This window comes from Pseudomonas sp. UF-293 (assembly GCF_058245595.1).
The window spans coordinates 1-54,590 of the sequence record NZ_JBSICA010000008.1; the positions used below are offsets into that span (position 1 = coordinate 1).

Genomic DNA, 54,590 nt, shown 5'->3' on the forward strand with positions numbered 1-54,590 from the left:
GATGGTAGTGTGGGGTTTCCCCATGTGAGAGTAGGTCATCGTCAAGATTAAATTCCGAAACCCCAATTGCGAAAGCAGTTGGGGTTTTGTTTTGCCTGCGAGAAATGTGTCCGCTTGATTTCTATGCAACGGCCCGGGGCATGGCTATTATGCGGGCCTCATTGTGAGGCGATATCTGCATGCTGACGTTGTTGAATCTACTGAAGGATGGACGATTCCATTCCGGACAGGACCTGGGCGTTGCCCTGGGAGTTAGCCGAAGTGCTGTATGGAAGCAGCTACAACAGCTTGAAGCTGAGCTTGGCCTGTCGATCCATAAAGTTCGTGGTCGCGGATATCAATTGTCGGCGCCTCTGACGCTCCTTGATCCTCTTGAAATAACCAGGAAGGTCTCTCAATGGTCTGTGCGTGTGTTCGATTCTGTCGATTCGACAAATGCCGAAGCTCTGCGCTCCATCAGTGAGGGCGCCCCCGCGCCGTTTTTGGTGCTTGCGGAGCGACAATTGGCAGGCCGTGGTCGTCGAGGCCGTAAATGGGTAAGCCCATTTGCCGAAAACCTTTATTACAGCCTTGTACTCCGTATCGAAGGCGGAATGCGCCAGCTTGAAGGGCTGAGCCTTGTTGTTGGCTTGGCCGTTATGCAGACCTTGCGAAGCGCGGGGGTGTCGAACGTCGGCCTGAAGTGGCCCAATGATGTCTTGGTGGGAAACAAGAAGATTGCCGGTATCCTACTCGAGCTCGTCGGAGATCCGGCAGATGTCTGTCATGTAGTGCTGGGTATAGGAATCAATGTGAATATGCAGGTTGCGCATGAGGTCGACCAGCAGTGGACTTCCATAAGGCTTGAGTCTGGGCAGGCCTGTGATCGCAACGATTTGGTGGTTGAGCTTAGCAATCAACTGAACACCTACATCCATAGGCACCAAGCCAATGGATTCGCTAGTTTGCAAGCAGAATGGGCGGAAAATCATCTGTGGCAGGGTCGCTCCGTATCATTGATTGCGGGTAACAGTCATATCGACGGGGTTGTGCTCGGCATTGATAATCAGGGCGGGTTGCGCTTGATGGTAGATGGTGTTGAACAGGTCTTTAGTGGCGGAGAGCTCAGCCTGAGGTTGCGTGATGATTCTTGAGCTTGACTGCGGCAACAGCTTTATAAAGTGGCGCGTGCTGGATGACTTGGCGAGCGAAGTGGTCTCTGAAGGGGTTGTAGATTCCAATCTGGCTTTGATTGAGAGCCTGCGGATCATAAATTCGCTATCACTGCGCAGCTGTCGTTTGGTCAGCGTCAGGACTGATGAGGAAACAGGCGCGTTAATCGAGCTTATTGAGCGTGAGTTCGCTATTCCTGTCGTATGTGCGAAATCCGCTCGCATGATGTCCGGTGTTCATAACGGCTACGAGGATTATGAGCGTCTAGGGCTTGATCGCTGGCTAGCGATGCTTGGGGGCTTTCACCTGGCTGCCGGCAATTCGTGCCTGATTCTCGACTTCGGTACAGCAGTCACTGCTGATTTTGTTGCGGCTGACGGTGAGCATCTCGGTGGGTTCATCTGTCCTGGTATGCCTTTGATGCGAAACCAGTTGCGCACTCATACTCGTAAAATTCGCTACGGGGATCAGGCGGCGGAGCGCGCGCTCTCTAGTCATGTGCCGGGGCGGACGACCGCAGAGGCGGTGGAGCGCGGGTGTTCGCTGATGTTGAGAGGCTTCGTCCTCACTCAATTAGAACTCGCTCAAGCATATTGGGGCGAAAACTACGTGGTTTTCATTACGGGGGGGGATGCCGAGCTGGTTGGTGGCGTCGTGCCTGATGCTCGGGTTGTACCCGATCTTGTTTTCGTCGGCTTGGCCATGGCGTGTCCGTTGTCCTGAGGTTCATATGCGTTGGTTGTTCCTGCTCCTCGTAGTTCTCAATGTTTTTTATTATGTCTGGCATCAGCAGGAAGCGCCCTTGCGAGCCAAAGATGTAACGCCTCTGAACCTGTATCGCGGTTCGCAGCAGGATATTCGTTTGCTTAGTGAAACAGCCGGTGATGGGCGCAGGGCGGAGGGTGCTGCGCGTCAACAGTGCCTGTTTCTTGGTGGATTTTCTGATGAGGATTCAATTGCCAAGTTGCAGCAGCGTCTTGGGGCGATGAGGGTCAATGTGCAATCCGTGCCGAAAGATGCTGCCGGAAGCGGTTACTGGCTGGCAGTTGCGCCGGACGGCCAGCGTTTGTTGGGCGATCCACAGTTGCAAAACCTTTCCAAGGAATTCAATGAGTTAAAACATAAAATAATGCTGTGCGAAGGGGTTGCACCTGCTGAATAGTTTGAATAGAATGGCGCCCGCTCCACAGCGAAGACCATAACCGGATTTCAATGTAGAGCGTGTCAACGCAGCTAACCTCAGGTTTTTAAATGAGAAAATGCTTGACAGGGTCTTGGCATGATATAGAATGCCGGCCTGATTAGGAGGGGTTCCCGAGCGGCCAAAGGGATCAGACTGTAAATCTGACGTCTACGACTTCGAAGGTTCGAATCCTTCTCCCTCCACCAGATTTAAGCGTGAGCTGCAGGCTCCGCGGGTATAGTTTAGTGGTAGAACCTCAGCCTTCCAAGCTGATGATGCGGGTTCGATTCCCGCTACCCGCTCCAAGTTTGCAGGTTGTGCAAAGGGTTTTGCTCTTGTAGCTCAGTTGGTAGAGCACACCCTTGGTAAGGGTGAGGTCAGCGGTTCAAATCCGCTCAAGAGCTCCATATAACAGGGCAGATATGAAAATATCTGCCTTTGTTTTAATGGTTGATATTGTTTGTCTAATTTCTTCTGTAGAGGGTGATATCGATGGCTAAGGAAAAATTTGATCGTTCCCTGCCCCACGTCAACGTTGGGACCATTGGTCACGTTGACCACGGTAAAACCACTCTGACTGCTGCTCTGACTCGCGTTTGCTCCGAAGTTTTCGGTTCTGCAATCGTTGACTTCGACAAGATCGACAGCGCACCAGAAGAAAAAGCTCGCGGTATCACCATCAACACCGCGCACGTTGAGTACAACTCGAAGATCCGTCACTACGCTCACGTTGACTGCCCAGGTCACGCTGACTACGTGAAGAACATGATCACCGGTGCTGCTCAAATGGACGGCGCTATCCTGGTTTGCTCGGCCGCTGATGGTCCGATGCCACAAACCCGTGAGCACATCCTGCTGTCCCGTCAGGTTGGCGTTCCGTACATCGTGGTCTTCCTGAACAAGGCTGACCTGGTAGACGACGCTGAGCTGCTGGAACTGGTTGAGATGGAAGTTCGTGACCTGCTGTCGACTTACGACTTCCCGGGCGACGACACTCCGATCATCATCGGTTCGGCTCGTATGGCGCTGGAAGGCAAAGACGACAACGAGATGGGCACCACTGCCGTCAAGAAACTGGTTGAAACTCTGGATGCCTACATCCCAGAACCAGTTCGTATGATCGACAAGCCATTCCTGATGCCAATCGAAGACGTATTCTCGATCTCGGGTCGCGGTACTGTTGTGACTGGTCGTATCGAGCGCGGTATCGTTCGCGTTCAGGATCCGCTGGAAATCGTTGGTCTGCGTGACACCACCGTTACTACTTGCACCGGTGTTGAAATGTTCCGCAAGCTGCTCGACGAAGGTCGTGCTGGCGAGAACTGCGGCGTTCTGCTGCGTGGTACCAAGCGTGACGACGTTGAGCGTGGCCAGGTTCTGGTCAAGCCAGGTTCGGTCAAGCCGCACACCAAGTTCACCGCAGAAGTTTACGTTCTGAGCAAGGAAGAAGGCGGCCGTCATACTCCGTTCTTCAAAGGCTACCGTCCACAGTTCTACTTCCGTACTACTGACGTGACTGGTAACTGCGAGCTGCCAGAAGGCGTTGAAATGGTAATGCCAGGTGACAACATTCAGATGACTGTTACCCTGATCAAAACCATCGCGATGGAAGATGGTCTGCGTTTCGCTATCCGTGAAGGCGGTCGTACCGTTGGCGCCGGCGTCGTAGCTAAAATCATCGAATAAGCGGTTGTAATGTATTTTTCGGGCCGGCATAATGGTCGGCCTGATTTTGTTTTAGGTCAGTAGCTCAATTGGCAGAGCGACGGTCTCCAAAACCGTAGGTTGGGGGTTCGATTCCCTCCTGACCTGCCAGATTCACTCGGTGTATCTGGCTTTCTTTTCACAGGATCTTCATAGATGACTCCTAAAGCTGAAGCTCAAGGCTCTCGCTTCGATCTGCTCAAGTGGCTTGTAGTAGTCGCTTTGGTGGTTGTTGGCGTTGTTGGCAATCAGTATTACGCTGCTTCGCCGATCCTGTACCGTGTACTCGCTTTGCTTGCCATTGCTGCTGTAGCTGCCTTTGTAGGCCTGCAGACCGCGAAGGGCAAGTCTTTCTTTGTACTGGTTAAGGAAGCTCGCACCGAGATTCGTAAAGTCGTTTGGCCAACTCGCCAAGAAACCACGCAGACCACGCTGATTGTCGTGGCTGTTGTTCTGGTTATGGCGTTGCTGTTGTGGGGTCTTGATTCCCTGCTCGGCTGGCTTGTTTCCTTGATTGTCGGCTAAGGGTGTCCCGTGGCTAAGCGTTGGTATGTTGTGCATGCTTACTCGGGTTACGAGAAGCATGTGATGCGCTCGCTGATCGAGCGCGTAAAGCTGGCTGGCATGGAAGATGGCTTCGGCGAGATTCTGGTTCCCACTGAAGAAGTGGTTGAAATGCGTAACGGCCAGAAGCGCAAAAGCGAGCGTAAGTTCTTCCCGGGCTATGTGCTGGTCCAGATGGATATGAACGAGGGTACCTGGCACTTGGTCAAGGATACTCCTCGGGTGATGGGTTTCATCGGCGGTACTGCCGACAAGCCTGCGCCAATTACTGATAAAGAGGCAGAAGCAATTCTGCGTCGCGTTGCTGATGGTAGCGACAAGCCTAAGCCGAAGACGTTGTTCGAGCCAGGTGAGACGGTACGTGTCAACGACGGTCCATTCGCTGATTTCAATGGCGTTGTGGAAGAAGTTAACTACGAAAAGAGCCGGATCCAAGTGGCGGTGCTCATTTTCGGTCGCTCTACTCCGGTGGAGCTCGAGTTCAGTCAGGTCGAGAAGGTCTAACTGGGCAAGCAATCCCAACCCCGCAGCCTTAGGCTGTGGGGTTTTGTCGTCACTGGGATAAACGCGCAAGTAACCGGGGAGCCTTTCGAGGCGTTCGAACCCGTAATTGGAGTGCCTCATGGCCAAGAAGATTACCGCTTACATCAAGCTGCAAGTGAAGGCCGCTCAGGCTAACCCAAGTCCACCGGTTGGTCCTGCTCTGGGTCAGCACGGCGTGAACATCATGGAATTCTGCAAGGCTTTCAACGCCCGTACTCAGGGTCTTGAGCCAGGTCTGCCGACTCCAGTGATCATCACTGTCTACAGCGACCGTAGCTTCACTTTCGAAACCAAATCCACCCCTGCTTCGGTTCTGCTGAAGAAGGCGGCCGGTCTGACCAGCGGTTCCGCTCGTCCGAACACCGTTAAGGTTGGCACCGTTACCCGTGCTCAGCTGGAAGAAATCGCGAAAACCAAAAACGCGGATCTGACTGCAGCTGATATGGATGCAGCCGTGCGTACTATCGCCGGTTCTGCTCGTAGCATGGGCCTTAACGTGGAGGGTGTGTAATGGCTAAGCTGACCAAGCGTCAAAAGGCTATCGCCGGCAAAATCGAAGCAGGCAAGGCCTACAACATTGTAGACGCCGCTGCTCTGCTGGCCGAGCTGTCGACTGTCAAGTTCAGCGAGTCGTTCGACGTTGCTGTAAACCTGGGTGTAGACCCGCGTAAATCCGACCAGGTTGTTCGTAGCGCTACTGTGCTGCCACACGGCACTGGCAAGACCGTTCGCGTTGCTGTGTTCACCCAGGGTCCAGCTGCTGAGGCCGCTCTGGCTGCCGGCGCTGACCGTGTAGGTATGGACGACCTGGCTGCCGAAATGAAAGGCGGCGACCTGAACTATGACGTAGTGATCGCATCCCCCGATGCCATGCGCGTTGTTGGTCAGTTGGGTCAGATCCTCGGTCCACGTGGCCTGATGCCTAACCCGAAAGTCGGCACCGTAACTCCAGACGTAGCCAACGCGGTCAAGAACGCCAAGGCTGGTCAGGTTCGTTATCGCACCGACAAAAACGGCATCATCCACACTTCCGTTGGCAAGATCGGCTTCGACGCCGTCAAGCTGAAGGAAAACGTTGAAGCCCTGATCGCTGATCTGAAGCGTATCAAGCCAGCTTCCTCGAAAGGCATTTACGTCAAGCGCGTTACCCTGAGCACCACTATGGGCCCAGGTCTGGTTATCGATCAGAGCTCGCTCGACGCTTAAGACAAAGGTTGGCGCGGATTGCCGCGCCAATTGAAAGATTGGGGTCCCTGCCTGGCGGGGGCTATCCAAGACCGTAGGCGGCGCAAGCCTTAAACCTCAAGCCTACGCAGATGGTGCTCCCGGTTCCTTACCGAATCAGACACCAAAACGACATTCGGTTCCGATCGAATGAAACGGTAACAAGCAGGAGTTAAACCCGTGGCAATTAATCTCGAAGACAAGAAGGCCATCGTCGCTGAAGTCAACGAGGCTGCCAAAGTCGCTCTGTCCGCTGTCGTGGTTGATGCACGTGGCGTAACAGTAGGCGCAATGACCGGACTCCGTAAAGAGGCTCGTGAAGCTGGCGTTTACGTACGTGTTGTACGTAACACCCTGCTCAAGCGCGCTGTTGCTGACACTCAATACAGTGTCCTCAACGACGTGTTCACCGGCCCGACCCTGATTGCATTTTCGAACGAACATCCGGGCGCTGCAGCCCGTATCTTCAAAGAGTTTGCCAAGGGTCAGGACAAGTTCGAGATCAAGGCAGCTGCGTTCGAGGGCAAGTTCCTCGCAGCTAATCAGATCGACGTACTGGCAACCCTGCCGACCCGTGACGAAGCAATTTCCCAGCTGATGAGCGTGATTCAAGGCGCTACCAGCAAATTGGCTCGTACTCTGGCGGCAATTCGCGACCAGAAAGAAGCTGCCGCAGCCTAAGGCTCGTCACTTCTCGCGTTTTTTGTTTATTTCGATGGTCGCGTAGGCCGTCCCCCAATTCAGGAATTGAGTCATGTCTCTGACTAACGAACAAATCATCGAAGCAATCGGCCAGAAATCCGTAGTGGAAATCGTTGAGCTGATCAAAGCGATGGAAGAAACCTTCGGTGTTACCGCTGCTGCCGCTTCGGCTGGCCCAGCTGTAGCTGCTGCTGCTGTTGAAGAGCAAACCGAGTTCAACGTTGTTCTGCTGGAAGCTGGCGAGAAGAAGGTTAACGTGATCAAGGCAGTTCGTGAACTGACCGGTCTGGGCCTGAAAGAAGCCAAAGAGAAAGTAGACGGCGCTCCTCAGGTTGTAGCTGAAGGCGTTTCGAAAGAAGCGGCTGAAGACGCCAAGAAGAAGCTGGAAGAAGCAGGCGCTAAAGTCGAGCTGAAGTAAGCATCGACTTTGCTCCTCCAGCCCGAGCGTCAAGCGACAGGCTGATGGCTGGTGGCTCTTGCCACCGGCCTTTTTCCGTTATTGGCAGCCGACTGGGTCGGTGCCGGTAAAGGCGCTGTACCACCCGATGCGGTGGCGCAAACCATGGGGTTTGCACGATTTTCTGGCTGCTCCCGTCGGGAGGGGCCAAACAAGCAGGTGACCAAGCTGGGGAACGCTGATGGCTTACTCATATACTGAGAAAAAACGTATCCGCAAGGACTTTAGCAAGTTGCCGGACGTCATGGATGTGCCTTACCTCCTGGCCATCCAGCTGGATTCGTATCGTGAATTCTTGCAAGCGGGAGCGACTAAAGATCAGTTCCGCGACGTGGGCCTGCATGCGGCCTTCAAATCCGTTTTCCCGATCATCAGCTACTCCGGCAATGCTGCGCTGGAGTACGTCGGTTATCGCCTGGGCGAACCGGCATTTGATGTCAAAGAATGCGTATTGCGCGGTGTAACTTTCGCCGTACCTTTGCGGGTAAAAGTGCGCCTGATCATTTTCGACAAAGAATCGTCGAACAAAGCGATCAAGGACATCAAAGAGCAAGAAGTCTACATGGGTGAAATCCCCCTGATGACTGAAAACGGTACCTTCGTAATCAACGGTACCGAGCGTGTTATCGTTTCCCAGCTGCACCGTTCCCCGGGCGTGTTCTTCGACCACGACCGCGGCAAGACGCACAGCTCCGGCAAACTGCTGTACTCGGCTCGCATCATTCCTTACCGCGGTTCGTGGCTGGACTTCGAATTCGACCCGAAAGATTGCGTCTTCGTGCGTATCGACCGTCGTCGCAAGCTGCCGGCCTCGGTACTGCTGCGCGCGCTCGGTTACACCACCGAAGAAGTGCTGGACGCGTTCTACACCACCAACGTCTTCCACCTGAGCGGCGAAACCCTCAGCCTGGAACTGGTGCCATCGCGCCTGCGTGGTGAAGTTGCGGTTCTGGACATCCAGGACGAGAAGGGCAAGGTCATCGTTGAGCAAGGCCGCCGTATTACCGCGCGCCACATCAACCAGATCGAAAAAGCCGGTATCAAGACGCTGGATGTGCCACTGGACTACGTCCTCGGCCGCACCACCGCCAAGGCTATCGTGCACCCGGCTACCGGCGAAATCCTGGCCGAATGCAACACCGAGCTGAACACTGAAGTCCTGGCAAAAATCGCCAAGGCTCAGGTCGTTCGCATCGAGACCCTGTACACCAACGACATCGACTGCGGTCCGTTCGTCTCCGACACGCTGAAGATCGACTCCACCAGCAACCAATTGGAAGCGCTGGTCGAGATCTATCGCATGATGCGTCCAGGCGAGCCGCCAACCAAAGACGCTGCCGAAACCCTGTTCAACAACCTGTTCTTCAGCCCTGAGCGTTATGACCTGTCTGCGGTCGGCCGGATGAAGTTCAACCGTCGTATCGGTCGTACCGAGATCGAAGGTTCGGGTGTGCTGTGCAAGGAAGATATCGTCGCGGTACTGAAGACTCTGGTCGACATCCGTAACGGTAAAGGCATCGTCGATGACATCGACCACCTGGGTAACCGTCGTGTTCGCTGCGTAGGCGAAATGGCCGAAAACCAGTTCCGCGTTGGCCTGGTACGTGTTGAGCGTGCGGTCAAAGAGCGTCTGTCGATGGCTGAAAGCGAAGGCCTGATGCCGCAAGACCTGATCAACGCCAAGCCCGTGGCTGCGGCGGTGAAAGAGTTCTTCGGTTCCAGCCAGCTGTCGCAGTTCATGGACCAGAACAACCCGCTGTCCGAGATCACCCACAAGCGTCGTGTCTCTGCACTCGGCCCTGGCGGTCTGACTCGTGAGCGCGCAGGCTTTGAAGTCCGTGACGTACACCCGACTCACTACGGTCGTGTCTGCCCGATTGAAACGCCGGAAGGTCCGAACATCGGTCTGATCAACTCCCTGGCTGCGTACGCTCGCACCAACCAGTACGGCTTCCTGGAAAGCCCGTACCGCGTGGTGAAAGAGGGTGTGGTCACCGACGAGATCGTGTTCCTGTCCGCTATTGAAGAAGCCGATCACGTGATCGCTCAGGCTTCGGCGACCATGAACGAGCAGAAAGTTCTGATCGACGAACTGGTTGCCGTGCGTCACCTGAACGAATTCACCGTCAAGGCGCCGGAAGACGTCACCCTGATGGACGTTTCGCCGAAGCAGGTTGTCTCGGTTGCAGCGTCGCTGATTCCGTTCCTCGAGCACGACGACGCCAACCGTGCGTTGATGGGTTCGAACATGCAGCGTCAGGCTGTACCGACTCTGCGCGCTGACAAGCCGCTGGTAGGTACCGGCATGGAGCGTAACGTAGCCCGTGACTCCGGCGTTTGCGTCGTGGCTCGTCGTGGTGGCGTGATCGATTCCGTCGATGCCAGCCGTATCGTGGTTCGTGTTGCCGATGACGAAGTTGAAACCGGTGAAGCCGGTGTCGACATCTACAACCTGACCAAGTACACCCGCTCGAACCAGAACACCTGCATCAACCAGCGTCCGCTGGTGCGTAAAGGCGATCGCGTTCAGCGTAGCGACATCATGGCCGACGGCCCGTCCACCGACATGGGTGAACTGGCACTGGGTCAGAACATGCGCATCGCGTTCATGGCATGGAACGGCTTCAACTTCGAAGACTCCATCTGCCTGTCCGAGCGTGTGGTTCAGGAAGACCGTTTCACCACGATCCACATTCAGGAACTGACCTGTGTGGCCCGTGACACCAAGCTTGGCCCAGAGGAAATCACTGCGGACATCCCGAACGTGGGTGAAGCTGCACTGAACAAGCTGGACGAAGCCGGTATCGTTTACGTAGGTGCTGAAGTAGGCGCAGGCGACATCCTGGTGGGTAAGGTCACTCCGAAAGGCGAGACCCAACTGACTCCGGAAGAAAAACTGCTGCGTGCAATCTTCGGTGAAAAAGCCAGTGACGTTAAAGACACTTCCCTGCGCGTGCCAACCGGCACCAAAGGTACTGTCATCGACGTACAGGTCTTCACCCGTGACGGCGTTGAGCGTGATGCTCGTGCACTGTCGATCGAGAAGTCCCAGCTGGACGAGATCCGCAAGGATCTGAACGAAGAGTTCCGCATCGTTGAAGGCGCGACTTTCGAGCGTCTGCGTTCCGCACTGGTAGGCCACAAGGCCGAAGGCGGCGCCGGCCTGAAGAAAGGTCAGGACATCACCGACGAAGTACTCGACGGTCTTGAGCACGGCCAGTGGTTCAAACTGCGCATGGCTGAAGATGCTCTGAACGAGCAGCTCGAGAAGGCTCAGGCCTACATCGTTGATCGTCGCCGTCTGCTGGACGACAAGTTCGAAGACAAGAAGCGCAAACTGCAGCAGGGCGATGACCTGGCTCCAGGCGTGCTGAAAATCGTCAAGGTTTACCTGGCAATCCGTCGCCGCATCCAGCCGGGCGACAAGATGGCCGGTCGTCACGGTAACAAGGGTGTGGTCTCCGTGATCATGCCGGTTGAAGACATGCCGCACGATGCCAATGGCACCCCGGTCGACGTGGTCCTCAACCCGCTGGGCGTACCTTCGCGTATGAACGTTGGTCAGATCCTCGAAACCCACCTGGGCCTCGCGGCCAAAGGTCTGGGCGAGAAGATCAACCGGATGGTCGAAGAGCAGCGTAAAGTCGCTGAACTGCGCACCTTCCTGGACGAGATCTACAACCAGATCGGCGGTCGTAACGAAGATCTGGACAGCTTCTCCGATCAGGAAATCCTCGATCTGGCGAACAACCTGCGTGGCGGCGTTCCAATGGCCACTCCAGTGTTCGACGGTGCCAAGGAAAGCGAAATCAAGGCCATGCTGAAACTGGCAGACCTGCCGGAAAGCGGCCAGATGCAGCTGACCGACGGCCGTACCGGCAACAAGTTCGAGCGTCCAGTTACCGTTGGCTACATGTACATGCTGAAGCTGAACCACTTGGTAGACGACAAGATGCACGCGCGTTCTACCGGTTCTTACAGCCTGGTTACCCAGCAGCCGCTGGGTGGTAAGGCGCAGTTCGGTGGTCAGCGTTTCGGGGAGATGGAGGTCTGGGCACTGGAAGCATACGGTGCTGCTTACACTCTGCAAGAAATGCTCACAGTGAAGTCGGACGATGTGAACGGCCGTACCAAGATGTACAAGAACATCGTGGATGGCGATCACCGTATGGAGCCGGGCATGCCCGAGTCCTTCAACGTGTTGATCAAGGAAATTCGTTCCCTCGGCATCGATATCGATCTGGAAACCGAATAACACGTGACGCGAATCGAGAGCGGGGCAGGATTGCCCGCTCTCTGCTCCGCCAGGAGGAAAGGCCTTGAAAGACCTACTGAATTTGCTGAAAAACCAGGGTCAAGTCGAAGAGTTCGACGCCATCCGTATCGGATTGGCCTCGCCGGAGATGATCCGTTCGTGGTCGTTCGGTGAAGTTAAAAAGCCGGAAACCATCAACTACCGTACGTTCAAACCTGAGCGTGACGGCCTGTTCTGCGCCAAGATCTTTGGCCCGGTAAAGGATTACGAGTGCCTGTGCGGTAAGTACAAGCGCTTGAAGCACCGTGGTGTGATCTGCGAGAAGTGCGGCGTTGAAGTTGCACTGGCCAAGGTTCGTCGTGAGCGCATGGCGCACATCGAACTGGCTTCGCCGGTTGCCCACATCTGGTTCCTGAAATCGCTGCCGTCGCGTATCGGCCTGCTGATGGACATGACACTGCGTGATATCGAACGCGTTCTCTACTTCGAGAGCTATGTCGTTATCGATCCAGGCATGACCACCCTTGAAAAAGGTCAGCTGCTGAACGACGAGCAGTACTTCGAAGCGCTTGAAGAGTTCGGTGACGATTTCGATGCCCGCATGGGTGCTGAAGCTGTCCGTGAACTGCTGCACGCTATCGACCTGGAGCATGAGATTGGCCGTCTGCGCGAAGAGATTCCGCAAACCAACTCGGAAACCAAGATCAAGAAGCTGTCCAAGCGTCTGAAGTTGATGGAAGCCTTCCAGGGTTCCGGCAACCTGCCAGAGTGGATGGTGCTGACCGTTCTGCCGGTTCTGCCGCCAGATCTGCGTCCACTGGTCCCGCTGGATGGCGGTCGTTTCGCGACCTCCGACCTCAACGATCTGTATCGTCGAGTGATCAACCGTAACAACCGTTTGAAGCGCCTGCTGGATCTGTCCGCGCCGGACATCATCGTGCGCAACGAAAAGCGTATGTTGCAGGAAGCTGTCGATGCTCTGCTCGACAACGGTCGTCGTGGCCGCGCTATCACCGGTTCCAACAAGCGTCCTCTGAAATCCCTGGCTGACATGATCAAGGGTAAGCAGGGCCGTTTCCGTCAGAACTTGCTCGGTAAGCGTGTTGACTACTCCGGTCGTTCGGTAATTACCGTAGGCCCGACCCTGCGTCTGCACCAGTGCGGTCTGCCGAAGAAGATGGCTCTCGAGCTGTTCAAGCCGTTCATTTTCGGCAAGCTGGAAATGCGTGGTCTGGCGACCACCATCAAAGCGGCCAAGAAAATGGTCGAGCGCGAACTGCCAGAGGTTTGGGACGTTCTCGCCGAAGTGATTCGCGAACACCCGGTTCTTCTCAACCGTGCACCGACCCTTCACCGTCTGGGCATCCAGGCGTTTGAACCGGTACTGATCGAAGGTAAGGCTATCCAGCTGCACCCACTGGTCTGCGCCGCGTACAACGCCGACTTCGACGGCGACCAAATGGCCGTGCACGTACCGCTGACGCTGGAAGCCCAGCTCGAAGCGCGTGCGTTGATGATGTCGACCAACAACATCCTGTCGCCAGCCAACGGTGAGCCAATCATCGTTCCGTCGCAGGACGTTGTACTGGGTCTGTACTACATGACCCGTGAGGCGATCAACGCCAAAGGCGAAGGTCGTGTATTCGCGGATCTGCAGGAAGTTGACCGTGTGTTCCGTGCCGGCGAAGCCGCACTGCACGCCAAGGTCAAGGTTCGTATCAACGAAACCGTCAACGACCGTGACGGCAACAGCGTGAGCGGTACCCGTATCGTTGACACTACTGTCGGCCGTGCGCTGCTGTTCCAGGTTGTGCCAAAAGGTCTGTCGTTCGATGTCGTCAACCTGCCGATGAAGAAAAAGGCGATCTCCAAGCTGATCAACCAGTGCTATCGCGTGGTTGGTCTGAAAGAGACCGTGATCTTCGCTGACCAGTTGATGTACACCGGTTTCGCTTACTCGACCATCTCCGGCGTTTCCATCGGTGTTAACGACTTCGTTATCCCGGATGAAAAAGCCCGCATCATCGGTGCAGCCACCGACGAAGTGAAAGAGATCGAGAGCCAGTACGCCTCCGGCCTGGTAACCCAGGGCGAGAAGTACAACAAAGTGATCGACCTCTGGTCGAAAGCGAACGACGAAGTTTCCAAGGCGATGATGGCCAACCTCTCGAAAGAGAAAGTCATCGACCGTCACGGCGACGAAGTCGACCAAGAGTCTTTCAACTCGATGTACATGATGGCCGACTCGGGTGCGCGGGGTTCCGCAGCACAGATTCGTCAGCTGGCCGGTATGCGTGGTCTGATGGCCAAGCCGGACGGTTCCATCATTGAAACGCCGATTACGGCGAACTTCCGTGAAGGTCTGAGCGTACTTCAGTACTTCATCTCGACTCACGGTGCTCGTAAAGGTCTGGCGGATACCGCGTTGAAAACCGCTAACTCCGGTTACCTGACTCGTCGTCTGGTGGACGTGGCGCAGGATCTGGTGGTTACCGAGATCGATTGCGGCACCGAACACGGTCTGCTGATGACTCCGCACATTGAAGGCGGTGACGTTGTAGAGCCGTTGGGTGAGCGCGTATTGGGTCGTGTGATTGCCCGTGACGTGTTCAAGCCGGGTACCGAGGACGTTATCGTTCCTGCTGGCACTCTGGTTGACGAGAAGTGGGTCGAATTCATCGAGCTGAACAGCATCGACGAAGTGATCGTGCGTTCGCCGATCAGCTGCGAAACCCGCTACGGCATCTGCGCCAAGTGCTATGGCCGTGATCTGGCTCGTGGTCACCAGGTGAACATCGGTGAAGCGGTCGGCGTTATCGCTGCCCAGTCCATCGGTGAGCCGGGTACCCAGCTGACCATGCGTACGTTCCACATCGGTGGTGCGGCAAGCCGTACTTCCGCAGCCGACAGCGTTCAGGTGAAGAATGGCGGTACCGTCCGTCTGCACAACCTGAAGCACGTTGAGCGAGTGGATGGCCACCTGGTTGCTGTGTCCCGTTCCGGTGAGCTGGCAATCGCGGACGACTTCGGTCGTGAGCGCGAGCGTTACAAGCTGCCGTACGGTGCTGTGATTTCGGTTAAGGAAGGTGACAAGGTCGACGCTGGCGCAATCGTGGCCAAGTGGGATCCGCACACTCACCCGATCGTTACCGAAATGAAAGGTACCGTGACCTACGTGGGCATGGAAGAAGGCATCACGATCAAGCGTCAGACTGACGAATTGACCGGTATGACCAACATTGAAGTACTCGACGCGAAAGATCGTCCTGCAGCGGGCAAAGAAATTCGTCCTGCAGTGAAGATGGTCGACGACAACGGCAAGGATCTGTTGCTGCCAGGCACTGACGTTATCGCTCAGTACTTCCTGCCAGCCAACGCCCTGGTCGGTGTGGCTGACGGTGCGAAGATTGCGATCGGTGACGTTATCGCTCGTATCCCGCAGGAAACTTCGAAGACCCGTGACATCACCGGTGGTCTGCCGCGTGTTGCCGACCTGTTCGAAGCCCGTCGTCCGAAAGAAGCGTCGATTCTGGCTGAAGTCAGCGGCACCATCGCGTTCGGTAAAGAGACCAAGGGCAAGCGCCGTCTGGTCATTACCCCGAACGACGGTAGCGATCCGTACGAAGAGCTGATTCCGAAGTGGCGTCACCTGAACGTCTTCGAAGGCGAACAGGTAAACCGCGGCGAAGTTATCTCCGACGGCCCAAGCGATCCGCACGACATCCTGCGTCTGCTGGGTGTAAGCGCGCTGGCCAAGTACATCGTCAACGAGATCCAGGACGTTTATCGTCTGCAAGGCGTGAAGATCAACGACAAGCACATCGAGACCATCCTGCGTCAGATGCTGCGTAAAGTTGAGATCTCCGAGTCCGGCGATTCCAGCTTCATCAAGGGCGACCAGATGGAACTGACTCACGTACTGGTAGAAAACGAGCGTCTGGGCGCGGAAGACAAGTTTGTCTCCAAGTTCACTCGCGTTCTGCTGGGTATTACCAAGGCGTCGTTGTCCACCGAATCGTTCATCTCGGCGGCTTCCTTCCAGGAAACCACCCGCGTACTGACCGAGGCGGCAGTCACCGGCAAGCGCGATTACCTGCGCGGCCTGAAAGAAAACGTAGTCGTGGGTCGTCTGATCCCGGCCGGTACCGGTCTTGCCTATCACAGCGAGCGCAAGCGTCGCCGTGATGCCGACAAGCCGTTGCGCGTAAGCGCCAGTGAAGTGGAAGCTGCACTGACCGAAGCGCTGAACTCGAGCGGTAACTGAGTTCTGCGATAAACGAGCGTGAGGCCCTGATCGCTCCGTTCGTCGAATCGAGACATCAAGTCAAGGTTCGATGGGCGGGGAGGTCGGGGCCTTGCCTTGACTGGAATCAAGATCCTCTTTAGACTCTTGATCCCCTAAATTTGGCGGGAATTCGTTCCTGCCATTTTGCTTTTCTTGCAAGACAATAGCGTCGCAAGACAACAGTGGAGCTAGTAGATGGCAACTATCAACCAGCTGGTACGTCAGCCGCGTAAGCGTATCGTCGAGAAATCCGACGTACCTGCGCTGCAGAACTGCCCGCAACGTCGTGGCGTGTGCACCCGTGTGTACACCACCACGCCGAAAAAACCTAACTCGGCACTGCGTAAAGTATGCCGTGTGCGTCTGACCAACGGTTTCGAGGTTTCCTCGTACATCGGTGGTGAAGGCCACAACCTGCAAGAGCACAGCGTGGTACTGATCCGCGGCGGTCGTGTAAAAGACTTGCCAGGTGTTCGTTACCACACCGTTCGCGGCTCCTTGGATACTTCCGGCGTTAAAGGCCGTAACCAGGGTCGTTCGAAGTACGGTACCAAGCGTCCGAAGTAATCGGCCGTTTTGCAGATTTTTATTTTATTGAGTCGATAAGAGTAAGGTCGGGCACGCATCCTCTGGATCTGTCCCGAGCTAACCTGAAGACCGCTTGAGGGCTTATCATGCCAAGACGTCGCGTAGCAGCAAAGCGTGAGATTCTGGACGATCCGAAATACGGAAGCCAGATCCTCGCCAAATTCATGAACCACGTTATGGAAAGCGGCAAGAAAGCCGTTGCCGAGCGTATCGTTTATGGTGCCCTGGAAACCGTTGCGGCCCGTAAGGCTGGCACCGATCCCCTGGAACTCTTCGAAAAAGCACTCGACGCCATCGCTCCGCTGGTCGAAGTGAAGTCGCGCCGCGTTGGTGGTGCTACTTACCAGGTTCCGGTCGAGGTTCGTCCTTCCCGTCGTAACGCTCTGGCAATGCGCTGGTTGGTAGACTTCGCCCGTAAGCGCGGCGAGAAGTCTATGGCTCTGCGTTTGGCTGGCGAACTGCTGGATGCTGCTGAAGGTAAAGGTGCTGCTGTTAAGAAGCGTGAAGACGTGCACCGTATGGCCGAAGCTAACAAAGCTTTCTCGCACTACCGCTTCTAATTTTAGCTTCACTAATTTTGCGAGGGCTTTATGGCTCGTACTACTCCGATTAGCCGCTACCGTAACATCGGTATCGTCGCTCACGTGGATGCTGGTAAAACCACCACCACCGAGCGCGTACTGTTTTACACCGGCAAAAGTCACAAAATGGGCGAGGTGCATGATGGCGCCGCGACCACAGACTGGATGGTTCAGGAGCAGGAGCGTGGTATCACCATTACTTCTGCTGCCATTACCGCCTTCTGGAAAGGTTCCGAGAAGCAGTACTCTCACGAGCACCGTTTCAACGTAATCGATACCCCAGGCCACGTAGACTTCACTATTGAAGTTGAGCGTTCCCTGCGCGTACTCGACGGCGCTGTCGTTGTGTTCTGCGGTACTTCGGGTGTTGAGCCGCAGTCGGAAACCGTATGGCGTCAAGCCAACAAATACGGCGTTCCACGTCTTGTTTACGTAAACAAGATGGACCGTGCCGGCGCCAACTTCCTGCGCGTGATCGGTCAGATCAAGCAGCGTCTGGGTCACACTCCGGTGCCGATCCAGTTGGCCATCGGTTCCGAAGACAACTTCCAGGGTCAGATCGATCTGATCAACATGCAAGCTGTCTACTGGAACGACTCCGACAAAGGTATGGTCCCTGTTCGCAAGGACATTCCTGCCGAGCTCCAAGAGCTGGCCGAAGAGTGGCGCAACAACATGGTTGAGGCTGCTGCCGAAGCCAACGAAGAGCTGATGAACAAGTACCTGGAAGGCGAAGAGCTGTCGATCGAAGAGATCAAGGCTGCTTTGCGTCAGCGTACTATCGCCGGCGAAATCGTTCTGGCCGTTTGCGGTTCTTCGTTCAAGAACAAGGGCGTTCCCCTGGTTCTCGACGCCGTTATCGACTACCTGCCTGCTCCGACCGACATTCCTGCTATCAAGGGTTCCAACCCTGATAACGAGGAAGAAGAGATGGAGCGTCATGCAGACGACAACGAGCCTTTCGCGGCTCTGGCGTTCAAGATCGCTACCGACCCATTCGTGGGTACTCTGACCTTCGTCCGCGTTTACTCGGGCGTGTTGAACTCCGGCGACGGCGTGATCAACTCGGTCAAAGGCAAGAAAGAGCGCGTGGGTCGTATGGTGCAAATGCATGCGAACGCCCGTGAAGAGATCAAGGAAGTGCGCGCTGGCGACATCGCGGCCCTGATCGGCATGAAGGACGTCACCACTGGTGAAACCCTCTGCAACGCTGACAAGCCAATCATCCTGGTTCGCATGGACTTCCCGGAGCCGGTTATTTCGGTTGCCGTAGAGCCTAAGACCAAGGATGACCAGGAAAAAATGGGTATCGCTCTGGGCAAACTGGCTCAGGAAGACCCGTCTTTCCGCGTTAAAACTGATGAAGAGACTGGTCAGACGATCATCTCCGGCATGGGCGAGCTGCACCTGGACATCCTGGTTGACCGGATGCGCCGTGAGTTCAACGTCGAAGCCAACATCGGCAAGCCTCAGGTTTCGTATCGTGAGCGCATCACGAAGAACTGTGAAATCGAAGGCAAGTTCGTTCGTCAGTCCGGTGGTCGCGGCCAGTTCGGTCACTGCTGGATCCGTTTTGCGCCTGCTGACGAAGGTCAGGAAGGTCTGCAATTCGTGAACGAAGTTGTAGGTGGTGTGGTTCCTAAGGAATACATCCCGGCTATCCAGAAGGGTATCGAAGAGCAGATGAAGAACGGCGTTGTTGCCGGCTATCCGCTGATCGGCCTGAAGGCTACCGTGTTCGATGGTTCTTACCACGACGTCGACTCCAACGAGATGGCGTTCAAGGTGGCTGCTTCCATGGCGACCAAGCAACTGGCCCAGAAGGGCGGTGGTGAGTTGCTCGAGCCGATCATGGCGGTAGAGGTTGTTACGCCTGAAGACTATATGGGTGATGTGATGGGCGACCTTAACCGTCGTCGCGGCATGATCCAGGGTATGGAAGACACAGTGTCCGGCAAGGTTATCCGTGCCGAGGTTCCACTGGGTGAGATGTTCGGTTATGCAACCGACGTTCGTTCCATGTCCCAGGGTCGCGCAAGCTACTCTATGGAATTCAAAAAATACGATACGGCTCCGTCGCACATCGTCGAATCCGTAACCAAAAAACAAGGCTGATTCAGCCCCTTTAGGCTAGGAGTTAATTGTCGTGGCTAAAGAAAAATTTGATCGTTCCCTACCGCACGTCAACGTTGGCACCATTGGTCACGTTGACCACGGTAAAACCACTCTGACTGCTGCTCTGACTCGCGTTTGCTCCGAAGTTTTCGGTTCTGCAATCGTTGACTTCGACAAGATCGACAGCGCACCAGAAGAAAAAGCTCGCGGTATCACCATCAACACCGCGCACGTTGAGTACAACTCGAAGATCCGTCACTACGCTCACGTTGACTGCCCAGGTCACGCTGACTACGTGAAGAACATGATCACCGGTGCTGCTCAAATGGACGGCGCTATCCTGGTTTGCTCGGCCGCTGATGGTCCGATGCCACAAACCCGTGAGCACATCCTGCTGTCCCGTCAGGTTGGCGTTCCGTACATCGTGGTCTTCCTGAACAAGGCTGACCTGGTAGACGACGCTGAGCTGCTGGAACTGGTTGAGATGGAAGTTCGTGACCTGCTGTCGACTTACGACTTCCCGGGCGACGACACTCCGATCATCATCGGTTCGGCTCGTATGGCGCTGGAAGGCAAAGACGACAACGAGATGGGCACCACTGCCGTCAAGAAACTGGTTGAAACTCTGGATGCCTACATCCCAGAACCAGTTCGTATGATCGACAAGCCATTCCTGATGCCAATCGAAGACGTATTCTCGATCTCGGGTCGCGGTACTGTTGTGACTGGTCGTATCGAGCGCGGTATCGTTCGCGTTCAGGATCCGCTGGAAATCGTTGGTCTGCGTGACACCACCGTTACTACTTGCACCGGTGTTGAAATGTTCCGCAAGCTGCTCGACGAAGGTCGTGCTGGCGAGAACTGCGGCGTTCTGCTGCGTGGTACCAAGCGTGACGACGTTGAGCGTGGCCAGGTTCTGGTCAAGCCAGGTTCGGTCAAGCCGCACACCAAGTTCACCGCAGAAGTTTACGTTCTGAGCAAGGAAGAAGGCGGCCGTCATACTCCGTTCTTCAAAGGCTACCGTCCACAGTTCTACTTCCGTACTACTGACGTGACTGGTAACTGCGAGCTGCCAGAAGGCGTTGAAATGGTAATGCCAGGTGACAACATTCAGATGACTGTTACCCTGATCAAAACCATCGCGATGGAAGATGGTCTGCGTTTCGCTATCCGTGAAGGCGGTCGTACCGTCGGCGCCGGCGTCGTAGCCAAAATCATCGAGTAAGACTTTTAAAGTCAGCTTGATGGATTGAAAAAGCCCCCGCTCAGCGGGGGCTTTTTTATTGGGTTGACACCTATCGGGGGCGTCTATAGAATTGCGCCTCCTTTTAACGGGCGTATTGCGCCCGGTGGGAATAGCAGCCGGAGTCTGAAATCCAATGCAAAATCAGCAAATCCGTATCAGGTTAAAGGCTTTTGACCATCGCCTGATCGACCAATCAACCCAGGAAATCGTGGAAACCGCGAAACGTACTGGTGCTCAAGTGCGTGGTCCAATTCCACTGCCTACCCGTAAAGAGCGGTTCACCGTTCTGGTTTCCCCGCACGTCAACAAAGACGCGCGTGACCAGTACGAGATCCGCACTCATAAGCGTGTTCTGGACATCGTCCAGCCAACGGATAAAACCGTTGATGCGCTGATGAAGCTTGATCTTGCGGCCGGTGTGGAAGTGCAGATCAGCCTCGGCTAAGACTCGGTCTTGGTCGTGTAACGCTCTGAAATGGGCGGCCATAGCGGGTGAAAGCCCCGTACACTCATGAGGTTTACAACATGACTATTGGTGTAGTCGGTCGTAAATGCGGTATGACCCGTATTTTCACCGAAGAAGGTGTCTCCATTCCGGTCACGGTCATTGAGATCGAGCCGAATCGCGTCACCCAGTTCAAAACTGAAGAGACCGATGGCTATCGTGCAGTGCAAGTCACTGTCGGCGAGCGTCGTGCTTCGCGTGTAACAGCAGCTCAGGCTGGCCACTTCGCTAAAGCGAATGTTGCCGCTGGTCGCACCACCATGGAATTCCGTCTTGAAGAAGGCGAGTACCAGGCAGGCGATCTGATCAACGCTGAAATCTTCGCCGCTGGTCAACTGGTTGATGTAACCGGTCAGTCCAAGGGTAAAGGCTTCCAGGGTACGATCAAGCGTTGGAATTTCCGCGGGCAAGATAACACCCACGGTAACTCCGTATCCCACCGCGTCCCAGGCTCTATCGGCCAGTGCCAGACTCCTGGTCGTGTATTCAAGGGCAAAAAAATGTCCGGTCATATGGGCGCTGAGCGCGTGACCGTGCAGTCCCTGGAAGTAGTGCGCGTGGACGCTGAACGCAATCTGTTGTTGGTCAAGGGTGCTGTTCCTGGCGCTACTGGCGGCAACCTGGTTGTACGTCCAGCAGCCAAGGCTCGCGGTTAAGGGGAAGCTGACATGCAATTAAATGTAAATGACGCTCAAGCGATCGAAGTTTCCGAACTGACATTTGGCGGCGAATTCAACGAGACGCTGGTTCACCAAGCAGTCGTGGCCTACATGGCCGGCGGCCGTCAAGGTAGCAAGCAGCAGAAGACCCGTTCCGACGTTCGTGGTGGCGGCAAGCGCCCATGGCGTCAGAAAGGTACTGGCCGTGCTCGTGCCGGTACTATCCGTAGCCCAATCTGGCGTGGCGGCGGTACCACTTTCGCAGCTCGTCCACAGGATCACTCCCAGAAGCTGAACAAGAAGATGTATCGCGCAGCAATGCGTTCCATCCTTGCTGAGCTGGTGCGTACTGATCGTCTGGTCGTGGTTCAGGATTTCGCTGTTGAAACTCCGAAAACCAAAGATCTGCTGGGCAAACTGAACAACATGAGCCTGACCGACGTTCTGATCGTGTCGGACGCTGTTGATCAGAACCTGTACCTGGCTGCTCGCAACCTGCCGCACGTAGATGTACGTGATGTGCAAGGTTCCGATCCAGTTAGTCTGATCGCATACGACAAGGTGTTGATCACCGTGTCGGCCGTGAAGAAATTCGAGGAGCTGCTGGGATGAACCAGGAACGCGTATTTAAAGTTCTGCTTGGCCCGCACGTTTCCGAGAAGGCTACGGTTCTGGCAGACAAGAAAGGCCAGTTCGTTTTCAAGGTTGCTACCGATGCAACCAAGCTGGAAATCAAGAAGGCCGTCGAAAGCCTGTTCAGCGTGAAAGTAGAGCGCGTCACTACCCTGAACGTTCTGGGTAAGAGCAAGCGCACTGCTCGCGGTCTGGGCAAGCGTAATGACTGGAAGAAGGCAGTTATCTCCCTTCAGCCAGGCCAAGATCTCGATTTCAGCAGCAGTGCTGAGTAAGGAAGGGGTGCATCATGGCAATCGTTAAATGCAAACCGACTTCCCCTGGCCGCCGTTTTGTGGTCAAGGTGGTCAACCAGGAGCTGCATAAAGGCGCTCCTCACGCACCGCTGCTCGAGAAAAAATCGAAGTCTGGTGGTCGTAACAACAATGGCCGTATTACCACTCGTCACATCGGTGGTGGTCATAAGCAGCATTACCGTATGGTCGATTTCCGTCGCAACGACAAAGATGGCATCGTCGCCACTGTCGAGCGTATCGAATACGATCCAAACCGTACTGCTCACATCGCACTGCTCTGCTACGCAGACGGCGAGCGCCGCTACATCATCGCCCCTAAAGGCGTGAGTGCTGGCGACCAGCTGATCGCAGGCGCTCTGGCTCCAATCAAGCCAGGCAACGCTCTGCAACTGCGCAACATTCCAGTCGGTTCTACCGTACACGGCATCGAATTGAAGCCAGGTAAAGGTGCACAGATCGCTCGTTCCGCTGGTGCTTCGGCTCAGCTGATCGCTCGTGAAGGTGTCTACGTGACCCTGCGTCTGCGTTCCGGTGAAATGCGTAAAGTCCTGGCTGAATGCCGTGCGACCCTGGGTGAAGTCTCGAACTCCGAGCACAGCCTGCGTTCGCTGGGTAAAGCTGGTGCCAAACGCTGGCGTGGCGTTCGCCCAACCGTTCGTGGTGTTGCCATGAACCCGGTTGACCACCCACATGGTGGTGGTGAAGGTCGTACCTCTGGTGGTCGTCATCCGGTATCGCCATGGGGCTTCCCGACTAAGGGCGCGAAGACTCGTGGTAATAAGCGTACCGACAAAATGATCGTCCGTCGTCGCAAGTAAATAGAGGGATACGACAGTGCCACGTTCTCTGAAAAAAGGTCCTTTTATTGATCTTCACCTACTGAAGAAGATCGAAGTGGCGGCGGAAAAGAACGATCGCAAACCAATTAAAACCTGGTCGCGTCGTTCGATGATCCTGCCACAAATGGTCGGTCTGACCATCGCAGTACACAACGGTCGTCAGCACGTCCCAGTTCTCGTTAACGAAGACATGGTCGGCCACAAACTGGGCGAGTTCGCCGGTACCCGCAACTATCGCGGGCACGTGGCTGACAAGAAAGCCAAGCGTTAAGGGGTAAGGAAATGGAAGTAGCCGCTAAGTTGTCGGGCGCTCGAATCTCCGCCCAGAAAGCCCGCTTGGTCGCCGACCAGATCCGCGGGAAGAAGGTGGGCGAAGCGCTCAACCTGTTGGCTTTCAGCAGTAAGAAAGCCGCCGAGATCATGAAGAAAGTGCTGGAGTCGGCCGTAGCCAACGCCGAGCATAACGAAGGCGCAGACGTTGATGACCTGAAGGTCAGCACCGTTTTCGTCAACGAAGGGCGTTCGCTGAAGCGCATCATGCCGCGTGCCAAAGGCCGTGCTGATCGCATCGTCAAGCGGTCTTGCCATATCACTGTCAAGGTTGCTGACAAGTAACGGAGTCGAAGAGATGGGTCAGAAAGTACATCCCATTGGCATTCGCCTGGGAATCGTCAAGGAGCACACCTCCGTCTGGTACGCAGACGGTCGGACTTATGCGGACTACTTGTTCGCAGATCTGAAAGTGCGTGAGTATCTCCAAGACAAACTAAAAAGCGCGTCCGTAAGCCGTATCGATATCCATCGTCCGGCCCAAACTGCACGCATCACCATCCACACCGCTCGTCCAGGTATCGTTATCGGGAAGAAAGGTGAAGATGTTGAGAAACTGCGTCAGGACCTGACCAAGCAAATGGGTGTGCCTGTGCACATCAATATCGAAGAGATCCGCAAGCCGGAGCTCGACGGTATGCTGGTTGCGCAGAGCGTAGCTCAGCAGCTGGAGCGTCGTGTAATGTTCCGTCGCGCTATGAAGCGCGCTGTACAGAACGCCATGCGCATTGGTGCCAAAGGCATCAAAATCCAAGTGAGCGGTCGTCTCGGCGGTGCTGAAATCGCACGTACTGAATGGTATCGCGAAGGTCGTGTGCCACTGCACACCCTGCGTGCCGACATCGACTATGCCAACTACGAAGCTCACACCACTTATGGTGTGATCGGTGTAAAGGTTTGGATCTTCAAAGGCGAAGTTATTGGTGGTCGCCAAGAAGAACTGAAACCACAAGCACCAGCGCCTCGTAAAAAAGCTGCTAAGTAAGGGGTACGCCAAATGTTGCAACCAAAGCGTACGAAGTTCCGCAAGCAGATGACCGGCCACAACCGTGGTCTGGCACTGCGCGGTAGCAAAGTCAGCTTCGGCGAGTTCGCGCTGAAGTCTGTTGCTCGTGGTCGTCTCACCGCTCGTCAGATCGAGTCAGCGCGTCGTGCTCTGACCCGTCACGTAAAACGTGGCGGCAAGATCTGGATCCGTGTATTCCCGGACAAGCCGATCTCCAAGAAGCCTCTCGAGGTTCGTATGGGTAAAGGTAAGGGTAACGTGGAGTACTGGGTTGCCCAGATTCAGCCAGGCAAAGTCCTGTATGAAATCGAGGGTGTTTCTGAAGAGCTGGCGCGTGAGGCTTTCGCCCTGGCTGCTGCAAAGCTGCCGCTCGCCACCTCCTTTGTTAAACGGACGGTGATGTGATGAAAGCGAATGAACTTCGTGAAAAATCCGCACAGCAGCTGAACGAGCAACTGCTCGGCTTGCTGCGCGACCAGTTCAATCTGCGCATGCAGAAAGCAACTGGCCAGTTGGGGCAGTCTCATCTGCTCTCGCAAGTTAAGCGTGACATCGCTCGCGTGAAGACTGTGCTCAACCAGCAGGCAGGTAAGTGATCATGGCTGAAGCCGAAAAAACTGTCCGTACGCTGACTGGCCGTGTTGTCAGCGACAAGATGGACAAAACCATCACCGTTCTGATCGAGCGTCGCGTAAAGCACCCGATCTACGGTAAATACGTTAAGCGTTCGACTAAGCTGCACGCGCACGACGAAACCAATCAGTGCCACATCGGCGACAAAGTCACTATTCGTGAAACTCGTCCGATGGCCAAGACCAAGTCTTGGGCGCTGGTTGATGTTCTCGAACGCGCTGTGGAAGTCTAAGGGCTAGGGGTCGGAGAAATTATATGATTCAGACTCAATCCATGCTCGATGTGGCCGATAACAGCGGCGCTCGCCGTGTTATGTGCATCAAGGTGCTGGGTGGCTCCCATCGTCGTTACGCTGGTATCGGTGACATCATCAAAGTTACCGTCAAGGAAGCAATTCCTCGCGGTAAGGTGAAAAAAGGCCAAGTGATGACTGCTGTTGTAGTCCGCACTCGTCACGGCGTACGTCGTGCTGATGGCTCCATTATCCGCTTTGATGGCAACGCTGCTGTTCTTCTGAACAACAAGCAAGAGCCGATCGGCACCCGTATCTTTGGGCCAGTGACCCGTGAACTTCGTACTGAGAAGTTCATGAAGATCGTCTCGCTCGCCCCAGAAGTGCTGTAAGGAGATCCGACATGCAAAAGATTCGTCGTGACGACGAGATCATCGTGATCGCCGGCAAAGACAAAGGTAAGCGCGGTAAGGTGCTGAAGGTTCTTGCTGACAACCGTCTGGTTGTTGGTGGTCTGAACCTGGTCAAGCGTCATACCAAGCCTAACCCGATGTCGGGCGTACAGGGCGGTATCGTCGAGAAAGAAGCGCCACTGCACGCTTCCAACGTCGCCATCTTCAACGGCGAAACCAACAAGGCTGACCGCGTTGGTTTCAAAGTAGAAGACGGTAAGAAAATTCGTGTCTTCAAGTCGACCCAAAAAGCGGTTGATGCTTGAACACTGCTAGGTAGAAGACCATGGCACGACTAAAAGAGATTTACCGGAAGGAAATCGCTCCGAAACTTAAGGAAGAACTTAAGCTTTCGAACGTGATGGAAGTTCCGCGCGTTACCAAAATCACCCTGAACATGGGTCTGGGCGAAGCGATCGGCGACAAAAAAGTCATCGAGCACGCTGTTGCTGACCTGGAAAAGATCACCGGCCAGAAAGTCGTTGTGACCTACGCTCGTAAATCCATCGCTGGCTTCAAAGTCCGCGAAGGATGGCCGATCGGCGTCAAAGTGACCCTGCGCCGTGAGCGTATGTACGAGTTCCTGGATCGTCTGCTGTCGATCTCCCTGCCTCGGGTTCGCGACTTCCGCGGCCTGAATGCCAAGTCCTTCGATGGTCGTGGCAACTACAGCATGGGCGTGAAAGAGCAGATCATTTTCCCGGAAATCGACTACGACAAGATCGATGCTCTCCGCGGTCTGGACATTACCCTGACCACCACTGCCAAGAACGATGATGAAGGCCGCGCTCTGCTGCGTGCTTTCAAATTCCCGTTCCGCAACTGATTGGAGTAGGAAAATGGCCAAGAAGAGCATGAAAAACCGTGAGCTGAAGCGTCAGCTCACCGTTGCCAAGTACGCCACCAAGCGTGCAGCGCTGAAAGCTATCATCGTCGATCTGAACGCAAGTCCAGAAGCGCGTTGGGAAGCTACCGTAGCTCTGCAGAAGCAACCACGTGACGCAAGCGCTTCGCGCATGCGTAACCGTTGCCGCCTGACTGGTCGTCCGCACGGCGTGTACCGCAAGTTCGGCCTCGGCCGTAACATGCTGCGTCAAGCTGCAATGCGTGGTGACGTGCCAGGTCTGGTTAAAGCCAGCTGGTAATAGTTGTCAAAGTCTCGGTGTTCGGGTTCGCAAGAACCTGACCATCGGTGGCCTTGAATCTGAATCAAGCCCCTTTTGGGGCTTGATTCATTTCTGGGGTGTGTCTAGAATGACCGGCTCGCCTGAGCCCGTGTTTTTCTGCCCGGAAGTTCTCGGCGACAAGTAGTAGCCGCAAGGCTAATTTTTTTGTATTAGGAGCGTCTAGCCCATGAGTATGCAGGACCCGTTAGCGGACATGCTAACTCGAATCCGTAATGCCCAGATGGCTGAAAAGTCTGTCGTAAGCATGCCGTCTTCCACGTTGAAGGCAGCTGTAGCAAAAGTCCTGAAGGACGAAGGTTACATCGCGGATTTTCAGATCACCACCGACGCCAAGCCGTCGCTGTCCATCTCGCTGAAGTACTTCGAAGGCCGTCCGGTTATCGAAGAAGTGAAGCGCGTTAGTCGTCCAGGCCTGCGTCAGTACAAGTCCGTTGAAGATCTGCCGAAAGTTCGTGGCGGTCTTGGCGTGTCTATCGTCTCCACCAACAAAGGTGTGATGACGGATCGTGCTGCGCGCGCTGCCGGTGTCGGCGGCGAAGTTCTTTGCACTGTGTTCTAAGGGGGGATAAGCATGTCTCGCGTCGCTAAGAACCCCGTTAAGCTGCCAGCCGGTGTCGAAGTCAAATTCGCAGGCCAACAGCTTTCGGTGAAGGGTGCCAAGGGTACTCTTGAACTGAACATCCATTCGTCCGTTGAGATCGTTGAAGAAGCTGGTGAGCTGCGTTTCGCTGCTCGCAATGGCGATCAACAAACTCGCGCAATGGCCGGTACCACGCGTGCGTTGGTAAACAACATGGTCCAGGGCGTAAGCCAAGGCTTCGAGCGCAAGCTCCAGCTGGTCGGTGTTGGTTACAAAGCGCAAGCAAAAGGTCAGGTTCTGAACCTGGCTCTTGGCTTCTCGCACCCAGTGGATTACGAACTGCCGGAAGGCATCACCGCTGAGACTCCTAGCCAGACCGATATCCTGATCAAGGGCATCGACAAGCAGCTGGTAGGTCAAGTGGCCGCCGAGATCCGCGACTTCCGTCCACCAGAGCCGTACAAAGGCAAAGGTGTGCGCTACGCGGACGAAGTCGTCCGTCGTAAAGAAGCCAAGAAGAAGTAGGGCATAGCAAATGACCGACAAAAAAGTTACTCGACTGCGTCGCGCTCGCAAAGCACGCCTGAAAATGCACGAACTCGAAGTCGTGCGTCTCTGCGTGTTCCGCTCGTCGCAGCACATCTACGCCCAGGTCATCTCGGCCGACGGCAACAAAGTCCTGGCAAGTGCCTCGACTTTGGATAAAGAACTGCGTGATGGTGCCACTGGCAACATCGACGCGGCCACAAAGGTTGGCCAGCTGGTCGCTACGCGTGCTAAGGCCGCTGGCGTATCGCAAGTGGCTTTCGACCGCTCTGGCTTCAAGTACCACGGCCGCGTTAAAGCGCTGGCTGATGCTGCTCGTGAAGCTGGGCTGGAGTTCTAAGTTATGTCAAATAACGACCAAAAGCGCGACGAAGGCTACATTGAGAAGCTGGTTCAAGTTAACCGCGTAGCCAAAACCGTTAAAGGCGGCCGTATCTTCACTTTCACCGCGTTGACCGTGGTTGGTGATGGTAAAGGGCGTGTTGGCTTCGGCCGTGGCAAGTCGCGTGAAGTGCCTGCTGCGATCCAGAAGGCAATGGAAGCTGCTCGCCGCAACATGATTCAAGTTGACCTGAACGGCACAACTCTGCAGTACGCAATGAAGTCCGCTCACGGCGCTTCGAAGGTGTACATGCAGCCTGCTTCTGAAGGTACCGGTATCATCGCTGGCGGCGCTATGCGTGCTGTCCTCGAAGTTGCTGGCGTTCAGAACGTTCTGGCCAAGTGCTACGGCTCGACTAACCCGGTAAACGTGGTTCACGCCACTTTCAAGGGTCTGAAGGCTATGCAGTCTCCTGAGTCCATCGCTGCCAAGCGTGGCCTGCGTGTTGAGGAGATCAAGTAATCATGGCTACCGTTAAAGTTACGCTGATCAAAAGCATGACCGGCCGCATCCCTAACCACAAACTGTGCGTTAAGGGTCTGGGTCTGCGTCGCATCGGTCACACTGTAGAAGTCCAGGATACTCCCGAGAATCGCGGGATGATCAACAAGGCTTACTACATGCTGCGTGTCGAGGGTTAATCGATGAAACTCAATGATCTGAGTCCAGCGCCGGGTTCCCGTCGCGAAAAGCATCGTCCGGGCCGTGGTATCGGTAGTGGTTTGGGCAAGACTGGTGGCCGTGGTCACAAAGGTCAGACCTCCCGCTCCGGTGGCACCATCGCTCCAGGCTTTGAAGGCGGTCAACAGCCGCTGCATCGTCGCCTGCCTAAGTTCGGTTTCGTTTCCTTGAAAGCCATGGATCGCGCAGAAGTGCGTTTGTCCGAGCTGGCCAAAGTGGAAGGCGACATCGTTACTGTGCAGTCCCTGAAAGATGCCAACGTGATCAACGTCAACGTACAGCGTGTGAAAATCATGCTGTCCGGTGAAGTGACTCGCGCTGTCACTATCGGCAAGGGAATCGGCGCCACCAAAGGTGCGCGTGCGGCTATCGAAGCAGCTGGCGGCAAGTTCGAGGAATAAATGGCTAAGCAAGGTGCTCTCTCTGCGCTCGGCAAAGGCGGTATGTCTGAACTCTGGGCTCGTCTGCGTTTTCTGTTCCTGGCGATTATCGTCTACCGAATAGGCGCACACATCCCGGTTCCAGGTATCAACCCGGACCGACTCGCAGACCTGTTTCGACAGAATGAGGGGACCATTCTTAGCTTGTTCAACATGTTCTCCGGCGGCGCGCTGGAACGGATGAGCATCTTTGCACTGGGGATCATGCCGTACATTTCGGCATCAATCATCATGCAACTGATGACCGCCGTCAGCCCGCAGCTGGAGCAGTTGAAGAAGGAAGGTGAAGCTGGCCGTCGCAAGATTAGCCAGTACACCCGCTACCTCACCGTCGCTCTCGCTCTGGTCCAGGCTATTGGCATGTCCATTGGTCTGGCCGGGCAGGGCGTCGCGTTCACTGGTGACTTTGGCTTCCATTTCGTCGCGGTAACCACATTTGTGGCTGGTGCGATGTTCATGATGTGGCTGGGTGAGCAGATTACTGAGCGTGGTGTTGGCAACGGTATCTCGATGTTGATTTTTTCGGGTATCGTCGCCGGTCTTCCGAGAGCAATCGGGCAGTCTTTCGAGTCTGCGCGTCAGGGTGATATCAACATCTTCGCCCTGGTTGCCATCGGTTTGCTGGCAGTAGCGATTATCGGTTTCGTGGTGTTCATTGAGCGTGGCCAGCGTCGTATCGCTGTTCACTACGCCAAGCGTCAGCAGGGCCGCAAGGTTTTTGCTGCGCAGACAAGCCACTTGCCGCTGAAGGTGAACATGGCCGGTGTTATTCCGGCTATTTTCGCAAGCAGCATTTTGCTGTTTCCGGCTTCGTTGGGTGCCTGGTTCGGTCAGTCTGAAGGTATGGGCTGGTTGCAGGACATCTCGCAGTCGATCGCTCCTGGTCAGCCGTTGAATATTCTGCTGTTTAGTGCAGGGATTATTTTCTTCTGCTTCTTCTATACGGCGTTGATGTTCAATCCGAAAGACGTAGCGGAAAACCTGAAGAAGTCCGGTGCCTTTATTCCGGGCATCCGTCCAGGTGAGCAGTCTGCGCGCTATATTGATGGCGTTCTGACCCGCTTGACCCTGTTCGGTGCTCTTTACATGACGGCCGTGTGCCTGTTGCCCCAATTCCTGGTGGTTGCAGCAAACGTTCCGTTCTACCTTGGCGGGACCTCGTTGCTGATCGTGGTCGTGGTTGTGATGGACTTCATGTCCCAAGTACAATCGCACCTCGTTTCGCACCAGTACGAATCCCTGATGAAGAAAGCCAACCTGAAGGGTTACGGCAGCGGCATGTTGCGCTGAGTACCCATAAGGTTCGAGGAGTTGGTGATGAAAGTTCGTGCATCGGTGAAAAAGCTGTGCCGTAACTGCAAGATTATTCGCCGCGAAGGTGTTGTTCGAGTAATTTGCAGCGCGGAACCGCGTCACAAACAGCGCCAAGGCTGAGTGTGATTGTGCTTCAAGCCCGGTAGCTAGTGCGCTACCGGGTTGATTATTTGTTATTACAGCGATATTATCTCGCGCCCTATTTCTTGGCTTCCGGGGCGTAGGTAGCTGTCAATTGGAGTCCCACTGAATGGCCCGTATTGCAGGCGTTAACATTCCAGATAACAAGCATACTGTTATCTCGCTGACCTACATCTATGGTGTTGGTCGCACTACTGCGCAGAAGATCTGTGCAGTGACTGGGGTAAACCCAGCAGCAAAGATCAAAGATCTGAGCGACGAGCAAATTGAACAGCTGCGTGGCGAAGTGGCGAAGTTCACCACTGAAGGTGACCTGCGTCGCGAAATCAACATGAAAATCAAGCGCTTGATGGACCTCGGTTGCTATCGCGGTCTGCGTCATCGTCGTGGTCTGCCAGTACGCGGTCAGCGTACCAAGACCAACGCGCGTACCCGTAAAGGTCCGCGTAAGCCGATCCGCAAGTAATCGCCCCAGCGAATCGACAGGAATTTAATCATGGCAAAACCTGCTGCTCGTCCTCGTAAAAAAGTTAAAAAGACAGTGGTTGATGGCATCGCCCACATCCATGCATCTTTTAACAACACCATCGTGACCATTACCGACCGTCAAGGTAACGCTCTTTCCTGGGCTACCTCCGGTGGTTCGGGTTTCCGCGGTTCCCGCAAGTCCACCCCGTTCGCTGCTCAAGTAGCTGCTGAACGTGCTGGTCAAGCTGCGCTGGAATACGGCCTGAAAAACCTCGACGTAAACGTCAAGGGTCCAGGTCCAGGTCGTGAATCCGCAGTCCGCGCTTTGAACGGCTGTGGCTACAAGATCGCCAGCATCACCGACGTGACGCCAATCCCGCACAACGGGTGCCGTCCGCCGAAGAAGCGCCGCGTGTAATCCAGGAGATTGTAAAGAATGGCTCGTTACATTGGTCCAAAATGCAAACTCGCTCGTCGCGAAGGCACCGATCTCTTCCTGAAGAGCGGCGTGCGCGCGATCGAATCGAAGTGCAACATTGAAGCAGCACCTGGTATCCACGGCCAGCGCCGCGGTCGCCAGTCCGACTACGGCACCCAACTGCGTGAAAAGCAGAAGGTCCGTCGTATCTACGGCGTTCTCGAGCGTCAGTTCAGCGGCTACTACAAAGAAGCTGCTGGCAAGAAAGGTGCAACCGGTGAAAACCTGCTGCAACTGCTCGAATGCCGTCTGGACAACGTTGTATACCGTATGGGCTTTGGTTCGACTCGTGCCGAATCCCGTCAACTGGTATCGCACAAGTCGATCAGCGTTAACGGTCAGACCGTAAACGTTCCGTCGTATCAGGTTCGTGCTGGTGACGTGGTTGCAGTTCGCGAGAAAGCAAAAAACCAGCTTCGCATTGTCCAAGCTCTCGATCTGTGTGCCCAACGTGGCCGCGTAGAATGGGTAGAAGTAGACACTGAGAAGAAGTCGGGCGTTTTCAAGAACGTTCCTGCTCGCAGTGATCTGTCCGCCGACATCAACGAAAGCCTGATTGTCGAGCTCTACTCCAAGTAAGGGCTAGAAAATAGGTGCATCCATGCAGATTTCGGTAAATGAGTTCCTGACACCCCGCCACATTGATGTGCAGGTTGTCAGTCCAACCCGCGCCAAGATCACTCTCGAGCCTCTCGAGCGTGGTTTTGGCCACACCCTGGGCAACGCGCTGCGCCGCATCCTGTTGTCCTCAATGCCCGGCTGCGCAGTAGTCGAGGCCGAGATTGACGGTGTGCTCCACGAGTACAGCGCCATCGAAGGTGTACAGGAAGACGTAATTGAAATCCTGTTGAACCTTAAAGGTCTGGCCATCAAGCTGCACGGTCGTGACGAAGTTACGCTGACCTTGTCGAAGAAGGGTTCGGGGGTGGTTACCGCTGCCGATATTCAGCTGGATCATGATGTCGAGATCGTTAATCCCGATCACGTAATCGCTAACCTGGCGTCTAACGGCGCCCTGAACATGAAGCTCACCGTAGCTCGTGGTCGTGGTTATGAACCAGCCGACTCGCGTCAGAGCGATGAAGACGAAAGCCGCAGCATCGGTCGCTTGCAGCTTGACTCTTCGTTCAGCCCGGTTCGCCGTATCGCTTACGTGGTGGAAAACGCCCGTGTCGAGCAGCGTACCAACCTGGACAAGCTGGTTATTGATCTGGAAACCAACGGTACTCTGGATCCTGAAGAGGCAATCCGTCGCGCTGCAACCATCCTGCAACAGCAGCTGGCTGCGTTCGTCGACCTCAAAGGTGAAAGTGAGCCGCTGGTTGTCGAGCAGGAAGACGAGATCGATCCGATCCTGCTTCGCCCGGTTGACGATCTGGAACTGACTGTACGTTCGGCTAACTGCCTTAAGGCGGAAAACATCTACTACATCGGCGACCTGATTCAGCGTACCGAAGTAGAGCTGTTGAAGACTCCGAACCTTGGCAAGAAATCCTTGACTGAAATCAAGGACGTTCTGGCCTCCCGCGGTCTGTCCCTCGGCATGCGCCTCGACAACTGGCCGCCTGCAAGTCTTAAGAAGGACGACAAGGCGACTGCCTGATCGTCGTAATCACCGAACGTAGTGTTTGGTAAGGAATGAACCATGCGTCATCGTAAAAGTGGTCGTCACCTGAGCCGCACCAGCTCGCACCGCAAGGCCATGTTCCAAAACATGGCGGTGTCGCTGTTCGAGCACGAGCTGATCAAAACTACTCTGCCAAAAGCCAAAGAACTGCGCCGCGTTGCCGAGCCGCTGATCACTCTGGCCAAGACAGACAGCCTGGCTAACCGCCGTCTGGCTTTCGACCGTACTCGTTCGAAAGCTATCGTTGGTAAGCTCTTCAACGACCTGGGCAAGCGTTACGCTACCCGTGAGGGTGGCTACCTGCGCATCCTCAAGTGCGGTTTCCGCGCTGGCGACAACGCGCCTATGGCGTACGTCGAGTTGGTTGATCGTGCTACTGCTGGCGAAGCTGTATCCGCCGAGTAAGACGTCAGTCTGAAACGAAAAACCGGGCCTAGTGCCCGGTTTTTTGTGCCTGTAAGAAATGCGTCGTCCGTACAAGTTTCTGACATGGTTGAACTGCCACTATGTGCCGGGGAAACATAATTAGTAATTATCTATCGATGCTTGCAAGTTAATGAATTTGTAGCTGTAACGTCGATGATCAATACTTCCCGCCAAGCCCATTAGCCGGCAGTTCAAGACTGACAGAGGAAGAAGACCGCATGAGCCAGACCAAGACGCTTACAACCGCGAGTGGCGCGCCAGTCGCTGATAACCAGAATTCCCGCTCCGCCGGCCCACGCGGTCCGCTGCTGCTCGACGATTTCCATCTGATCGAAAAGCTCGCGCACTTCAATCGTGAAAACATTCCTGAACGCCGTGTCCACGCTAAGGGCTCGGGCGCTTACGGTACGTTCACCGTTACCCGTGACATCACTGAATACACCAGTGCAAAGTTGTTCGAGTCTGTAGGCAAGCAAACGCCAACCTTTCTGCGTTTCTCTACCGTGGGGGGCGAGCGTGGTTCGGCCGACACCGAGCGCGATCCGCGCGGTTTCGCCTTGAAGTTCTACACAGAAGAAGGCAACTGGGACATCGTTGGCAACAACACGCCAGTGTTCTTCATCCGTGATCCGCTGAAGTTTCCTGACTTTATCCACACGCAAAAACGTCTGCCGCAGAGCAACCTGAAAAGCGCGCAGATGATGTGGGATTTCTGGTCGCATTCGCCTGAAGCGCTGCATCAGGTGACCATCCTGTTTTCTGATCGTGGCATCCCTGACGGCTATCGCCACATGCACGGCTTCGGCAGTCACACCTATAGCCTGATCAACGCCAAAGGCGAGCGTCACTGGGTGAAGTGGCACTACAAGACCCAGCAGGGCATCAAGAACCTGGCGCCTGCCGACGCCGCTCGTTTGGCCGGTACCGATCCAGACTACGCTCAGCGCGATCTGTTCGAAGCGATCGAGCGCGGTGATTTCCCGAAATGGCGCGTGTGCATTCAGATCATGACTGAAGCCCAGGCAGCGGCTCATTACGAAAATCCGTTTGACGTGACCAAAACCTGGTCGCAGAAGGAGTTTCCGCTGATCGAAGTCGGTGAACTGGAATTAAACCGCAACCCGCTGAACTACTTCGCTGAAGTCGAGCAGGCTGCATTTGGCCCGAGCAACATGGTGCCAGGCGTAGGTCTGTCGTCGGACCGCATGCTGCAAGGTCGTGTGTTCGCCTACGCTGACGCGCACCGCTACCGTGTGGGTACCAACCACCAGCAATTGCCGGTGAACGCTCCCCGCAGCCCGGTGAACACTTACCAGCGTGACGGCGCAATGGCGTTCGGCAGCAATGGTGGCGCGGCGCCGAACTATGAACCGAACAGCTACGTTGAATCGCCGAAACAAGCGCCACACTATGCCGAGCCAGCGCTGGCCTTGAGCGGTGCCGCAGATCGCTACGATCATCGCGAAGACACCGATTACTACAGCCATGCCGGTGCGTTGTTCCGCTTGATGAGCGACGAGCAGAAAGCACTGCTGGTCAGCAACATCGCTGGTGCCATGGCAGGTGTTTCGAGCGATGTCGTAGATCGCCAGTTGCAGCATTTCTACAAAGCCGATCCGGCGTACGGAGAAGCAATCGCAAAGCTGCTCAACTAACGGCTTAACGAAGTCTAAACGAGAAGCAGAACCGCCCTCATTTGGGCGGTTTTTGCGTTATTTGGCCTGTTTTTCTCAGAATATCTTCGCTTTTATTGCGCGAAGCGAGTGACCTTCCGGTCAGGTTGGTTCAAACTACAGACTTTCAGGAAGGGAGATGTAGGGCGATGCAAGGCCACCCAGATGTAATCGATTACCTCAATACGTTGCTGACCGGCGAACTGGCCGCGCGTGACCAATATTTCGTTCATTCGCGGATGTATGAGGACTGGGGGTTCACCAAGCTCTACGAGCGAATCAACCACGAAATGGAAGAAGAAGCCGGCCACGCTGATGCGCTGATGCGGCGGATTCTGATGCTCGAAGGAACGCCGCGCATGCGTCCGGATGATCTGGATGTCGGCACCACGGTACCTTCGATGCTCGAAGCCGATCTGCGCCTCGAATACAAAGTCCGCGCTGCTCTGTGCAAAGGCATCGAGCTTTGCGAGCAGCATCAGGATTACGTCAGCCGTGAGATTCTGCGCGTTCAACTCAATGACACCGAAGAAGATCACACCTACTGGCTGGAAAAGCAGCTGGGCCTGATCAAGCTGATCGGTCTCGAGAACTACCTGCAATCCCACGCGTCCTGATTGCGATGGCTACAAAAAAGCCCCTGTCACTTCAACGGTGACAGGGGCTTTTTCATGCCTGGCGGTCAGGCCCGATCGCGGATCAGCAGCGGCTTGAGGTAATGGCCGGTGTGAGATTGCTTCATCTCGGCCACTTCTTCCGGGGTACCGGTGGCGATGATCTGCCCGCCCTTGGAACCGCCTTCAGGACCGAGGTCCACCAGCCAGTCGGCGGTCTTGATCACATCAAGGTTGTGCTCGATCACCACCACGGTGTTGCCGTGATCACGCAAGCGGTGCAGCACATCGAGCAGTTGCTGGATATCGGCGAAGTGCAGACCAGTGGTTGGCTCATCGAGGATGTAAAGGGTCTTGCCGGTATCGCGTTTGGACAGTTCGCGCGACAACTTGACCCTCTGTGCTTCACCGCCGGACAGGGTCGTTGCCGACTGCCCGAGCTTGATGTACGACAGGCCAACATCCATCAGCGTTTGCAGCTTGCGCGCCAGTGCCGGCACTGCATCGAAGAACTCCCGAGCTTCCTCGATGGTCATTTCGAGGGTCTCGTGGATGCTCTTGCCCTTGTACTTGATTTCAAGGGTTTCGCGGTTGTAGCGCTTGCTCTTGCACACATCGCAGGGCACGTAGATGTCCGGCAGGAAGTGCATTTCCACCTTGATCAGGCCGTCGCCCTGGCACGCTTCGCAGCGACCGCCCTTGACGTTGAACGAGAAACGCCCCGGGCCGTAACCACGGGAGCGCGACTCGGGCACGCCGGCAAACAATTCGCGGATCGGCGTGAACAGCCCGGTGTAGGTCGCCGGATTGGAGCGCGGCGTACGGCCGATCGGGCTTTGGTCGATATCGACGACCTTGTCGAGATGTTCCAGGCCCTTGATGCTGTCATGGGCGGCCGCTTCCAGCGTAGTCGCGCCGTTAAGGGCTGTGGCGCTCAGCGGGAACAGCGTGTTGTTGATCAGAGTCGATTTACCCGAGCCGGACACGCCGGTCACGCACGTCAGCAGGCCGATCGGGATGTCCAGATCGACATTGCGCAGATTGTTGCCGCGCGCACCCTTGAGCGACAGGTTGAGCTTCTTGTTGCGTGGCGTGCGTTTGGCCGGCACTTCGATCTTCACCCGGCCGGACAGGTATTTGCCGGTCAGCGAATCAGGGTGTGCCATGACTTCGTCCGGTGTGCCTTCGGCAACGATCTGCCCGCCGTGCACGCCAGCGCCCGGGCCGATATCGACTACATAGTCAGCCAGGCGAATCGCGTCTTCATCGTGCTCGACCACGATCACCGTGTTGCCGATATCGCGCAAATGCTTGAGCGTGCCGAGCAGCCGGTCGTTGTCGCGTTGATGCAGGCCAATGGACGGTTCGTCGAGGATATACAGAACGCCGACCAGACCGGCGCCAATCTGGCTGGCCAGACGAATCCGTTGCGCCTCGCCACCGGACAGCGTGTCGGCACTGCGATCCAGCGACAGATAGTCGAGACCGACGTTGACCAGGAACTGCAGGCGCTCGCGAATCTCCTTGAGAATCTTGTCAGCGATCTCGCCACGCCGACCGGTCATCTTCAGCGCACCGAAATATTCGCAGGCATCACCGATCGGCAGATTGGTCACTGCCGGCAAGGTTTTCTCGCCGACCCAGACGTGTCGTGCTTCGCGACGCAGACGCGTGCCACGGCAATCCGGGCAGGCCTGATGGCTGAGGAACTTGGCCAGCTCTTCGCGCACGCTTGCCGATTCGGTTTCGCGATAGCGTCGCTCAAGATTCGGCACGATGCCCTCGAAAGGGTGCGAGCGTTTGACGATGTCGCCACGGTCGTTCAGGTATTTGAAGTCGACGTTCTGCGAGCCGCTGCCATGCAGGATGAATTTCTGCTGCTCGGCGCTGAGGTCGTTGAAGGGCTTGTCCAGGCTGAACTTGTAGTGCGAGGCGAGTGAGCCGAGCATCTGGAAGTAATAAACGTTGCGTCGGTCCCAGCCGCGTATTGCACCTTCGGCAAGCGTTAGCTCGCCATTGACCAGACGCTTGATGTCGAAGAACTGCTTCACGCCCAGGCCATCGCAGGTCGGGCAGGCGCCGGCCGGGTTGTTGAAGGAAAACAGCTTGGGTTCCAGCTCGCTGATCGCATGGCCGCAGATCGGGCAGGCGAAGCGTGCGGAAAAGATCATTTCTTCGCCGGGCTCGTCGTCCATCGGCGCGACCAGGGCAATGCCGTCGGCGAGTTTCAGCGCAGTCTCGAAAGACTCGGCGAGGCGCTGCTGCAGATCGGCGCGGACCTTGAAGCGGTCAACGATCACATCGATCGAATGCTTCTTCTGTTTATCCAGCTTCGGCAGCTCGTCGAGCTCGCAAATGCGTCCGTTGACCCGCGCGCGGACGAAACCCTGCGCACGCAATTCTTCGAAGACCGACAGGTGTTCGCCTTTGCGTTCGCGGATCACCGGTGCCAGCAACATCAGTTTGCTGCCTTCCGGCTGCGCCAGCACCAGATCGACCATCTGGCTGACGGTCTGCGCTTCCAGTGGAATGTCGTGATCCGGGCAACGCGGCGTACCCACGCGGGCATAGAGCAAGCGCAAGTAGTCGTAGATTTCGGTGATGGTGCCAACCGTCGAACGCGGGTTGTGCGAGGTCGACTTCTGTTCGATGGAGATCGCCGGCGACAGGCCTTCGATGGTGTCGACGTCGGGTTTTTCCATCATCGACAGGAACTGCCGGGCATAGGCCGACAGGGATTCGACATAGCGGCGCTGACCTTCGGCATACAGCGTGTCGAACGCCAGGGACGACTTGCCGGATCCGGACAGGCCGGTGATGACGATCAGTTTGTCCCGTGGCAGGGTCAGGTCGATGTTCTTCAGGTTGTGGGTACGGGCCCCACGTATCAGGATCTTGTCCAAAGTGGCCTCGCTTGGCGGGCGTCGAAAACGTAGGAGTATACGGGCAAATACTGGATGGATGCACACTATCAAACGAAGGGCGTTTTGCCGTTCATGAAGAGAGTTTCATCTATACGCGTCATAGCGTCGCGATATACCCCGTCTTCCGATGGGACTGGTAGAATCGCCGCCGGTTCACACGAGGTTTTTCCATGCACGATCCCCACAGCGAACGCATGAGTGGCAGCGAGACCCGCGCGGCGAGCGGTCTGGCCCTGGTGTTCGCCTTCCGTATGCTTGGCATGTTCATGGTGTTGCCGGTGCTGGCGACCTACGGCATGGATCTGGCGGGAGCGACCCCGGCCCTGATCGGGCTGGCGATTGGCGCTTACGGTCTGACCCAGGCGATTTTCCAGATTCCGTTCGGGATCATTTCCGACCGCATCGGCCGCCGGCCGGTGATCTACCTCGGCCTGATCGTCTTCGCTCTTGGCAGTGTTCTGGCTTCGCAGGCCGATTCGATCTGGGGCGTGATCGCCGGGCGGATCCTGCAGGGCGCCGGGGCGATTTCTGCGGCCGTCATGGCGTTGCTGTCCGACCTGACCCGCGAGCAGCATCGCACCAAGGCCATGGCGATGATCGGCATGACCATCGGCCTGTCATTCGCCGTGGCCATGGTGGTGGGGCCGTTACTGACCAGTGCGTTCGGGCTGTCCGGGCTGTTCCTCGCCACTGGCGCCATGGCGCTGGTCGGCATCCTGATCATCATGTTCATGGTGCCGCAATCCACCGGGCCATTGCAGCACCGGGAATCCGGCGTGGCTCGGCAGGCGCTGATGCCTACGCTCAAGCACCCGGACCTGTTGCGCCTGGATCTGGGCATCTTTGTGTTACATGCCATGTTGATGTCGAGCTTCGTCGCTTTGCCCCTGGCACTGGTGGAAAAAGCCGGGCTGCCCAAGGAACAGCACTGGTGGGTTTACCTCACCGCGCTGCTGATTTCGTTCTTCGCCATGATCCCTTTCATCATCTATGGCGAGAAGCGACGCAAAATGAAACGAGTTTTGCTCGGCGCCGTCATGACTCTGATGCTGACTGAACTATTCTTCTGGCAGTTCGGCGACAGCCTGCGTGCTCTGGTGATCGGCACGGTGGTGTTTTTCACCGCGTTCAATCTGCTCGAGGCATCGTTGCCGTCGCTGATCAGCAAGGTTTCACCGGCAGGCGGCAAGGGCACGGCGATGGGCGTGTACTCCACCAGCCAGTTCCTCGGCTCGGCACTCGGCGGGATACTCGGCGGCTGGTTGTTCCAGCATGGCGGTCTGTCGGTTGTGTTCCTCGGATGCGCCGCGCTGGCTGCACTTTGGCTGGCCTTTGCTGTTACCATGCGCGAACCTCCCTACGTGACGAGCCTGCGCTTGCCGTTGTCGCCCGAAGCGATCCGCGAAGCGGGTCTGGTCGAGCGCCTCAAGGCCCTGGTAGGGGTAACAGATGCAGTGATAGTCGCCGAAGAGGCGGCTGTTTACATCAAACTGGACAAAGAATTAGTGGATCGCACCACCCTCGAACGCCTGGTCAACAACCCGGCCGGGGCTGCGTGCGACGCTTAGGAGAACGTTATGGCCCGTGGGGTTAACAAAGTCATATTGGTCGGCACTTGCGGCCAGGATCCCGAAGTTCGCTACCTGCCTAACGGTAACGCCGTGACCAACCTGAGTCTGGCCACCAGCGAACAATGGACCGACAAGCAGACCGGTCAGAAGGTCGAGAAGACCGAGTGGCACCGTGTGTCGATGTTCGGCAAGGTTGCCGAGATCGCCGGTGAATACCTGCGCAAGGGTTCGCAGGTCTACATCGAAGGCAAGCTGCAGACCCGCGAGTGGGAAAAGGACGGCATCAAGCGTTACACCACTGAAATCGTGGTCGACATGCAAGGCACCATGCAACTGCTCGGCGGCCGTCCACAACAGGGCGATCAGCAAGGCGGCGGCAATAACTATCAGCAGCAGGCGCCACGTCAGCAGGCTCCACGCCCGCAGCAGTCCGCTCCACAGCAGCGCTCGGCTCCAGCGCCTCAGCAGGCCGCTCCGCAACCGGCTCCGGATTTCGATAGCTTTGATGACGATATTCCGTTCTGATTTGCCGCTGTAACCGCTTTAAATGAAAAAGGCCCGTCGCTTAAACGACGGGCCTTTGTTGTGAGGCAATTTCAGCGCGCCCCCAATCACCTGTAGGAGCTGACGAGTGCAACGAGGCTGCGATCGTTTGACGTTGCTTCTGAAGATCAAAAGATCGCAGCCTCATTTCACTCGTCAGCTCCTACATGGGGAATTGTTTCAGTCGAGGATCAGATGCGGCAGGAAGCGGCTGGAGTCCTTGGTGATCAAACTGTTGTCTTCGCGCACACCAATCCCCGCCGCCTCATCACCAATCACCCACGAGCCAATCAGCGTGTAGCTTTCGCCAAACTTCGGCAGCGGCGCAAACTCCTGCAGGATGAATGGCGCATCGGTGTAGGGTCCGTCCTCTTTGACGATCAGACCTTCCGTCGTTTGCAGCTCGATGTTGGCGCCTTCGCGGGAAAAGTACGGCTTGCGCACCCAGCCTTTCGGCACGGCACTTTGCGGATTCGGATCAAGGTGCGCAGCCAGCAGATTCGGATGGCCTTGGTGCAACTCCCACAGCAAAGGCAGCGCACCTTTGTTCGACAGAATCGCCTTCCACGCCGGTTCGAAAAACTGCGTATCGCATTCGGCTATCGCTCCACCGAACGGTTCGTGGAAGATGAATTCCCAGGCGTGCAGCTTGAACAGGTGCGGGATCCAGCGATCCTGCAGATCGACGAACCGGCCTTCAGCTGTCAGACCGATGTCTTCGATATCGATGTGGCGTGATTCGATGCCGGCCTTTTCCGCGATCAGCCGCAGGTAATCGGTGGTGCCTTTGTCCTCGACCGAGTCCTTCATCGAGGCAAAGTAGAACGGCCGCTTCAACTGCAATTCGGCGAAGGCCTGGTGCAGCTTGGTGTCGATGCTGTTGAACTGGTCGGCATGCCCGGGCAGCGTGCCGCGCTCGATGCATTGTTCCAGCCAGCCCCACTGAAATGCCGCCGCTTCATAGAGGCTGGTCGGCGTGTCGTAGTTGAGCTCCAGCAGTTTCGCCGGCCCGTTGCCGCTGTAAGAAAAGTCCATGCGACCGTACAGATGCGGATGCCCCTCGCGCCAGGAGGTGCGGATCATGTCGTAGTACGCCGCCGGGATACTCAGGCGATCGAGCAACTGCTCGCTGTTGACCACGCGCTCAACCAGATCCATGCACATCTCGTGCAGTTCGGTAGTCGGGTCTTCGAGATCGTTTTCGATCTGCGCGAGGCTGAACTGGTAGTAGGCGCTTTCGTCCCAGTACGGTTCGTCGTCGATGGTGTGGAACAGGAAACCGAGGCTTTCGGCGGTGTGTTTCCAGTCGGGGCGCTCGGCGCAGTGGATCTTTTTCATGTCAGCTGCTCGAGCGTCCGGAACTGCTGCCCCAGCCGCCCCAACCGCTGCGGGCGCTGGACTGGCTGCCGAAACCGCCGCGCGAAGTCGACGACGCAACGTTCACCGGTTTGCTCTTGCTGCTCTCGTAATCCGACTGGCTGCGCGAGGTTGTGTCAGCTCGGCGGTACTGCGTTGAGGTGTTGTACGGCTGACGCGTTTCGCGATCACGGTAAACGGTACGTTCGGCGTTGTTGCTCATTGCGTTGCCGATCAGCCAGCCGGTCAGCCAGCCATTGCCGCCGCCACCCGAACTGCCGGAATAGTGCGAGCCGCCGTGGCTGGCGCTGCTGCTCGTGGTGTCCCCCGCCGGCATTTGCGAATTGGCGATGGCATCGAGATCTTGCGGCGTCTCGGCATTGCCCGGCACCTTGAAGCCGCCGAGTTTCGGCACGAAGAGGCCATCGGAATTTTTCTGACACCAGCCAGCGGCAAAGTCTGCGTCGCACTTGGCTTTGTCGCTGTAGGCCGGGGCGATGCGTCGGTGTTCGTTGAGGGCGGCGACGTAGGCGCTGGAGCAGAGATCGGCGGCCACTTCGGCGTCGACACACTGTTCAACGCTCTGGAAATTGCGCGGCTGATCCAGCGCCGCTGCTTCACCGGAAATCGCCATCGCCACCGACGCGGCGAGGGACAACTGCACGTATTTGCTGCGTTTCATCGAGAGGCTTCCTGCCGATCAGTGGGACGGGGTCATGCACGCGGCATTGAGCATGCCGACGCTGATCGCCACGGCGGCGACATAAATGCCGGCGGCGACTTCGCCGTTGGCGATGCGCTGGGACGTGCCCTTGAGCACCAGCCCGGTAGCGACGAACGCCAGCAATTGCACGACGGCGGCGATGACCGCCCAGAGGACGAAGTCGAGCACGTTGACCGAGTAGGCGATCACGTTGCTCGCCGGAATCGCGAAACCGATGATCGCCCCGGACAGGGCAATGGCGGCGGCAGTGTTGCCGGCGCGGATCAGCTCGAATTCCTTGTGCGTAGTGATGCGCGTGTAGACGAATTGAAACAGCATGAACAGCAACACGGCGCCGATCAGGTAGACGACAAAACCGACCAGCGCGGTTTTGTTCAGGGAAACGGCCAAGACTTCCAGCATGAAAAACTTCCTTTTTTAGATGGCGCTCAAATCAGTCGTGTACAGCGAGATGCCCAGCGAGGTGCTCAGGCTGACGGTGCCTTCTTCATCCTGTTCGACGGAGAACAGCAGCAGTTCGCGGCGATCGGTCAGGCCGGTGTCGCGGGCGTACAGCATGGCGTGGTGCTTGATGGTGTAGGACTCGTCCGGATTGACCACGTGCTCGGTCATTGGCACCAGTTCGGTCTGCTGCAGTTCGGTGCCCCACTCGCGCGCGTATTCGACACCATTGTGGGTGTAGGTCGGCAAACCGATCAGGCTGTTCGGGCCGGCCAGACGCTGCAATTCGGCGTCACTGTTGACCGTCACGTAGCTGAGGTAATTGAACAGGGTGACCGACTCGATCTGGTCTTCACCGGTGACGTGGATCTGCACCCAGAAATCCTCGTCGTTCATGTAATAGCGATGCAGTTTGTTGGACTGGCCGAGATCGACCCAACCGGCGCTCCACACCGCTTGATCGAATGGCACCCGCACCGAAGTCGAGCCTTCCAGCAGCAGCGCCAGGGTCGTGTCAAAGCGCACGCCTTTACCTTGTGCCATGCCCAGGGGGCCACTGGCGCCGGTTGGCGTTGGCGCAGCGGTCTGCCAGTTGCTGGTGCCGAGCAAGTCTTTAAACCATCCCATGGGTACGTTCCTTGAAGCGGGTGGAGGTGTTCGGGTGAAAAAGTGGCGGTAGTGTACCGGGCGCAGGGGTGTACGAGCAGAGGCAATTACGCCGCAAAACCATGTGGGAGCGAGCCTGCTCGCGAATGGGTTGTGTCAGTCACTAGATTATTTGACTGTCACGACGCTTTCGTGAGCAGGCTCGCTCCCACGGGTTACCGTTCAGTGATTACTGCGCGGACTTCTGCTTCAGCCGCTCAAGGATCGCATTGGCGCTGCCTTCGTTCGGCGTGATGCCGGCGTCGCGCAGTTTGCGTTCCAGGTCGTTGCCGGTGGAGGCGTCGGCCAGTTCGTCTGCGGCGCTCAGTTCGGCAGCGCGTTGCTGCTGCTTGGCTTGCAGGCGGTTCAGGGTGCCGACCGCAGTTTCCAGTTTGCCGTTGGCGCCGCCGCTGGCAATCGAGGCGCTGACCTGGGCTTTCTGTACGCTGTCGCGGGCCTTGGCCATGTCCACTTGCTGGCGCAGGCTCTTGATCCGCGATTCGGCTTTGCTGATGTCTTTGCGCATGTTATCGGCGTAGGCGCCGAATTCATCGCTGAGTTTCTTCTCGGCAGCGAGGTCATTGGTCAAGGTCGAAATCGCTTCGGCCACTTCCAGCGCCAGGTCTTCACGGCCGGCATTCAGTGCAGCAACAGCCTTGGCTTCGAGATCCTTGATCTTGGCGTCGTACTCGCTGACGCGGTCGGCGGCCAGTTTATGCTTGGCCATGATCGTCACCAGTTCGCGGCGGGCGTTCGACAACGCGCTGTCGGCTTCGCGGATTTCCTGATCGAGGATGCGCAGGGCCTGCTGGTCGGCGATGGCTTCGCCGACTTCATTGGCGCCGCCACGCAGTGCGGTGAACAACTTGCTCCAGATGGACTGAGTCATTGGATATTCCCTGTTGATTACTTGAAGAAGTGTTCGAAGGCTTCGCTGGCGCGCTGCACGTTGTCGACCAGGGTTTTCACCTCGGTGACGACGTTGGTCAGGCTCGAATCAGCACTGAGGGCGCCGAACATGTTGTAGACGGTCTGCCCGTTCGGCATCGATTCGATCCCGATCGACGACAGCGGGAACATCTCGCGGCTGCGCAGTACGGCATCGTTGAACGCCTGGACATCGCTGATCGAATCGATGTCGACCAGCACGGTGTCGACGATGATCTGTTGGCCGGCCAGGGCGATGTGAATCGGCAGACCGCCGAATTCGTTCATTTGCAGCTTGATGCTCGGCTCGGAGCTCTGGATCAGGGACAGCGAAATCTCTTGGGAAGCCACCTCGTCCAGCGCCTTGAGGGCATTGAAGAGGCTGTCGATGGTCCAGTTGTTGCCTGCGCTCATGTGTTTCTCCGACATGAAAGAGCCAGCCAGAATCGGTTGGCGTAGCTGTTGCTCCATTTGCTTGAGCAAGCTTCGGTTTTCCGGAAGCACCCAAGTTTCGTGTTTCACATAACCGGCGGCGGCCAGGCCTGCGCGCATCTGCTTCATGTAGAAGCTCGACGGTTTTTTTGCCGACGCCTTGCCACGCTCGCCCTTGGGGCTAGCTGCGGCAGTCGTCTGAGTGCGGCTTGTCATGGCTGTAATCCGGTTATGAGCGTCTCACGCGTGGGCCACACTACAACCAATGCAAAGTGCCATCAATGACTCACGCGTGAGATTTTCATGACAGACGCAAAAAGGCCCGCAACTTGGCGGGCCAGTGGATTGTGCAGTTGTTGCTAGGCGTTGCTGTGCAGCAACTGCTCAGTCGATACCACGTTGGCATAGGCGAAACCCAGCGCCGCCATGAATGCTGCGTGCACATGGGCGGCGGGCACCGTCAGGCCATTGAATTCCAGGTCACGGCTGGCGCAGGCATCGTGAACCACCGTGACCGCATACCCCAGGTCCGCCGCCGCACGGGTGATGCCATCGACGCACATATGGCTCATGCTGCCGACCACGACCAGGTCGGTGATGGCCTGTTCGTCGAGCACCGATTTCAGTTCGGTTTCACGGAAGGAGTTGACGAAGTGCTTGAGCACCACCGGCTCATCCGCGCGGTTGAGCACTTTCGGATGCAGTTTCGCGCCCTCTGAGCCAGGAGTGAAAAACGGCGCATCGTCGGAGGTGAATTCATGCCGAATGTGCACCACCGGATCGCCCGCTTCGCGAAAGGCTGCGATCAGCCGCGCGGCGTTGTCGGCAGCGGCGTCGGCGCCGACCAGCGGCCACTTGCCTTGGGGGAAGTAGTCGTTCTGGATATCGACTACGATGAGCGCTTGCTTGGCCATGGGATTGTCCTCGAGGCAGTGATTGGGTGTGGCCTCAGTATTGGCGCTGGCCGAGGATTCGAGGATTGGCCGCACCGACAATAGATGGGGGAAAACTGACAATGGCTGCACAAAGAGCCGCCACCGCTGAACTGGGCGTGCTGATTTATCCCGGCGCGCAACTGGCGGCGGTGCACGGTCTGACCGATCTGTTCGCCGTGGCCAACCGCATTGCCGCCGAGTATCAGGCTGTGCAACTGCCCTTGCTGCGAGTCAGTCACTGGCAGGTCGAGGGCGAGCAACTGCCGACGCGGGTGTACGACAGTCATCCCGGTACCGATGGCGCTTTGCTCGCCGTGCTGATTCCGCCGTCCCTCGGCGGGTTCGATGCGGCGCAGATGACTCCGAGCCTGACGCAATGGCTGCGCGATCAGCATGCGCATGGCGCAACGCTTGGCGGTGTCTGTGTGGGCTCGTTGATGCTTGCCGAAAGCGGCTTGCTCGACGGTCGCAGCGCGACCACCCACTGGACCTCGGCCCAGGCTTTTGCCGAGCGTTACCCGAAGATCAAACTGAAGGCCGACACGCCGATTGTCGACGACGGTGACCTGATCACCACGGCCGGGCTGATGGCCTGGTCGGAACTGGGATTACGTCTGGTCGATCGCTTGCTCGGCCCGAGCATCGCCACCGCGACCGCACGTTTTCTGGTGATGGAACACAGCGACAGCGCCAGTGAATGCGGAAGCAATTTCGCGCCGATCCTCAGCCATGGCGACGCGGCGATTCTCAAGGTCCAGCACTGGTTGCAAAGCACCGGGGCGACGGATGTTTCGCTGAACGCGATGGCCGAGCGCGCGGGACTTGAGGAGCGCACCTTCCTGCGCCGATTCCGCACCGCCACAGGCTTGAAGCCGACCGAGTACTGCCAGCATCTGCGGGTTGGCAAAGCGCGAGAAATGCTCGAGTACTCCAATGGCACGATCGACCACATTGCCTGGACGGTGGGCTATCAGGATCCGGGGGCGTTTCGCGTGATTTTCAAGAAGATTACCGGGCTGGGGCCGAGTGAGTATCGTGGGCGGTTTGGAGTGAATCCCGCTCCCAGAACGACGATGACCTGATGTGGGAGCGAGCCTGCTCGCGAAAGCGCTGGATCTGCAAAATTGTAGTCGGCTGACACTACGCCTTCGCGAGCAGGCTCGCTCCCACACTGGAATTTCAGTTCGACCAGGGATCGTGCAATTTGCCGGAATTTTGCGCGCCGTCGTGCAGTTTGAAACAGGCGTGATGCCAGCACTTCAGCGGCAACCACCCGATTACCGGGCGGTTTGGGGAGATCGATGATTGGCCTAATCTCTGCAATTTCTCTGAGTGAACCCATCGACTCATGAAAAGGGGAACGCATGACCCCGACACCCAGCAAGAAAATCGTCGTTGCTCATTCGGTGCGTACCGAGGCACCGCAACATGAAGTCGAGACCAACAAGGCTCTGGCGCGCTGGTTGGCGCAGATTCTCGGTTGCAAGTTCGGCGGCAGTTACGACCCGGCCAAACATTCGGGCCGCGACCTCTATCTGCTGCCGACACAAACCATCGTCGGCGCAGCCCACGCGCAAGCACTTGGCATCAACGGCCCCGATGACTTGTGGGGCGGTTACGTCGAATACGATTTCATCTGCACCAAAGCCATCAGCCACGGCTTGCGCAGCCACCTGGCACACGCGCCGCAAGGCTGGTCGCCGCTGTTTTCGGAGCGGGTGCGCAACGTTGTGCTCGACGGTCTCAGCGTATTTGCCCTGGAAGATGCACGGCCCGCCGCCGAACATCTGCTGTACGCCGGGCCGATTCGCTTGAAGCCGGTTCACGCTTGCGCCGGTCGCGGTCAGGAAGTGATCAAAAGCCTCGACGCGTTCGATGAGATCCTCGCGCGGCCCGAGGCGCAAAATCTGTTCAAGGACGGCGTAGTGCTGGAGCAGGACTTGAGCAACGTCGTCACCCATAGCGTCGGCCAGTCGTTCATCGGCGGCAAAGTGCTGAGCTACTGCGGTGATCAATACTTGACCGAGGATGGCCAGGGCGAAGAGGTCTACGGCGGTTCGAATCTGCTGGTGGTGCAGGGCGGTTATGACCAATTGCTCGCGCTGGATCTGCCTGACGATGTGCGTCTGGCCATTGAGCAGGCACAGGTGTTCGATAGCGCCGCCAACGAAGCCTACCCGCGCTTCTTCGCCTCGCGGCGCAATTACGATATCGCCCAAGGTCTGGACGCCAGCGGCAACCCGCGCAGCGGCGTCCTCGAACAATCCTGGCGCATGGGCGGTGCCAGCAGCGCCGAAGTGGCGGCGCTGCAAAGCTTCGTCAACGATCCACAGATGCGCGCGATTCGCGTGTCATCGGTGGAAACCTACACCGATCAGGCGCTGCCGGCGGACGCCATCGAGGTCTATCGCGGTCCGGCGGAAAACAGCGCGTTTCTTCTCAAATATGTGACGGTCCAATCCTATGACGGCTAGAAGCGAAAGCATTCAAATCGACATTGATGACGAACAGATGAGCGGGACTTTTCTCAGTCCCAAATCGAAAGTCCCGGGGGTGTTGTTTGTTCACGGTTGGGGCGGCAGTCAGGAACGTGATCTGGAACGGGCCAAAGGCATCGCCGGCCTGGGTTGCGTGTGCCTGACCTTCGACCTGCGCGGGCATACCGGCGGCACCGGAATCCCGCTGACCCGCGTGACCCGTGAAGACAATCTGCGTGACTTGCTGGCGGCCTATGATCGCCTGTTGGCGCACCCGGCGCTGGATACCTCGGCGATCGCTGTGGTCGGCACCAGTTATGGCGGCTATCTGGCCTCGATCCTGACGTCATTGCGCCCGGTGCGCTGGTTGGCGCTGCGCGTGCCGGCGCTGTACCGCGACGAGCAATGGCACACGCCCAAACGCGATCTGGACAAGGCCGACCTGCGCGATTATCGCGGCACTCTGGTGCGCGCCGACAGCAATCGCGCCCTGCATGCCTGTTCGCAATTCACCGGCGACGTGCTGTTGGTGGAATCGGAAACCGACGACTTCGTGCCGCACGCGACGATCATGAGTTACCGCGCCGCCTGTCAGCAGACCCACTCGCTGACGCACCGGATCATCGATGGCGCGGATCACGCGTTGAGTGATCCAGTGTCGCAGCAGGCGTATACGTCGATTCTGGTGGACTGGATTACCGAGATGGTGGTGGGGGAGCGGTTGAGCATTATCCAATCCAGATGATCTGTCGCGTGTACCGGCCCCTTCGCGAGCAGGCTCGCTCCCACAGGTTGAACGCATTTCAACTGTAGGAGCTGCCGAAGGCTGCGATCTTTTGATCTTGATTCTAATGTGTGGGTTTCTTCTCGATCCGCAACGCCTTGGCCTTGGCTTCCACCACCAGATACATCACCACCGTAATCAACAAGGGCAGCAGAAAATAAATCGCCCGATACGCCAGCAATCCCGCGACCAGACTGCCACGCGACGCCTCGTGCTGCAGCAACGCCACAAACACAGCTTCCAGCACCCCCAGCCCCGCCGGAATATGCGTGATGACCCCGGCAATCGCGCTGATCAACAGCACGCCGAGTACCAGCGGATAATCCAGTTTGCTTGGCAGCAGAGTGAAGATCACCGCCGCCATCAGCGACCAGTTCAAGGCGCCCAAGAGCAATTGCAGCACCGCCATGCGCAGCGACGGCAGGTTGATTTCCACGCCGCGAATCGACCACTCGCGGCGTTTGGAAAACTGACACGCCGCCAGATAGCCGGCACTGACCAACAGCAATAACACGCCGACCAGTTGCAAGGCCGAACTGCTGAGCTTCCACCCCGGCGGCATACTCACCAGACCGCTGCTGAATACCACGCCGGCGATGGTCATGTAGCCGAACCAGTTGGTCGCCAGACTCAGGCCGAGAATCTTGGCGATGTTGCCTTTGCTTACGCCCAGCCGCGAATACAGGCGATAACGCATGGCGATGCCGCCGACCCAGGCGCTGAGGTTGAGGTTGAAGGCGTAGCTGATGATGCCCACCGGCAGGATCTGCTTCCAGGTCAGGTCCTGCCGAATGTAAGTGCGGCCGATCAGGTCGAAACTGGCGTACACCAGAAAGCTCAGCAGGGTCAGGCTGGCGGCGATGATCAGCGTGCGCACCTTGAAATCGGCAAGGGTCTCCAGCACCTCGGCCCATTCGATGCGGGTGGCGAACATCGTCAGCAGGACGATCAGCGCGAGGAAAAACAGGATAGTCAGCGGACGTTTCCAGCGACTCCATTTTGACGGCGCCGCCTGCGCCGAATGGCTGCTCGAATGGGCTTCGGAATGACTCATGGACGCGCACCTCGGAAAGGCTTCAGACGCGGTTTATGCGCCGGCAGCCAACCGGCCATGGCCGGGAAGTGCCGCAGGAAGTGGAACACCAGAAAGCCTACGGTCATGTGCCAGATGCGCCCACGCGGCAAGAGTTTGGCGTCCATGGCTTTGCAGTGGTTCTGGCTGAGATCTTCGAGGCGTTCGTACAGGTGCTGATTGAATGCGCGATCACGGATCAGCACGTTGGCTTCCAGGTTCAGCGACAGGCTCAGCGGGTCCAGATTGCTCGAGCCCACGGTGCTCCAGTCATCGTCGACCAGCGCGACCTTGCCGTGCAGCGGGCGCTGGCAATATTCGTGAATCTGTACACCGGCGCGCAGCAGATAATCGTAGGTCATGCGCGCTGCCAGTTTGGCTACGAGCATGTCCGGCTGGCCTTGCAGGATCAACCGTACCTCGACGCCACGGCGGGCGGCGTTGCGGATTTCGCGCAGCAGGCGGTAGCCGGGGAAGAAGTAGGCGTTGGCGATGATCACCCGGCGCTTGGCCTTGCGCAGCACCTGCAGATAGACGTCTTCGATATCGGTGTTATGTTGATCGTTGTCACGGAACACCAGGCGTACCTGGCCGTCGTGATCGGTGAAGGCCATTTCCTCCAGACGCTGGCGACGGCGCTGCCACCAGAACCGCGCGCGTCCGGGACGACCGCTTTGCAGCAGGGCGAAGTGATGGATATCGGCGACCACCGGGCCCTGGATCTCCACCGAATAATCCTGCTTGGCTTCAGGGCCGAAATCGGCCAGATGATCGCCCGAAAAATTGATCCCGCCAATGAACGCTATCAAGCCGTCGACCACCACGATCTTGCGGTGCAGACGGCGGAACCAGTTGGTGCGAATGCCCAGATGCTTGGGCGCCGGATCGAAGATCTGCAGGTGCACGCCGGCATCGCTGAGTGCCGACAGATAGCCGGTGCTCAGCTCGCCACAGCCGAAGCCGTCGAGGCTGACCGTGGTGCGCACGCCACGCTGGGCGGCTTCAATGAGGATCTGCTGCAACTCGGCGCCGACCTTGTCTTCGAAGACGATGAAAGTCTCCAGCAGAATCTCACTCTTGGCTGCGCGCATCGCTTCGAATACACGGGGGAAATACTCCTCGCCGTTTTCCAGCAATTGCACGCGGTTGTTGCTGTGCCATTGATACTCGACGTCAACATGCCCGGGCTCGCGCACCGGCGGGTTCAGCGGAACCGGGTCGACGGCGGATTTTTCCAGTGGCGCACTGTTCATAGTTCAATCTCCACCGATAACGGTGCGTGGTCGGAAAGGTGGGACCAGGGCCGGTTGGTCAATACTTTCGGCCGGCTGGCCTTGAGGTTGCGTACGTAGATGCGGTCGAGTCGTAGCGCTGGCAGCCGCGCGGGAAAACTGCGCGCCGGTTTGCCGTAGTGCTCGGCGAACACTTCGCGCAGGCCACAGGGCTTGAGCTGCGCATCGGCACGCTGGCGCCAGTCGTTGAAATCGCCAGCGACGATCACCGGGGCATCGGCGGGCAGTTCGGCGAGGCGTTGCAGCAGCAGATCCAGTTGCGCATTGCGATGGCTCTCGCGCAGGCCCAGATGCACGCAGATCGCGTGCACTTCGGTGCCGTCGCCAGGCAGGCGCAGCACGCAATGCAGCAGGCCACGGTTTTCATGGCCGCTGATCGACACGTCGAGGTTGTCGTGGCGGATGATCTGGAATTTCGACAGCAGCGCATTGCCGTGATCGCCCGCCGGGTACACCGCGTTGCGGCCGTAGGCGAACTGCGGCCAGAGGCTGTCGGCGAGAAATTCGTATTGCGGCATCGTCGGCCAGTTGTCGTAGCGTTTCGGATGCTGCTCGTGCGTGCCGTGCACTTCCTGCAGAAACACCACGTCGGCGGCGACGCTGCGCACCGCTTCGCGCAGCTCCGGGAGAATGAAACGCCGGTTCAGCGCGGTGAAGCCCTTGTGGGTGTTTACGGTCAGTACGGTGAAGGTGCGCACCGAGGGTGAGACTACTGAGCCTTCGTCGGTGAAACCGACCGGTTCGGGAATACTCATGACAGAACTCCTTCTGCGGCAACTTGCCCGGGAGTCGTGGCCAGGTCTTTGTCGAGGTCGAAGCGCTGCAAGAGGTTGCGTGCGTCGTAGGGCGCGCGGACTTTGATGTCGTTGTCGAAGTAGCAAAACACTTCGCGGGATTTGCGTGCGCGGGGTTTCAGGCGTGGCGCTATCAGGTGGGCGTCCTCTGGCTGTTTACCGTGATGCCAGGCGTCGATGCGCTCGGCCCAGCGCTTGAGCGCTTGCTCGGAATAGCCGCTGGCGTAGAGCTCTTCGGCGCCGTGCAGGCGCAGATAGACGAAATCGCTGGTGAGGTCTTCGCGGTACGGCCATTTGCCGGCGGTGTCGGCAATGACCAGTGCAGTGTTGTGGCGTTTGAGCAGGCGCACGAACTCCGGGTCGATGAAACTTTCATGGCGGATTTCCACGGCATGGCGCAGCGGCTTTTTGCGCCAGGCTTTGACGCTGGCGTGGCCGGGCAGATGCGAGTCGTGCTGACGGGCGAGGGCGGCTGCGGCTTGGGTATCGTGGGGCAGTTGCGCGAGAAACTGGTCGAAGCGCTCGGCATCGAATTTGAAGTTCGGCGGAAACTGCCAGAGGATCGGCCCGAGTTTTTCCTTCAGCTCCAAAACGCCCGAGGCAAAGAAGTTCGCCAGCGGTTTTTCGATTTCGCGCAAACGGCGCACATGGGTGATGAAGCGCGGCGCCTTGACGCTGAACACGAAGTCATCGGGAGTTTCGGCGTACCACTGGGCGTATCGTTCAGGTCGTTGCAGGGCGTAGAACGATCCATTGATTTCGATGCTGTTGACCGCGCGGGAGGCGAACTGCAATTCGCGCTTCTGCGCCAGGCCCTTCGGGTAGAAATCCCCGCGCCACGGGGCGTAGCGCCAGCCTGAAATACCGATGTGAATCGTCGCCATCCCATCCTCCCGTAGAAAGTCCTCGTGTTGCCGATGTTCTGTGATGAC

General features: G+C 57.0%; 63 protein-coding genes and 4 tRNA genes. 55 read left to right on the top strand and 12 right to left on the bottom strand.

Going from position 1 to position 54,590, the window contains the following annotated elements:
* The first annotated feature begins 179 nt into the window (after positions 1 to 179).
* From birA to bfr, 50 genes are all read left to right on the top strand, one after another.
* On the top strand, positions 180 to 1,133 hold the full coding sequence (gene birA / locus AC4IHP_RS11070) for a bifunctional biotin--[acetyl-CoA-carboxylase] ligase/biotin operon repressor BirA (protein WP_490831704.1): 954 nt from the start codon (positions 180 to 182) through the stop codon (positions 1,131 to 1,133).
* A complete protein-coding gene (locus AC4IHP_RS11075) occupies positions 1,123 to 1,875 on the top strand; it encodes a pantothenate kinase (protein WP_460121807.1) in 753 nt (250 codons plus the stop codon). Before birA ends, AC4IHP_RS11075 begins: the two co-directional genes overlap by 11 nt.
* Positions 1,876 to 1,882: 7 nt before the next feature.
* Positions 1,883 to 2,314 carry a hypothetical protein gene (locus AC4IHP_RS11080; RefSeq protein WP_460121805.1) on the top strand — a complete coding sequence of 144 codons (432 nt, stop codon included), beginning with the start codon at positions 1,883 to 1,885 and terminating at the stop codon, positions 2,312 to 2,314.
* Positions 2,315 to 2,456: 142 nt separating this feature from the next.
* A tRNA-Tyr gene (locus tag AC4IHP_RS11085) sits at positions 2,457 to 2,541 on the top strand.
* 25 nt (positions 2,542 to 2,566) lie between these two features.
* Positions 2,567 to 2,640: transfer RNA gene (locus AC4IHP_RS11090), tRNA-Gly, on the top strand.
* Between the two features lie 26 nt (positions 2,641 to 2,666).
* Positions 2,667 to 2,742: transfer RNA gene (locus AC4IHP_RS11095), tRNA-Thr, on the top strand.
* An 85-nt stretch (positions 2,743 to 2,827) separates the two neighbouring features.
* A complete protein-coding gene (tuf, locus tag AC4IHP_RS11100) occupies positions 2,828 to 4,021 on the top strand; it encodes an elongation factor Tu (protein ID WP_064361246.1) in 1,194 nt (397 codons plus the stop codon).
* Positions 4,022 to 4,074: 53 nt separating this feature from the next.
* Positions 4,075 to 4,150 (top strand) — tRNA-Trp (locus AC4IHP_RS11105).
* A 45-nt stretch (positions 4,151 to 4,195) separates the two neighbouring features.
* On the top strand, positions 4,196 to 4,564 hold the full coding sequence (gene secE, locus AC4IHP_RS11110; protein WP_016772937.1) for a preprotein translocase subunit SecE: 369 nt from the start codon (positions 4,196 to 4,198) through the stop codon (positions 4,562 to 4,564).
* Between the two features lie 9 nt (positions 4,565 to 4,573).
* A complete protein-coding gene (gene nusG / locus AC4IHP_RS11115) occupies positions 4,574 to 5,107 on the top strand; it encodes a transcription termination/antitermination protein NusG (RefSeq protein ID WP_007957598.1) in 534 nt (177 codons plus the stop codon).
* Positions 5,108 to 5,225: 118 nt separating this feature from the next.
* Positions 5,226 to 5,657 (top strand): 50S ribosomal protein L11, encoded by a 432-nt coding sequence (rplK, locus tag AC4IHP_RS11120; RefSeq protein ID WP_003176435.1) that lies wholly within the window; start codon positions 5,226 to 5,228, stop codon positions 5,655 to 5,657.
* Positions 5,657 to 6,352, top strand: coding sequence for a 50S ribosomal protein L1 (gene rplA, locus AC4IHP_RS11125; protein WP_024014523.1), 696 nt, complete (start codon positions 5,657 to 5,659; stop codon positions 6,350 to 6,352). Before rplK ends, rplA begins: the two co-directional genes overlap by 1 nt.
* A 198-nt stretch (positions 6,353 to 6,550) precedes the next feature.
* Positions 6,551 to 7,051 carry a 50S ribosomal protein L10 gene (rplJ, locus tag AC4IHP_RS11130; RefSeq protein ID WP_008081912.1) on the top strand — a complete coding sequence of 167 codons (501 nt, stop codon included), beginning with the start codon at positions 6,551 to 6,553 and terminating at the stop codon, positions 7,049 to 7,051.
* 73 nt (positions 7,052 to 7,124) lie between these two features.
* On the top strand, positions 7,125 to 7,490 hold the full coding sequence (gene rplL / locus AC4IHP_RS11135; protein WP_007962228.1) for a 50S ribosomal protein L7/L12: 366 nt from the start codon (positions 7,125 to 7,127) through the stop codon (positions 7,488 to 7,490).
* 220 nt (positions 7,491 to 7,710) lie between these two features.
* Complete coding sequence (gene rpoB, locus AC4IHP_RS11140) at positions 7,711 to 11,784, top strand: DNA-directed RNA polymerase subunit beta (RefSeq protein ID WP_016772939.1); 4,074 nt, start codon at positions 7,711 to 7,713, stop codon at positions 11,782 to 11,784.
* 64 nt (positions 11,785 to 11,848) lie between these two features.
* Entirely contained in the window at positions 11,849 to 16,048 is a 4,200-nt protein-coding gene (rpoC, locus tag AC4IHP_RS11145) for a DNA-directed RNA polymerase subunit beta' (RefSeq protein ID WP_071173747.1), read from the top strand.
* A 216-nt stretch (positions 16,049 to 16,264) separates the two neighbouring features.
* A complete protein-coding gene (gene rpsL, locus AC4IHP_RS11150; RefSeq protein ID WP_003186084.1) occupies positions 16,265 to 16,636 on the top strand; it encodes a 30S ribosomal protein S12 in 372 nt (123 codons plus the stop codon).
* A 107-nt stretch (positions 16,637 to 16,743) separates the two neighbouring features.
* Positions 16,744 to 17,217, top strand: coding sequence for a 30S ribosomal protein S7 (gene rpsG, locus AC4IHP_RS11155; RefSeq protein WP_016772941.1), 474 nt, complete (start codon positions 16,744 to 16,746; stop codon positions 17,215 to 17,217).
* Between the two features lie 30 nt (positions 17,218 to 17,247).
* Entirely contained in the window at positions 17,248 to 19,353 is a 2,106-nt protein-coding gene (fusA, locus tag AC4IHP_RS11160; RefSeq protein ID WP_016772942.1) for an elongation factor G, read from the top strand.
* 31 nt (positions 19,354 to 19,384) lie between these two features.
* Entirely contained in the window at positions 19,385 to 20,578 is a 1,194-nt protein-coding gene (gene tuf, locus AC4IHP_RS11165) for an elongation factor Tu (protein WP_064361246.1), read from the top strand.
* A gap of 154 nt (positions 20,579 to 20,732) precedes the next feature.
* Positions 20,733 to 21,044: a 30S ribosomal protein S10 gene (gene rpsJ, locus AC4IHP_RS11170; protein WP_003186070.1), complete on the top strand. Its 312-nt coding sequence runs from the start codon at positions 20,733 to 20,735 to the stop codon at positions 21,042 to 21,044.
* An 80-nt stretch (positions 21,045 to 21,124) separates the two neighbouring features.
* Positions 21,125 to 21,760 (top strand): 50S ribosomal protein L3, encoded by a 636-nt coding sequence (gene rplC, locus AC4IHP_RS11175; RefSeq protein ID WP_003228738.1) that lies wholly within the window; start codon positions 21,125 to 21,127, stop codon positions 21,758 to 21,760.
* A 12-nt stretch (positions 21,761 to 21,772) separates the two neighbouring features.
* Positions 21,773 to 22,375 carry a 50S ribosomal protein L4 gene (gene rplD / locus AC4IHP_RS11180; protein WP_003228735.1) on the top strand — a complete coding sequence of 201 codons (603 nt, stop codon included), beginning with the start codon at positions 21,773 to 21,775 and terminating at the stop codon, positions 22,373 to 22,375.
* Positions 22,372 to 22,671: a 50S ribosomal protein L23 gene (rplW, locus tag AC4IHP_RS11185; RefSeq protein WP_002555488.1), complete on the top strand. Its 300-nt coding sequence runs from the start codon at positions 22,372 to 22,374 to the stop codon at positions 22,669 to 22,671. Before rplD ends, rplW begins: the two co-directional genes overlap by 4 nt.
* A gap of 14 nt (positions 22,672 to 22,685) precedes the next feature.
* Positions 22,686 to 23,510, top strand: a complete 825-nt coding sequence (gene rplB / locus AC4IHP_RS11190; protein ID WP_016772943.1) for a 50S ribosomal protein L2 — start codon at positions 22,686 to 22,688, stop codon at positions 23,508 to 23,510.
* 16 nt (positions 23,511 to 23,526) lie between these two features.
* Positions 23,527 to 23,802, top strand: coding sequence for a 30S ribosomal protein S19 (gene rpsS, locus AC4IHP_RS11195; RefSeq protein WP_011336172.1), 276 nt, complete (start codon positions 23,527 to 23,529; stop codon positions 23,800 to 23,802).
* An 11-nt stretch (positions 23,803 to 23,813) separates the two neighbouring features.
* On the top strand, positions 23,814 to 24,146 hold the full coding sequence (rplV, locus tag AC4IHP_RS11200) for a 50S ribosomal protein L22 (protein ID WP_003103908.1): 333 nt from the start codon (positions 23,814 to 23,816) through the stop codon (positions 24,144 to 24,146).
* Between the two features lie 13 nt (positions 24,147 to 24,159).
* A complete protein-coding gene (rpsC, locus tag AC4IHP_RS11205; protein WP_003176422.1) occupies positions 24,160 to 24,846 on the top strand; it encodes a 30S ribosomal protein S3 in 687 nt (228 codons plus the stop codon).
* Positions 24,847 to 24,858: 12 nt separating this feature from the next.
* Positions 24,859 to 25,272, top strand: a complete 414-nt coding sequence (gene rplP, locus AC4IHP_RS11210; protein ID WP_003228729.1) for a 50S ribosomal protein L16 — start codon at positions 24,859 to 24,861, stop codon at positions 25,270 to 25,272.
* Entirely contained in the window at positions 25,272 to 25,463 is a 192-nt protein-coding gene (gene rpmC / locus AC4IHP_RS11215; protein ID WP_002555481.1) for a 50S ribosomal protein L29, read from the top strand. Before rplP ends, rpmC begins: the two co-directional genes overlap by 1 nt.
* 2 nt (positions 25,464 to 25,465) lie before the next feature.
* On the top strand, positions 25,466 to 25,732 hold the full coding sequence (gene rpsQ / locus AC4IHP_RS11220; RefSeq protein ID WP_003194644.1) for a 30S ribosomal protein S17: 267 nt from the start codon (positions 25,466 to 25,468) through the stop codon (positions 25,730 to 25,732).
* Between the two features lie 23 nt (positions 25,733 to 25,755).
* The gene (rplN, locus tag AC4IHP_RS11225; protein ID WP_002555479.1) at positions 25,756 to 26,124 is read left to right on the top strand and encodes a 50S ribosomal protein L14; all 369 of its coding nucleotides are present in this window, start codon (positions 25,756 to 25,758) and stop codon (positions 26,122 to 26,124) included.
* An 11-nt stretch (positions 26,125 to 26,135) separates the two neighbouring features.
* Positions 26,136 to 26,450, top strand: a complete 315-nt coding sequence (gene rplX, locus AC4IHP_RS11230; protein ID WP_003186046.1) for a 50S ribosomal protein L24 — start codon at positions 26,136 to 26,138, stop codon at positions 26,448 to 26,450.
* A 20-nt stretch (positions 26,451 to 26,470) separates the two neighbouring features.
* Entirely contained in the window at positions 26,471 to 27,010 is a 540-nt protein-coding gene (gene rplE, locus AC4IHP_RS11235; protein ID WP_003210069.1) for a 50S ribosomal protein L5, read from the top strand.
* A 13-nt stretch (positions 27,011 to 27,023) separates the two neighbouring features.
* Entirely contained in the window at positions 27,024 to 27,329 is a 306-nt protein-coding gene (gene rpsN, locus AC4IHP_RS11240) for a 30S ribosomal protein S14 (RefSeq protein WP_003186042.1), read from the top strand.
* Positions 27,330 to 27,537: 208 nt separating this feature from the next.
* Entirely contained in the window at positions 27,538 to 27,930 is a 393-nt protein-coding gene (gene rpsH / locus AC4IHP_RS11245; RefSeq protein ID WP_016772944.1) for a 30S ribosomal protein S8, read from the top strand.
* A gap of 12 nt (positions 27,931 to 27,942) precedes the next feature.
* Positions 27,943 to 28,476: a 50S ribosomal protein L6 gene (gene rplF, locus AC4IHP_RS11250; protein ID WP_003228722.1), complete on the top strand. Its 534-nt coding sequence runs from the start codon at positions 27,943 to 27,945 to the stop codon at positions 28,474 to 28,476.
* A 10-nt stretch (positions 28,477 to 28,486) separates the two neighbouring features.
* Positions 28,487 to 28,837: a 50S ribosomal protein L18 gene (gene rplR, locus AC4IHP_RS11255; RefSeq protein ID WP_003186037.1), complete on the top strand. Its 351-nt coding sequence runs from the start codon at positions 28,487 to 28,489 to the stop codon at positions 28,835 to 28,837.
* Positions 28,838 to 28,840: 3 nt separating this feature from the next.
* A complete protein-coding gene (rpsE, locus tag AC4IHP_RS11260; protein ID WP_007955637.1) occupies positions 28,841 to 29,341 on the top strand; it encodes a 30S ribosomal protein S5 in 501 nt (166 codons plus the stop codon).
* Positions 29,342 to 29,343: 2 nt separating this feature from the next.
* Positions 29,344 to 29,520 carry a 50S ribosomal protein L30 gene (rpmD, locus tag AC4IHP_RS11265; RefSeq protein ID WP_003176408.1) on the top strand — a complete coding sequence of 59 codons (177 nt, stop codon included), beginning with the start codon at positions 29,344 to 29,346 and terminating at the stop codon, positions 29,518 to 29,520.
* 3 nt (positions 29,521 to 29,523) lie between these two features.
* Positions 29,524 to 29,961 carry a 50S ribosomal protein L15 gene (rplO, locus tag AC4IHP_RS11270; protein ID WP_003228720.1) on the top strand — a complete coding sequence of 146 codons (438 nt, stop codon included), beginning with the start codon at positions 29,524 to 29,526 and terminating at the stop codon, positions 29,959 to 29,961.
* Positions 29,962 to 31,290, top strand: coding sequence for a preprotein translocase subunit SecY (gene secY, locus AC4IHP_RS11275; protein ID WP_016772945.1), 1,329 nt, complete (start codon positions 29,962 to 29,964; stop codon positions 31,288 to 31,290).
* 27 nt (positions 31,291 to 31,317) lie between these two features.
* Positions 31,318 to 31,434, top strand: coding sequence for a 50S ribosomal protein L36 (gene rpmJ / locus AC4IHP_RS11280; protein ID WP_002555468.1), 117 nt, complete (start codon positions 31,318 to 31,320; stop codon positions 31,432 to 31,434).
* 130 nt (positions 31,435 to 31,564) lie between these two features.
* A complete protein-coding gene (gene rpsM, locus AC4IHP_RS11285) occupies positions 31,565 to 31,921 on the top strand; it encodes a 30S ribosomal protein S13 (protein ID WP_003186020.1) in 357 nt (118 codons plus the stop codon).
* A gap of 30 nt (positions 31,922 to 31,951) precedes the next feature.
* Positions 31,952 to 32,341 carry a 30S ribosomal protein S11 gene (gene rpsK / locus AC4IHP_RS11290; protein WP_002555466.1) on the top strand — a complete coding sequence of 130 codons (390 nt, stop codon included), beginning with the start codon at positions 31,952 to 31,954 and terminating at the stop codon, positions 32,339 to 32,341.
* Between the two features lie 18 nt (positions 32,342 to 32,359).
* Positions 32,360 to 32,980, top strand: a complete 621-nt coding sequence (gene rpsD / locus AC4IHP_RS11295) for a 30S ribosomal protein S4 (RefSeq protein ID WP_003176404.1) — start codon at positions 32,360 to 32,362, stop codon at positions 32,978 to 32,980.
* 22 nt (positions 32,981 to 33,002) lie between these two features.
* On the top strand, positions 33,003 to 34,004 hold the full coding sequence (locus tag AC4IHP_RS11300) for a DNA-directed RNA polymerase subunit alpha (protein WP_016772946.1): 1,002 nt from the start codon (positions 33,003 to 33,005) through the stop codon (positions 34,002 to 34,004).
* A 42-nt stretch (positions 34,005 to 34,046) separates the two neighbouring features.
* Positions 34,047 to 34,433 (top strand): 50S ribosomal protein L17, encoded by a 387-nt coding sequence (gene rplQ, locus AC4IHP_RS11305; RefSeq protein ID WP_003176402.1) that lies wholly within the window; start codon positions 34,047 to 34,049, stop codon positions 34,431 to 34,433.
* Positions 34,434 to 34,672: 239 nt separating this feature from the next.
* Entirely contained in the window at positions 34,673 to 36,109 is a 1,437-nt protein-coding gene (locus tag AC4IHP_RS11310) for a catalase (RefSeq protein ID WP_490831705.1), read from the top strand.
* A gap of 167 nt (positions 36,110 to 36,276) precedes the next feature.
* A complete protein-coding gene (gene bfr, locus AC4IHP_RS11315) occupies positions 36,277 to 36,744 on the top strand; it encodes a bacterioferritin (protein WP_186631390.1) in 468 nt (155 codons plus the stop codon).
* 65 nt (positions 36,745 to 36,809) lie between these two features.
* Here bfr and uvrA read toward each other — a convergent pair whose 3' ends face one another.
* Entirely contained in the window at positions 36,810 to 39,644 is a 2,835-nt protein-coding gene (gene uvrA / locus AC4IHP_RS11320) for an excinuclease ABC subunit UvrA (protein ID WP_039761937.1), read from the bottom strand.
* Positions 39,645 to 39,835: 191 nt separating this feature from the next.
* On the opposite strand from uvrA, the gene AC4IHP_RS11325 reads away from it, so the two are divergent.
* A complete protein-coding gene (locus AC4IHP_RS11325) occupies positions 39,836 to 41,233 on the top strand; it encodes an MFS transporter (protein ID WP_042610651.1) in 1,398 nt (465 codons plus the stop codon).
* A 9-nt stretch (positions 41,234 to 41,242) separates the two neighbouring features.
* Complete coding sequence (locus tag AC4IHP_RS11330; RefSeq protein WP_003228709.1) at positions 41,243 to 41,761, top strand: single-stranded DNA-binding protein; 519 nt, start codon at positions 41,243 to 41,245, stop codon at positions 41,759 to 41,761.
* 198 nt (positions 41,762 to 41,959) lie between these two features.
* Here AC4IHP_RS11330 and AC4IHP_RS11335 read toward each other — a convergent pair whose 3' ends face one another.
* The 7 genes from AC4IHP_RS11335 to AC4IHP_RS11365 all read right to left on the bottom strand — a co-directional run bounded on the left by AC4IHP_RS11335 (position 41,960) and on the right by AC4IHP_RS11365 (position 47,218).
* On the bottom strand, positions 41,960 to 43,117 hold the full coding sequence (locus AC4IHP_RS11335) for a glutathionylspermidine synthase family protein (protein WP_490831706.1): 1,158 nt from the start codon (positions 43,115 to 43,117) through the stop codon (positions 41,960 to 41,962).
* Between the two features lies 1 nt (position 43,118).
* Complete coding sequence (locus AC4IHP_RS11340; protein WP_490831707.1) at positions 43,119 to 43,817, bottom strand: DUF1190 domain-containing protein; 699 nt, start codon at positions 43,815 to 43,817, stop codon at positions 43,119 to 43,121.
* Positions 43,818 to 43,835: 18 nt separating this feature from the next.
* Complete coding sequence (locus tag AC4IHP_RS11345) at positions 43,836 to 44,261, bottom strand: DUF350 domain-containing protein (RefSeq protein WP_490831708.1); 426 nt, start codon at positions 44,259 to 44,261, stop codon at positions 43,836 to 43,838.
* 15 nt (positions 44,262 to 44,276) lie between these two features.
* Positions 44,277 to 44,927, bottom strand: a complete 651-nt coding sequence (locus tag AC4IHP_RS11350; protein ID WP_460121791.1) for a DUF2491 family protein — start codon at positions 44,925 to 44,927, stop codon at positions 44,277 to 44,279.
* Between the two features lie 208 nt (positions 44,928 to 45,135).
* Positions 45,136 to 45,834, bottom strand: a complete 699-nt coding sequence (locus AC4IHP_RS11355) for a PspA/IM30 family protein (RefSeq protein WP_490831709.1) — start codon at positions 45,832 to 45,834, stop codon at positions 45,136 to 45,138.
* Positions 45,835 to 45,851: 17 nt separating this feature from the next.
* Complete coding sequence (locus tag AC4IHP_RS11360) at positions 45,852 to 46,520, bottom strand: YjfI family protein (protein WP_460121787.1); 669 nt, start codon at positions 46,518 to 46,520, stop codon at positions 45,852 to 45,854.
* Between the two features lie 143 nt (positions 46,521 to 46,663).
* On the bottom strand, positions 46,664 to 47,218 hold the full coding sequence (locus AC4IHP_RS11365; RefSeq protein ID WP_460121785.1) for a cysteine hydrolase family protein: 555 nt from the start codon (positions 47,216 to 47,218) through the stop codon (positions 46,664 to 46,666).
* Between the two features lie 101 nt (positions 47,219 to 47,319).
* Here AC4IHP_RS11365 and AC4IHP_RS11370 point away from each other — a divergent pair, with 101 nt between their 5' ends.
* The 3 genes from AC4IHP_RS11370 (at position 47,320) to AC4IHP_RS11380 (ending at position 50,461) form a co-directional block, all read left to right on the top strand.
* Positions 47,320 to 48,321 carry a GlxA family transcriptional regulator gene (locus tag AC4IHP_RS11370; RefSeq protein ID WP_490831710.1) on the top strand — a complete coding sequence of 334 codons (1,002 nt, stop codon included), beginning with the start codon at positions 47,320 to 47,322 and terminating at the stop codon, positions 48,319 to 48,321.
* 282 nt (positions 48,322 to 48,603) lie between these two features.
* The gene (locus AC4IHP_RS11375) at positions 48,604 to 49,713 is read left to right on the top strand and encodes a DUF3182 family protein (protein WP_490831711.1); all 1,110 of its coding nucleotides are present in this window, start codon (positions 48,604 to 48,606) and stop codon (positions 49,711 to 49,713) included.
* Positions 49,703 to 50,461, top strand: a complete 759-nt coding sequence (locus AC4IHP_RS11380; RefSeq protein ID WP_016772959.1) for an alpha/beta hydrolase family protein — start codon at positions 49,703 to 49,705, stop codon at positions 50,459 to 50,461. The genes AC4IHP_RS11375 and AC4IHP_RS11380 overlap by 11 nt, the downstream gene beginning before the upstream one ends.
* 103 nt (positions 50,462 to 50,564) lie before the next feature.
* Here AC4IHP_RS11380 and AC4IHP_RS11385 read toward each other — a convergent pair whose 3' ends face one another.
* From AC4IHP_RS11385 to AC4IHP_RS11400, 4 genes are read right to left on the bottom strand one after another with little or no spacing between them, the layout of a single operon-like run.
* Entirely contained in the window at positions 50,565 to 51,554 is a 990-nt protein-coding gene (locus AC4IHP_RS11385; RefSeq protein WP_490831712.1) for a lysylphosphatidylglycerol synthase domain-containing protein, read from the bottom strand.
* Positions 51,551 to 52,825, bottom strand: coding sequence for a cardiolipin synthase ClsB (clsB, locus tag AC4IHP_RS11390; RefSeq protein ID WP_423520144.1), 1,275 nt, complete (start codon positions 52,823 to 52,825; stop codon positions 51,551 to 51,553). The genes AC4IHP_RS11385 and clsB overlap by 4 nt, the downstream gene beginning before the upstream one ends.
* On the bottom strand, positions 52,822 to 53,619 hold the full coding sequence (locus AC4IHP_RS11395) for an endonuclease/exonuclease/phosphatase family protein (RefSeq protein WP_460121777.1): 798 nt from the start codon (positions 53,617 to 53,619) through the stop codon (positions 52,822 to 52,824). The genes clsB and AC4IHP_RS11395 overlap by 4 nt, the downstream gene beginning before the upstream one ends.
* Complete coding sequence (locus tag AC4IHP_RS11400; protein ID WP_426783344.1) at positions 53,616 to 54,542, bottom strand: DUF72 domain-containing protein; 927 nt, start codon at positions 54,540 to 54,542, stop codon at positions 53,616 to 53,618. The genes AC4IHP_RS11395 and AC4IHP_RS11400 overlap by 4 nt, the downstream gene beginning before the upstream one ends.
* Positions 54,543 to 54,590: the final 48 nt, after the last annotated feature.

Coding starts and splice junctions, on each gene's coding strand:
- rpsC (WP_003176422.1), top strand. CDS start 24,160: ATGGGTCAGAAAGTACATCCCATTGGCATTCGCCTGGGAATCGTCAAG.
- rplK (WP_003176435.1), top strand. CDS start 5,226: ATGGCCAAGAAGATTACCGCTTACATCAAGCTGCAAGTGAAGGCCGCT.
- AC4IHP_RS11360 (WP_460121787.1), bottom strand. CDS start 46,520: ATGACAAGCCGCACTCAGACGACTGCCGCAGCTAGCCCCAAGGGCGAG.
- rpsQ (WP_003194644.1), top strand. CDS start 25,466: ATGGCTGAAGCCGAAAAAACTGTCCGTACGCTGACTGGCCGTGTTGTC.
- secY (WP_016772945.1), top strand. CDS start 29,962: ATGGCTAAGCAAGGTGCTCTCTCTGCGCTCGGCAAAGGCGGTATGTCT.
- AC4IHP_RS11395 (WP_460121777.1), bottom strand. CDS start 53,619: ATGAGTATTCCCGAACCGGTCGGTTTCACCGACGAAGGCTCAGTAGTC.
- rpsG (WP_016772941.1), top strand. CDS start 16,744: ATGCCAAGACGTCGCGTAGCAGCAAAGCGTGAGATTCTGGACGATCCG.
- rpoB (WP_016772939.1), top strand. CDS start 7,711: ATGGCTTACTCATATACTGAGAAAAAACGTATCCGCAAGGACTTTAGC.
- rplL (WP_007962228.1), top strand. CDS start 7,125: ATGTCTCTGACTAACGAACAAATCATCGAAGCAATCGGCCAGAAATCC.
- AC4IHP_RS11355 (WP_490831709.1), bottom strand. CDS start 45,834: ATGACTCAGTCCATCTGGAGCAAGTTGTTCACCGCACTGCGTGGCGGC.
- rplN (WP_002555479.1), top strand. CDS start 25,756: ATGATTCAGACTCAATCCATGCTCGATGTGGCCGATAACAGCGGCGCT.
- AC4IHP_RS11330 (WP_003228709.1), top strand. CDS start 41,243: ATGGCCCGTGGGGTTAACAAAGTCATATTGGTCGGCACTTGCGGCCAG.
- rpmC (WP_002555481.1), top strand. CDS start 25,272: ATGAAAGCGAATGAACTTCGTGAAAAATCCGCACAGCAGCTGAACGAG.
- rpsL (WP_003186084.1), top strand. CDS start 16,265: ATGGCAACTATCAACCAGCTGGTACGTCAGCCGCGTAAGCGTATCGTC.
- AC4IHP_RS11335 (WP_490831706.1), bottom strand. CDS start 43,117: ATGAAAAAGATCCACTGCGCCGAGCGCCCCGACTGGAAACACACCGCC.
- AC4IHP_RS11370 (WP_490831710.1), top strand. CDS start 47,320: ATGGCTGCACAAAGAGCCGCCACCGCTGAACTGGGCGTGCTGATTTAT.
- rplQ (WP_003176402.1), top strand. CDS start 34,047: ATGCGTCATCGTAAAAGTGGTCGTCACCTGAGCCGCACCAGCTCGCAC.
- rplB (WP_016772943.1), top strand. CDS start 22,686: ATGGCAATCGTTAAATGCAAACCGACTTCCCCTGGCCGCCGTTTTGTG.
- fusA (WP_016772942.1), top strand. CDS start 17,248: ATGGCTCGTACTACTCCGATTAGCCGCTACCGTAACATCGGTATCGTC.
- tuf (WP_064361246.1), top strand. CDS start 2,828: ATGGCTAAGGAAAAATTTGATCGTTCCCTGCCCCACGTCAACGTTGGG.
- secE (WP_016772937.1), top strand. CDS start 4,196: ATGACTCCTAAAGCTGAAGCTCAAGGCTCTCGCTTCGATCTGCTCAAG.
- AC4IHP_RS11380 (WP_016772959.1), top strand. CDS start 49,703: ATGACGGCTAGAAGCGAAAGCATTCAAATCGACATTGATGACGAACAG.
- clsB (WP_423520144.1), bottom strand. CDS start 52,825: ATGAACAGTGCGCCACTGGAAAAATCCGCCGTCGACCCGGTTCCGCTG.
- rplE (WP_003210069.1), top strand. CDS start 26,471: ATGGCACGACTAAAAGAGATTTACCGGAAGGAAATCGCTCCGAAACTT.
- rplA (WP_024014523.1), top strand. CDS start 5,657: ATGGCTAAGCTGACCAAGCGTCAAAAGGCTATCGCCGGCAAAATCGAA.
- AC4IHP_RS11365 (WP_460121785.1), bottom strand. CDS start 47,218: ATGGCCAAGCAAGCGCTCATCGTAGTCGATATCCAGAACGACTACTTC.
- AC4IHP_RS11080 (WP_460121805.1), top strand. CDS start 1,883: ATGCGTTGGTTGTTCCTGCTCCTCGTAGTTCTCAATGTTTTTTATTAT.
- rpmD (WP_003176408.1), top strand. CDS start 29,344: ATGGCTACCGTTAAAGTTACGCTGATCAAAAGCATGACCGGCCGCATC.
- rplR (WP_003186037.1), top strand. CDS start 28,487: ATGACCGACAAAAAAGTTACTCGACTGCGTCGCGCTCGCAAAGCACGC.
- rpsJ (WP_003186070.1), top strand. CDS start 20,733: ATGCAAAATCAGCAAATCCGTATCAGGTTAAAGGCTTTTGACCATCGC.
- AC4IHP_RS11375 (WP_490831711.1), top strand. CDS start 48,604: ATGACCCCGACACCCAGCAAGAAAATCGTCGTTGCTCATTCGGTGCGT.
- rplF (WP_003228722.1), top strand. CDS start 27,943: ATGTCTCGCGTCGCTAAGAACCCCGTTAAGCTGCCAGCCGGTGTCGAA.
- rplO (WP_003228720.1), top strand. CDS start 29,524: ATGAAACTCAATGATCTGAGTCCAGCGCCGGGTTCCCGTCGCGAAAAG.
- AC4IHP_RS11075 (WP_460121807.1), top strand. CDS start 1,123: ATGATTCTTGAGCTTGACTGCGGCAACAGCTTTATAAAGTGGCGCGTG.
- rpsK (WP_002555466.1), top strand. CDS start 31,952: ATGGCAAAACCTGCTGCTCGTCCTCGTAAAAAAGTTAAAAAGACAGTG.
- AC4IHP_RS11340 (WP_490831707.1), bottom strand. CDS start 43,817: ATGAAACGCAGCAAATACGTGCAGTTGTCCCTCGCCGCGTCGGTGGCG.
- rpsN (WP_003186042.1), top strand. CDS start 27,024: ATGGCCAAGAAGAGCATGAAAAACCGTGAGCTGAAGCGTCAGCTCACC.
- AC4IHP_RS11345 (WP_490831708.1), bottom strand. CDS start 44,261: ATGCTGGAAGTCTTGGCCGTTTCCCTGAACAAAACCGCGCTGGTCGGT.
- rpsD (WP_003176404.1), top strand. CDS start 32,360: ATGGCTCGTTACATTGGTCCAAAATGCAAACTCGCTCGTCGCGAAGGC.
- AC4IHP_RS11325 (WP_042610651.1), top strand. CDS start 39,836: ATGCACGATCCCCACAGCGAACGCATGAGTGGCAGCGAGACCCGCGCG.
- AC4IHP_RS11385 (WP_490831712.1), bottom strand. CDS start 51,554: ATGAGTCATTCCGAAGCCCATTCGAGCAGCCATTCGGCGCAGGCGGCG.
- rpsE (WP_007955637.1), top strand. CDS start 28,841: ATGTCAAATAACGACCAAAAGCGCGACGAAGGCTACATTGAGAAGCTG.
- rpsH (WP_016772944.1), top strand. CDS start 27,538: ATGAGTATGCAGGACCCGTTAGCGGACATGCTAACTCGAATCCGTAAT.
- rplC (WP_003228738.1), top strand. CDS start 21,125: ATGACTATTGGTGTAGTCGGTCGTAAATGCGGTATGACCCGTATTTTC.
- rplX (WP_003186046.1), top strand. CDS start 26,136: ATGCAAAAGATTCGTCGTGACGACGAGATCATCGTGATCGCCGGCAAA.
- AC4IHP_RS11300 (WP_016772946.1), top strand. CDS start 33,003: ATGCAGATTTCGGTAAATGAGTTCCTGACACCCCGCCACATTGATGTG.
- birA (WP_490831704.1), top strand. CDS start 180: ATGCTGACGTTGTTGAATCTACTGAAGGATGGACGATTCCATTCCGGA.
- AC4IHP_RS11400 (WP_426783344.1), bottom strand. CDS start 54,542: ATGGCGACGATTCACATCGGTATTTCAGGCTGGCGCTACGCCCCGTGG.
- bfr (WP_186631390.1), top strand. CDS start 36,277: ATGCAAGGCCACCCAGATGTAATCGATTACCTCAATACGTTGCTGACC.
- AC4IHP_RS11350 (WP_460121791.1), bottom strand. CDS start 44,927: ATGGGATGGTTTAAAGACTTGCTCGGCACCAGCAACTGGCAGACCGCT.
- AC4IHP_RS11310 (WP_490831705.1), top strand. CDS start 34,673: ATGAGCCAGACCAAGACGCTTACAACCGCGAGTGGCGCGCCAGTCGCT.
- rplD (WP_003228735.1), top strand. CDS start 21,773: ATGCAATTAAATGTAAATGACGCTCAAGCGATCGAAGTTTCCGAACTG.
- rpsM (WP_003186020.1), top strand. CDS start 31,565: ATGGCCCGTATTGCAGGCGTTAACATTCCAGATAACAAGCATACTGTT.
- rplV (WP_003103908.1), top strand. CDS start 23,814: ATGGAAGTAGCCGCTAAGTTGTCGGGCGCTCGAATCTCCGCCCAGAAA.
- rplW (WP_002555488.1), top strand. CDS start 22,372: ATGAACCAGGAACGCGTATTTAAAGTTCTGCTTGGCCCGCACGTTTCC.
- rplP (WP_003228729.1), top strand. CDS start 24,859: ATGTTGCAACCAAAGCGTACGAAGTTCCGCAAGCAGATGACCGGCCAC.
- rpmJ (WP_002555468.1), top strand. CDS start 31,318: ATGAAAGTTCGTGCATCGGTGAAAAAGCTGTGCCGTAACTGCAAGATT.